Origin of the sequence: Bowmanella pacifica (assembly GCF_014645355.1) — a bacterium.
Classification (GTDB): Bacteria; Pseudomonadota; Gammaproteobacteria; order Enterobacterales; family Alteromonadaceae; genus Bowmanella; species Bowmanella pacifica.
This window is the reverse complement of record NZ_BMLS01000008.1, coordinates 173,015-220,105: the sequence shown is the minus strand read 5'-3', so window position 1 is coordinate 220,105 and position 47,091 is coordinate 173,015. Positions and strand designations below refer to the sequence as shown.

At 50.7% G+C, this 47,091-nt stretch carries 38 protein-coding genes and 1 pseudogene (1 of these 39 running past the window's edge); 19 read left to right on the top strand and 20 right to left on the bottom strand.

Features of this window, described 5'->3' with window-relative positions; genetic code table 11:
• Positions 1-102: 102 nt before the first annotated feature.
• The 5 genes from IEX02_RS19045 to zwf are packed head-to-tail and all read right to left on the bottom strand — an operon-like array spanning position 103 to position 5,731.
• Positions 103-759 (bottom strand): bifunctional 4-hydroxy-2-oxoglutarate aldolase/2-dehydro-3-deoxy-phosphogluconate aldolase, encoded by a 657-nt coding sequence (locus IEX02_RS19045; protein ID WP_188698981.1) that lies wholly within the window; start codon positions 757-759, stop codon positions 103-105.
• A gap of 5 nt (positions 760-764) precedes the next feature.
• On the bottom strand, positions 765-1,718 hold the full coding sequence (locus tag IEX02_RS19040) for a glucokinase (RefSeq protein WP_188698979.1): 954 nt from the start codon (positions 1,716-1,718) through the stop codon (positions 765-767).
• Positions 1,715-3,544 (bottom strand): phosphogluconate dehydratase, encoded by a 1,830-nt coding sequence (gene edd, locus IEX02_RS19035; protein WP_188698977.1) that lies wholly within the window; start codon positions 3,542-3,544, stop codon positions 1,715-1,717. Before edd ends, IEX02_RS19040 begins: the two co-directional genes overlap by 4 nt.
• A 9-nt stretch (positions 3,545-3,553) precedes the next feature.
• A complete protein-coding gene (pgl, locus tag IEX02_RS19030) occupies positions 3,554-4,240 on the bottom strand; it encodes a 6-phosphogluconolactonase (RefSeq protein WP_188698974.1) in 687 nt (228 codons plus the stop codon).
• The gene (gene zwf, locus IEX02_RS19025; RefSeq protein ID WP_188698972.1) at positions 4,241-5,731 is read right to left on the bottom strand and encodes a glucose-6-phosphate dehydrogenase; all 1,491 of its coding nucleotides are present in this window, start codon (positions 5,729-5,731) and stop codon (positions 4,241-4,243) included.
• A gap of 248 nt (positions 5,732-5,979) precedes the next feature.
• On the opposite strand from zwf, the gene IEX02_RS19020 reads away from it, so the two are divergent.
• Together IEX02_RS19020 and pyk are read left to right on the top strand one after the other, a co-directional pair.
• Positions 5,980-6,831 (top strand): MurR/RpiR family transcriptional regulator, encoded by an 852-nt coding sequence (locus IEX02_RS19020; protein WP_188698971.1) that lies wholly within the window; start codon positions 5,980-5,982, stop codon positions 6,829-6,831.
• Positions 6,832-7,049: 218 nt separating this feature from the next.
• Positions 7,050-8,486 (top strand): pyruvate kinase, encoded by a 1,437-nt coding sequence (gene pyk / locus IEX02_RS19015; RefSeq protein WP_188698969.1) that lies wholly within the window; start codon positions 7,050-7,052, stop codon positions 8,484-8,486.
• Between the two features lie 60 nt (positions 8,487-8,546).
• Here pyk and IEX02_RS19010 read toward each other — a convergent pair whose 3' ends face one another.
• The 7 genes from IEX02_RS19010 to IEX02_RS18980 all read right to left on the bottom strand — a co-directional run bounded on the left by IEX02_RS19010 (position 8,547) and on the right by IEX02_RS18980 (position 13,759).
• Positions 8,547-8,840: a DUF6122 family protein gene (locus tag IEX02_RS19010; RefSeq protein WP_188698967.1), complete on the bottom strand. Its 294-nt coding sequence runs from the start codon at positions 8,838-8,840 to the stop codon at positions 8,547-8,549.
• Positions 8,840-9,769, bottom strand: a complete 930-nt coding sequence (locus IEX02_RS19005; protein WP_188698965.1) for a DMT family transporter — start codon at positions 9,767-9,769, stop codon at positions 8,840-8,842. Before IEX02_RS19005 ends, IEX02_RS19010 begins: the two co-directional genes overlap by 1 nt.
• Before the next feature lie 76 nt (positions 9,770-9,845).
• The gene (rluB, locus tag IEX02_RS19000; protein WP_188698963.1) at positions 9,846-10,691 is read right to left on the bottom strand and encodes a 23S rRNA pseudouridine(2605) synthase RluB; all 846 of its coding nucleotides are present in this window, start codon (positions 10,689-10,691) and stop codon (positions 9,846-9,848) included.
• Positions 10,692-10,777: 86 nt separating this feature from the next.
• Entirely contained in the window at positions 10,778-11,368 is a 591-nt protein-coding gene (gene scpB / locus IEX02_RS18995) for an SMC-Scp complex subunit ScpB (protein WP_188698961.1), read from the bottom strand.
• Positions 11,349-12,215, bottom strand: coding sequence for a segregation and condensation protein A (locus tag IEX02_RS18990; protein ID WP_229702294.1), 867 nt, complete (start codon positions 12,213-12,215; stop codon positions 11,349-11,351). Before IEX02_RS18990 ends, scpB begins: the two co-directional genes overlap by 20 nt.
• Complete coding sequence (locus IEX02_RS18985; RefSeq protein WP_188698959.1) at positions 12,208-12,828, bottom strand: L-threonylcarbamoyladenylate synthase; 621 nt, start codon at positions 12,826-12,828, stop codon at positions 12,208-12,210. Before IEX02_RS18985 ends, IEX02_RS18990 begins: the two co-directional genes overlap by 8 nt.
• A gap of 79 nt (positions 12,829-12,907) precedes the next feature.
• Positions 12,908-13,759: a PHP domain-containing protein gene (locus IEX02_RS18980; RefSeq protein WP_188698957.1), complete on the bottom strand. Its 852-nt coding sequence runs from the start codon at positions 13,757-13,759 to the stop codon at positions 12,908-12,910.
• 247 nt (positions 13,760-14,006) lie between these two features.
• Between IEX02_RS18980 and IEX02_RS18975 the strand changes: the two are divergent.
• The 9 genes and pseudogenes from IEX02_RS18975 (at position 14,007) to arfB (ending at position 22,010) form a co-directional block, all read left to right on the top strand.
• Positions 14,007-15,547, top strand: a pseudogene (locus IEX02_RS18975) (anthranilate synthase component 1).
• Entirely contained in the window at positions 15,544-16,140 is a 597-nt protein-coding gene (locus tag IEX02_RS18970; protein ID WP_188698955.1) for an aminodeoxychorismate/anthranilate synthase component II, read from the top strand. The pseudogene IEX02_RS18975 and the gene IEX02_RS18970 overlap by 4 nt, the downstream one beginning before the upstream one ends.
• Before the next feature lie 5 nt (positions 16,141-16,145).
• A complete protein-coding gene (gene trpD / locus IEX02_RS18965; protein WP_188698953.1) occupies positions 16,146-17,153 on the top strand; it encodes an anthranilate phosphoribosyltransferase in 1,008 nt (335 codons plus the stop codon).
• 3 nt (positions 17,154-17,156) lie between these two features.
• Positions 17,157-18,530, top strand: coding sequence for a bifunctional indole-3-glycerol-phosphate synthase TrpC/phosphoribosylanthranilate isomerase TrpF (gene trpCF, locus IEX02_RS18960; protein WP_188698952.1), 1,374 nt, complete (start codon positions 17,157-17,159; stop codon positions 18,528-18,530).
• Positions 18,530-19,723: a tryptophan synthase subunit beta gene (gene trpB, locus IEX02_RS18955; RefSeq protein ID WP_188698950.1), complete on the top strand. Its 1,194-nt coding sequence runs from the start codon at positions 18,530-18,532 to the stop codon at positions 19,721-19,723. The genes trpCF and trpB overlap by 1 nt, the downstream gene beginning before the upstream one ends.
• Positions 19,716-20,522 (top strand): tryptophan synthase subunit alpha, encoded by an 807-nt coding sequence (gene trpA, locus IEX02_RS18950; protein ID WP_188698948.1) that lies wholly within the window; start codon positions 19,716-19,718, stop codon positions 20,520-20,522. The genes trpB and trpA overlap by 8 nt, the downstream gene beginning before the upstream one ends.
• A gap of 131 nt (positions 20,523-20,653) precedes the next feature.
• Positions 20,654-21,220 (top strand): septation protein A, encoded by a 567-nt coding sequence (locus IEX02_RS18945; protein ID WP_188698947.1) that lies wholly within the window; start codon positions 20,654-20,656, stop codon positions 21,218-21,220.
• 4 nt (positions 21,221-21,224) lie between these two features.
• Positions 21,225-21,524 (top strand): YciI family protein, encoded by a 300-nt coding sequence (locus IEX02_RS18940; protein ID WP_188698945.1) that lies wholly within the window; start codon positions 21,225-21,227, stop codon positions 21,522-21,524.
• A gap of 72 nt (positions 21,525-21,596) precedes the next feature.
• Positions 21,597-22,010, top strand: a complete 414-nt coding sequence (arfB, locus tag IEX02_RS18935; protein WP_188698943.1) for an alternative ribosome rescue aminoacyl-tRNA hydrolase ArfB — start codon at positions 21,597-21,599, stop codon at positions 22,008-22,010.
• A gap of 50 nt (positions 22,011-22,060) precedes the next feature.
• On the opposite strand, the gene IEX02_RS18930 is transcribed toward arfB, so the two are convergent.
• Positions 22,061-23,512, bottom strand: a complete 1,452-nt coding sequence (locus IEX02_RS18930) for a transglutaminase-like domain-containing protein (protein ID WP_188698941.1) — start codon at positions 23,510-23,512, stop codon at positions 22,061-22,063.
• 500 nt (positions 23,513-24,012) lie between these two features.
• On the opposite strand from IEX02_RS18930, the gene IEX02_RS18925 reads away from it, so the two are divergent.
• Both IEX02_RS18925 and IEX02_RS18920 read left to right on the top strand, forming a co-directional pair.
• Positions 24,013-26,838 (top strand): TonB-dependent receptor, encoded by a 2,826-nt coding sequence (locus IEX02_RS18925; RefSeq protein ID WP_188698939.1) that lies wholly within the window; start codon positions 24,013-24,015, stop codon positions 26,836-26,838.
• Positions 26,839-26,907: 69 nt separating this feature from the next.
• A complete protein-coding gene (locus IEX02_RS18920) occupies positions 26,908-27,858 on the top strand; it encodes a DUF6528 family protein (RefSeq protein ID WP_188698937.1) in 951 nt (316 codons plus the stop codon).
• Between the two features lie 79 nt (positions 27,859-27,937).
• On the opposite strand, the gene IEX02_RS18915 is transcribed toward IEX02_RS18920, so the two are convergent.
• Both IEX02_RS18915 and IEX02_RS18910 read right to left on the bottom strand, forming a co-directional pair.
• The gene (locus IEX02_RS18915; protein ID WP_188698934.1) at positions 27,938-28,864 is read right to left on the bottom strand and encodes an electron transfer flavoprotein subunit alpha/FixB family protein; all 927 of its coding nucleotides are present in this window, start codon (positions 28,862-28,864) and stop codon (positions 27,938-27,940) included.
• Positions 28,864-29,613 (bottom strand): electron transfer flavoprotein subunit beta/FixA family protein, encoded by a 750-nt coding sequence (locus IEX02_RS18910; protein ID WP_188698932.1) that lies wholly within the window; start codon positions 29,611-29,613, stop codon positions 28,864-28,866. The genes IEX02_RS18915 and IEX02_RS18910 overlap by 1 nt, the downstream gene beginning before the upstream one ends.
• Positions 29,614-29,869: 256 nt before the next feature.
• Between IEX02_RS18910 and IEX02_RS18905 the strand changes: the two genes are divergently transcribed.
• The 3 genes from IEX02_RS18905 (at position 29,870) to IEX02_RS18895 (ending at position 37,352) form a co-directional block, all read left to right on the top strand.
• Complete coding sequence (locus IEX02_RS18905; RefSeq protein WP_229702293.1) at positions 29,870-31,510, top strand: electron transfer flavoprotein-ubiquinone oxidoreductase; 1,641 nt, start codon at positions 29,870-29,872, stop codon at positions 31,508-31,510.
• A gap of 183 nt (positions 31,511-31,693) precedes the next feature.
• Positions 31,694-34,351 (top strand): serine/threonine-protein kinase, encoded by a 2,658-nt coding sequence (locus IEX02_RS18900; RefSeq protein ID WP_188698930.1) that lies wholly within the window; start codon positions 31,694-31,696, stop codon positions 34,349-34,351.
• Positions 34,352-34,517: 166 nt separating this feature from the next.
• Positions 34,518-37,352 (top strand): M16 family metallopeptidase, encoded by a 2,835-nt coding sequence (locus tag IEX02_RS18895; protein WP_188698928.1) that lies wholly within the window; start codon positions 34,518-34,520, stop codon positions 37,350-37,352.
• Positions 37,353-37,393: 41 nt separating this feature from the next.
• On the opposite strand, the gene IEX02_RS18890 is transcribed toward IEX02_RS18895, so the two are convergent.
• Both IEX02_RS18890 and tmpT read right to left on the bottom strand, forming a co-directional pair.
• The gene (locus tag IEX02_RS18890; RefSeq protein ID WP_188698927.1) at positions 37,394-37,939 is read right to left on the bottom strand and encodes a GNAT family N-acetyltransferase; all 546 of its coding nucleotides are present in this window, start codon (positions 37,937-37,939) and stop codon (positions 37,394-37,396) included.
• Between the two features lie 11 nt (positions 37,940-37,950).
• Positions 37,951-38,595 (bottom strand): thiopurine S-methyltransferase, encoded by a 645-nt coding sequence (gene tmpT, locus IEX02_RS18885; RefSeq protein ID WP_188698924.1) that lies wholly within the window; start codon positions 38,593-38,595, stop codon positions 37,951-37,953.
• Positions 38,596-38,718: 123 nt separating this feature from the next.
• On the opposite strand from tmpT, the gene IEX02_RS18880 reads away from it, so the two are divergent.
• Positions 38,719-39,252, top strand: coding sequence for a hypothetical protein (locus tag IEX02_RS18880; RefSeq protein WP_188698922.1), 534 nt, complete (start codon positions 38,719-38,721; stop codon positions 39,250-39,252).
• Positions 39,253-39,309: 57 nt separating this feature from the next.
• On the opposite strand, the gene greA is transcribed toward IEX02_RS18880, so the two are convergent.
• The 3 genes from greA to carA are packed head-to-tail and all read right to left on the bottom strand — an operon-like array spanning position 39,310 to position 44,153.
• The gene (gene greA, locus IEX02_RS18875) at positions 39,310-39,786 is read right to left on the bottom strand and encodes a transcription elongation factor GreA (protein WP_188698920.1); all 477 of its coding nucleotides are present in this window, start codon (positions 39,784-39,786) and stop codon (positions 39,310-39,312) included.
• On the bottom strand, positions 39,786-43,007 hold the full coding sequence (gene carB / locus IEX02_RS18870; protein WP_188698918.1) for a carbamoyl-phosphate synthase large subunit: 3,222 nt from the start codon (positions 43,005-43,007) through the stop codon (positions 39,786-39,788). The genes greA and carB overlap by 1 nt, the downstream gene beginning before the upstream one ends.
• A 12-nt stretch (positions 43,008-43,019) precedes the next feature.
• Positions 43,020-44,153 carry a glutamine-hydrolyzing carbamoyl-phosphate synthase small subunit gene (gene carA / locus IEX02_RS18865; RefSeq protein ID WP_188698916.1) on the bottom strand — a complete coding sequence of 378 codons (1,134 nt, stop codon included), beginning with the start codon at positions 44,151-44,153 and terminating at the stop codon, positions 43,020-43,022.
• 591 nt (positions 44,154-44,744) lie between these two features.
• On the opposite strand from carA, the gene IEX02_RS18860 reads away from it, so the two are divergent.
• On the top strand, positions 44,745-45,425 hold the full coding sequence (locus IEX02_RS18860; protein WP_188698914.1) for a hypothetical protein: 681 nt from the start codon (positions 44,745-44,747) through the stop codon (positions 45,423-45,425).
• Positions 45,422-47,091, top strand: the 5' end (the start) of a protein-coding gene (gene pulA / locus IEX02_RS18855) for a pullulanase-type alpha-1,6-glucosidase (RefSeq protein ID WP_188698912.1). The gene runs 2,371 nt beyond the window's last position; the window shows 1,670 of its 4,041 coding nt (coding positions 1-1,670); its start codon is at positions 45,422-45,424; the stop codon falls past the right edge of the window. The genes IEX02_RS18860 and pulA overlap by 4 nt, the downstream gene beginning before the upstream one ends.

The window sequence follows — 47,091 nt, the reverse complement described above, 5'->3', positions numbered from 1 at the left end:
CTGAACGCCTCGAAGGATCGGTCAACCGATCGCTCGAATATTTCTTAACTGATCGGCATTAGGCGAACAGCCGGCTTTATTCTATGCACTCTGCACTAAGACTCAAGCGTTATCAACGGCTGCAGCGCCCTTCACCGCTTGCGTTGCCAACTCAGTGATCTTGGCCCAGTTACCCTCGGCGACCACATCATCAGGGGCCAGCCAGGAGCCCCCCACACAGCGCACATTAGGCAGTGCCAGGTAGTCCAGATAATTATTCGCACCAATACCGCCAGTAGGACAGAACACCACATCTGGGAAAGGGCCACCGATAGATTTTAGCGCCTTAATCCCGCCCGATGCTTCTGCGGGGAAGAATTTGAAGTGGGTATAGCCCAAGTCACGGCCTTTCATCAGCTCAGAAATCGAAGAAATTCCTGGGATCAATGCAATCTTAGAAGCATTACCCGCCTCCAGCAGCTCAGTCGTCAAGCCAGGGCTGATAGCAAACTTTGCACCAGCATCGGCAACTTGCTTAAGCTGCGTGGCATTAGTTACCGTACCGGCACCAATCAAGGCTTCAGGCACTTTGTCGGCAATTTCGCGAATCACGTCTATGGCGGCCGGGGTACGCAGCGTCACTTCCAACACCCGAATACCACCATCAATTAACGCCTTGGCTAACGGCACTGCGTGTGCCACATCCTTGATCACCAGCACAGGTACCACAGGTCCTTGAGCGAACAGTTGCTCGGAAGAAATCATCCAATCTTTAGTCATCGAGATTAACCTTTAAAATGCTGGGTCAAGTAAGCGGCCGTACCAATCAGGCCGTGATCCGGTTCAGTAATAACAAACGTGGGAATCGCCGCCACATAGTCTTTAAAACGCCCTTTGGCTTCAAAGCGCTGGCGGAACTCACTATCACGTAAAAATTCTACAAAGCGCGGCACTATGCCGCCGGCGATATATACACCGCCAAAGGTGGCCAAATTTAAAGCCAGATTGCCGCCAAAGCTGCCCATAATCCGGCAAAACTGCTGTAGCGTTGCCAGACACAACGGGCACTCGCCACTCAAGGCCTTATGGGTAATATCAGCAGGTTCACTTAAGGTCGCAGCTTGTCCGGCGTGCTCAGCGAGCGCCTGATAAACCTGCACTAGGCCGCGACCGGAAAGAACCTCCTCGGCTGAGGCATGCTGATATTTCTTATTCAGAAAACGCCAAATAACCAGATCCAGCTCGTCGATGGGGGCGAAATCAACGTGTCCACCCTCACCGTCCAAGCACTGCCAGCCGCTTTCAATAGCAGTCAAATGGCCAACGCCCAAGCCGGTTCCAGGACCGAATACGGCGATATTCTGTCCAGCCTGCACCTGACCACCACCGATTTGCACCTTTTGCTCGTCGGTCAACACCGGCAGCGACATAGCAATGGCGGTGTAATCATTAATCACTTCCAGGCAATCCAAGGCCAATTCAGCTTTCAGGGCCGACTTGGAAAACTGCCAGTTATGATTGGTCATTTTGATCAGGTCTTTGTCCACCGGACAGGCGATAGCAATGCAGCCGGCGGTAAACTTAAGCGCTGAAAAACTCTGGGTGTAAGCACGAATGGCATCAGCAATAGTGGCATAGTCATTACACAGGTATTTTTTAACCTGGGTAATTTGACCGTTCACCACTTGCGCCAGGCGGATATTCGTTCCGCCTACGTCTGCCACAAATTGGGCTGTCATAGCGCTTGTACCTGCTTAACGAACAAGGAACAGGCACCCTCTTCGGCACCAGTTAAACTGGCACGCATACCGGCAAACAGCTCGCGTCCCATACCTTGCACATGGTTATCCAGTGAAGCCAACTTAGTCTCGCGGCGAGCCAACTCAGCCTCATCGACCATTAGCGTCAGCTCACCGTTTTCGGCATTCAGCTCGATAATGTCACCGTCTTGCACCTTAGCCAGCAGTCCGCCATCATAGGCTTCAGGGGTGACATGGATAGCCGCTGGTACCTTACCAGAAGCACCAGACATACGGCCGTCGGTCACCAGAGCAACCTGATATCCACGATCCTGCAATACCCCCAAAGGCGGCGTCAGGCGGTGTAATTCGGGCATACCTATGGCTTTGGGTCCCTGGAAACGCACCACCACGATACAGTCTCTGTCCAGCTCACCGGCTTTAAAAGCGCGGTCCAGGTCAAACTGATCTTCAAACACCACAGCCGGTGCTTTGATATGGGTTTTGCCATCACGCAGCGCAGAGGTTTTGATAACGCCGCGCCCCAGGTTACCGTTCAGTACCGCCAGACCACCGTCGGGTTTAAATGGCGCACTCACGGACGAAAATACCGAGGTATCCAGAGACGCTTTCGGGCCGTCTTTCCATACCAGCGAGCCGTTTTCCAGTACCGGTTCTTTGGTGTACTGCTCCAGGCCTTTGCCACAGATGGTATTCACATCGTTATGCAGCAAGCCAGCGTCCAGCAGTTCACGGAACAGCAGCGCCATACCACCTGCGGCCACAAAGTGGTTTATGTCGGCCGAGCCGTTGGGGTAAATACGGGTTAGCAATGGCACTGCATTGGAAATATCCGAGAAATCATCCCAGTTAATCAGGTAACCGGCTGCACGCGCCACTGCGACCAAGTGCATAGTGTGGTTCGTCGAGCCACCGGTTGCCAGCAAGGCCACTAAGCCATTCACAATGCTCTTGGCGTCCACAATATGACCAATAGGCATGTAATTATCACCCAGATCGGTCAGACGGGTTGCTTGCACGGCTGCGGCACGGGTTAAGGCATCACGCAGCGGCGTGCCTGGGTTAACAAAGGAAGAACCCGGCAAATGCAGGCCCATCACTTCGACCACCAACTGGTTACTGTTGGCAGTTCCATAAAAGGTACAAGTGCCGGCACTGTGGTAAGACTTGGATTCGGCTTCCAGCAACTCTTCACGGGTTGCCTTACCTTCGGCATAGGCCTGACGCACCCGGGCTTTTTCCTTATTAGGAATACCAGACGGCATGGGGCCTGCCGGCACAAACACGGTAGGCAGATGGCCAAAAGCCAATGAGCCAATCAGCAATCCGGGCACAATCTTGTCACAGATCCCCAGCATCAACGCCGAATCAAACATATTGTGAGACAGTGCCACAGCCGTCGATTGCGCGATTACGTCGCGGCTCATCAGGCTGAGATCCATACCAGGGTTACCTTGTGTCACGCCGTCGCACATGGCTGGTACGCCACCGGCAAACTGCGCCACACTGCCCACCTCAAGAATCGCTTCCTTGATCATGTGCGGATAGCTTTCATAAGGTTGGTGCGCGGATAACATGTCATTGTAAGACGATACAATGGCCACGTTAGCCTTAGTCATGCTGGTTAAGCTAGCTTTGTCTTCGCTGTTACAGGCAGCAAAACCGTGCGCCAGGTTGCCACAAGACAACACGCCGCGGTGCGGCCCCTGACGGCGGGCTTTTTCAATTTTGGCCAGATACTCAGCGCGCGTCGCTTTGCTTCGCTCAATAATGCGCTCGGTAACTTCCTGGATGGTGGGATGCATAATTCTCTCCTAGGGTGCCCACACCAATTCCACATCGGCACGTTGCAGTACCGCGCGTATGGGCATCTCAAATTCATCTGTGCCGGTCAGTGCTTGGTTAAGCACGGCTTTCTTGCCCTCGCCGGTCAGGTGTAAAAATAACTTACGGCTATCCAACAGCGCCGCCAGAGACAACGACATCCGCCAATGGGGTGCCGTGGTCGGCTGAACGGCCAGGTAAGGTTCTGGGTAGTTAAGGTCCAGTCCCTGCTTTATTTGTGCAGAACAAGGGAACAACGAGGCGGTATGACCATCCTCGCCCATGCCTAAAATCACCACATCAAAAGGCGCTGGAATCTGCTTAAATTCACTGACGCAGCCAGCAACACCCTGCAGGGCATCAGCTGCTGCGTTTTTCAGACCAACAAAGCGCGCCTCAGCGGCTTTATTCTTGAGTAAATGCTCGCGTACCATTTTCTCGTTACTGGCATCATCCGTGGCATCCACCCAACGCTCATCGGCTAGGCTAATCACCACCTTTGACCAATCCAACGTCTGCTCAGACAACTGGGCGAACATACCTTGCGGGGTGCGGCCGCCAGAAACAATCAAGCTAGCTTTGCCGCGTGCGGCAATACCATCACGCAATAAAGCAGCGATTTGCTCAGCAAAACCTTTATTCAGCGCGTCAACAGAAGGAAAGTTAGATTCTTTCATTTACTTCCTACCTACTTTACTTTCGTACCAGGCTCGACCATCGCGGGCCATTAAGGCAATAGAGGCAACAGGTCCCCAAGTACCGGCCTGATAAGGCTCTGCAGGTTCGTTACTGCTTTCCCATGCACCTATGATGCTATCAACCCAAGTCCAAGCCTGTTCGATTTCATCACGACGAACAAACAGCGCCTGATTACCAATCATGACTTCCAACAGTAGCTTTTCGTAAGCATCGGCAATGCGCTCATCTCCGAACGTTTCTGAGAAGCTCAGGTTCAACTTGGATTTTTGCAGATTCATGGAACTGGAGCCGGTCAAGCCAGGCACCTTGTTCATCACGGTGATTTCCACCCCTTCATCCGGCTGCAAACGAATCGTCAGTTTATTGGGTGGCAGTTTGGCAAAACTGTCTTTGAACAGGTTGTGGGGCTGCGGCTTAAAGTAAATCGCAATCTCACTGACTTTGGTCGGCATACGCTTACCGGTACGCAAGTAGAACGGCACACCCGCCCAGCGCCAGTTATCCACTTCCACCTTCAGTGCGACAAAGGTCTCGGTTTCACTCTTCTGGTTAGCATCAGGCTCATCCAGGTAACCCGGTACTTCTTGCCCCTTTACAAATCCACCGGTGTACTGACCACGAACGGTTTTCTCACTGATGTTGCTGCTATTAATGGGGCGCAATGCTTTAAGCACTTTGAGTTTCTCGTCACGAATGCTGTCTGCATCCAGTGTCGTTGGTGGCTCCATGGCAATCAGGGTCAAAATTTGCAACAAATGGTTTTGCACCATGTCACGCATTTGTCCGGCTTCATCAAAGTAGCCCCAACGTCCTTCGATACCGACCGATTCGGCCACACTGATCTGTACATGGTCGATACAGTTATGATCCCAGTTAGTGGCGAAAATACTGTTGGCGAAACGCAGTGCAATCAGGTTAAGTACGGTTTCTTTACCCAGATAATGGTCAATGCGGTAAATCTGATTCTCGTTGAAGTATTCGGCAACCTGGTTATTAATGACTTTGGACGTAGCCAGGTCATGACCTATGGGTTTTTCCAGCACCACACGCATGCTTGGGTCGATAATGCCGGCTTCATTCAGGCCTTTACAGATATCACCATAAATAGAAGGTGGTGTGGCCAGATAGCAAACCATAGTGCGGGCGGCGTTGACATGGCTCTTGAAGGAGTCGTAGCTTTTCGCGTCCTGCATATCCAGGCAAACATAATCCAGTTTGGCGGAAAATCTTGCCCAGGTATCCTCACATAACGCCTCACCGCTGAATTTCTCGATATTCTCACGAACCATGGCAACATACTCGGCGTCGCTGTGTTCGTGACGAGCCACACCAATTATCTTGGTATCGCGGTGAACCAGATTAGCTTTTTCCAACTGGTACAATGATGGTAAGAGTTTGCGACGTGCCAGGTCCCCTTTGGTACCAAAGATGACAAAGTCGCAAGGTTCAACAGTATTTTCCAACACCATGAGATTCAACCCGATTAAAATAAAATCAAAAAAATTACCAAAACGCGGTAAATTTACTAAATAACCATCGGTTGACTTGGTAAACTTCCCGTTAGTAAACATCAAATGTAGTAAAATTACAACTTGACTTGTAAGTTTTTATGCACGCTTGCCAAGCGTTCCCACAAAAATGGGCGAAAAAGCTAGCAAATCTGTCAAAAACTTACAAAAATAGACTCTTACAATTATAAGTAGATTCTGCAGCGCCTATGAACATTCTTGAAAAAATCAGTCAAAGCCAAGCCTTGTTCAGCAAGTCTGAACGTAAAGTCGCGGAAGTGATTCTGGCCAATCCACAGACGGCCATTCATTCCAGCATCGCCACGCTGGCCAAGATGTCCAATGTCAGCGAGCCTACCGTTAACCGGTTTTGTCGTCGTCTGGACACCAAGGGATTCCCTGACTTTAAATTGCACCTGGCACAAAGCCTGGCCAACGGTACACCTTATGTGAACCGTCACGTCGAGGAATCAGACGGGCCTGACGAGTATACCAAGAAGATCTTTGAATCTACTATGGCCGCCCTGGAAGTTGCACGCCAATCTCTGGACGTTAATATCATCAACCGCGTAGTGGACTTGCTTACCCAAGCGCAAAAAATTTCCTTCTTCGGTCTCGGAGCCTCGGCTTCCGTGGCTCACGATGCACTGAACAAGTTTTTCCGCTTTAATGTGCCCGTCGTCTACTTCGACGATATCCTGATGCAGCGCATGAGTTGTATGAACAGCTCAGAAGAAGATGTGGTGGTACTAATTTCCCACACAGGGCGCACCAAAAGTTTGGTGGAGATTGCCCAGATTGCCAGAGGGAATGACGCTACCGTCATAGGCATTACCTCCAAAGATAGTCCGCTGGCTAAAGAATGCAGCCTGGTTATCTCGCTGGATGTGCCGGAAGATACCGATATGTATATGCCCATGGCATCCCGTATTGCCCAGTTAACCTTGATAGATGTTCTGGCCACTGGCTTTACACTGCGCCGGGGAACCAAGTTCCGTGAGAACCTCAAACGGGTTAAAGACACCCTGCGCGAATCCCGATACGACAAAAAACAGCAGTAAATGTCATAGTGTTGGGTCCCAAGGCCCAACACTTAGCCGATTCTGGCGAACTTTTGGCTGTTCCTACCAGTTAATCTGTTAAAAAGTTTCACAGGCAACATATTTTTCGCTAGAATTCTGTAATAAAATTACAGCATTAAATGTTGTAGACTGTCCTTCAGAGATCCAACCGGGTCGGCTTGTTATACCGACCAGCCACAAAGCGAGCGAATCAAATCATGTTAAGAAGAACCAAGATCGTTGCGACATTGGGCCCTGCCACCGACACAGACGAAAGAATTGAAGCCATCATTGCCGCCGGTGCCAATGTAGTACGAATGAACTTTTCTCATGGCACTGCCGAAGACCATATCAACCGCGCTAAGCGTGTGCGTGCGGTGGCAAAGCGTTTAGGCAAGTACATTGCTATTCTGGGTGATCTGCAAGGACCCAAAATTCGTGTCGCAAAGTTTGCCGACGGTCCAGTTGAGCTGGCTATCGGCGACGATTTCATTCTGGATGCTGACTTAGGTCGTGACGAAGGCAATCAGCAACAGGTCGGTATCGATTACAAAGCACTGCCACAGGACGTCAGTCCTGGTGACATTCTGTTGCTGGACGATGGTCGTATCCAATTACAAGTGGAAAACGTGGTCGGCAATCAAGTCCACACTAAGGTCACTGTTGCCGGCAAACTGTCCAACAATAAAGGTATCAACCGTCAGGGTGGCGGTTTATCTGCCGAAGCACTGACGGACAAAGATAAAGAAGATATTAAAACCGCGGCCTTAATGGGCGTGGATTATCTGGCAGTGTCTTTCCCAAGAAATGGCGATGACCTTCGCTATGCACGTCAGTTAGCTGAAGCGGCGGGTTGCCAAGCCAAGATTTGCGCCAAGGTTGAACGCGCCGAAGCGGTTGCCAGCGATGAAGCTATCGACGATATCATTCTGGCCAGCGATGCGGTAATGGTTGCTCGTGGCGACCTAGGTGTGGAAATCGGTGATGCTGAATTGGTAGGCGTGCAGAAAAAACTGATCTCTCGCAGCCGCCAACTGAATAAAGTGGTGATTACTGCTACGCAGATGATGGAGTCGATGATCTCCAGCCCCCTGCCTACCCGTGCCGAGGTTATGGACGTCGCCAACGCCGTATTGGATGGTACCGACGCGGTGATGTTGTCAGCCGAGACAGCAGCAGGTCAGTTCCCGGTAGAAACCGTGCAGGCCATGGCGCGCGTATGCGAAGGCGCAGAGACACACCCCAGCGTGAAAATCTCCAAGCATCGTATCGATGAACACTTCAGTTCCATCAGCGAAACGACTGCGCTGTCAGCGGTATATGCCGCTAACCACTTATCCAGCATCAAGGCCATTGTTGCCCTGACCGAAAGTGGGGGTACCGCCAGACTAATGTCACGTATTACCAGTAGCCTGCCTATTTATGGTTTGTCACGTCATCAACAATCTTTGAATGTGATGGCCTTGTACCGCGGCGTCAAGCCCGTCTACTTTGATTCCACAGGTAGCGTACCTGGTCAGTTGAAGAATGATGTGATTGCCTGTTTACAAGAACTGAATCTGGTTGAGTCTGGCGATCAATTTATCATGACCTATGGTGATGAAATGGAAACCGAAGGCGCGACTAACGGCTGCAAAATTGTGGTCGTCCCCTAAACAGGTCACAAAAGGCGGGTAGTCTGAGCGGCTGCCTGCCTTATCTCCCCTTCCCTCGCCTTAAAAATAACAATCCTGCCAGTCCAACAACATATGAATCACTAAGCCCACGCCAATCCAACGTGTCTTAGGTAAGAATGCCAGCAGTCCATATAAGATAAACCAAGGCCATTGGTGTAAAGGGTGAAAACCAATACTGCAGCGCTGTGGGTCATAAATGGGAGTCGCCAGCAAATGGTCAAGATCCACCAGCATGGTGAGCATCATTATCACAAACGCCTTGCGCCACTGTTTACCGGCAAAACTTAAGGCAATCAGTAACGGGATAAGTGCATGCAGCAGAATATGCAACATCAGGCTTGCTTTGCCTTGGCTTTGCCGGCCGCGGCTAACATAGAACCCAGCATAACCATACCGGCACCAATATAGGCCCATGTATCCAGCTCACTGGCAACAAAATGGTCTGGCCAAACCCATACCGCCATTTCCATACTGGCAAAGGTAAACAGCGGTGCCAAGGCAATTACCGCACTGACTTTGGACGCATGCCAGACATTCAGTGCCTCAGTAAAAGCGCCATAGCCCACTAGCGTATTGGCACAGCAAAACACCAGTGCCCACATTTGCAGGGAGTTAAGTTGTGTTACTGAGGCCAAGTCTGAAAACGGCAGCAACGCCACCCCACCCGCAGAGTATAAAATTAATGTGAGCTGCTTGGCAGTAACTGCTCTTAACAAGACTTTCTGTGACAGTGCATACCAGGCCCAGGTAATAGACGCCACAACGATCAGCAGGACGCCCTGTGTGTATTCTCCCAACGAGCTGAAGAGCACGGGTAAACGGTCATTAAAAAACAACATCAAACCAGAAAGCAGAATCAGGGCGCCTAACTTTTCCAGCCGGTTAAACTGTTCTTTATAGATAAGAATGCCGCCAATCATCAGCAAGAATGGCGCAAGTTGAATAACAACCTGGCCGGTTTCCGGGTTCAGATAGTTTAACCCTTGCAAATACAACACATAGTTAGCAATCAGACCAACAGCGGCGGCGGCAATCAGTAGGTTATTGGTGCGACTGATCGCCCGCATAGGGGGCAGAGCCTTAGTCTTGTAGAGCATAATTCCTACCACCAGTGCGGCGGCGGTAAAGCGATACCAGGTGATACTGATGGCATCCATCACTTCCAGACACAGTTTAAGCGCAACCGGTAACATGCCCCACAACACTGCCGTGAGCAGTGCCAAGCCAAACCCGTACCAATGCCTGACGACAACTGTTTGCATAACCGCTCCAACAAGGGTGTATGTGACGAGCAGGAAAGGCTCGCCACAAAGCGCCGCGCTGGCGGCGAATGGCTAACTACTTTTTGTTTATCTGATGCTTACGTACGGCACGACGCATCCGGGAGATACGCACATGATCCAGGCGCTTTTTATCGTCAGCAGGCAACATGGTGTCTTTTTCTGGTGGCAAATTAGCAAGCTTACGCAGCGCGTTCACATCTTTAAGCTTTAACTCCACCCAGGCACCTTGCGGCAGGCGCTTTTCCAGCTCCATGTCACCGTAGCGAACACGTATAAGGCGACTGACTTTAACGTCTTGTGACTCCCACATACGGCGTACTTCTCGATTACGGCCTTCACTTAGGGTCACATTGAACCATTGGTTCATGCTTTCTTCGTCACCTGGATGGCGGCGAATGGTGGTAAATTTGGCATCTCCATCTTCGAGTTTGACACCATTTTTCAGACGACGAATCATCTCGTCTGTCACTTCACCAAACACCCGTACCGCGTACTCGCGCTCAACCTCGTGGCTGGGATGCATCAAGCGATTAGCCAACTCACCGTCGTTAGTGAACAGCAATAAACCACTGGTGTTGATATCCAGACGACCGACGGCAATCCAGCGGCCTTGCTTGATGCGAGGCAAACGATCAAACACGGTGGAACGGCCTTGCGGATCGCTACGGCTACAGAGCTCCCCTTCCGGTTTGTTGTACATCAACACCCGGCAAATGGGCTTCTCGGTTTGGATATCCAACAGCTTGCCATCGACCCGAATTTTGTCTTCGGCTTCAACCCGTTGTCCCAGTGTGGCAAGTTGTCCATTGACAGACACCCGGCCTCCGGTAATCCACTTTTCCATCTCCCGACGGGAACCGACACCGGCATTGGCCAGTACCTTCTGCAGTTTTTCGCTCACGTGCGCCTCGCGTTCGCCATATTCCCAATGAACATTAGCGTTAAAAAGGCCGCTATTCTACTCGCCAAGCGGGTTATGCACCAGTGTTAGTGTAGCTCTTCGCTATCCGGTTTTATCTGACCATCAGGGACAACGGTGTCAGCCAACGCAGTAAAGTCCAGCTCGGATGGCAATTCATCCAAATGACCAAGAGAGAAGTAGTCCAAAAACGCCTTGGTGGTGGCATAAAGCGCTGGCCGTCCTGGTACCTCTTTATGCCCAACCACTTTTATCCAGCCCCGCTCGCTGAGGGTTTTAATAATATGTGTGCTGACCGATACGCCGCGAACGTCTTCAATCTCGCCCCGGGTGATAGGCTGACGGTAGGCTATCAATGCCAGCGTTTCCAGCAAGGCACGAGAATAACGTGGTGCCTGTTCCTGCCAGAGCTTGGATAACCAAGGGGCGAGACTATCCATAGATTGAAAACGATAGCCGCTGGCCACCTTAATTAACTGAACGCCACGGGGGCGATAGTCCAGCTGTAACTCATCAAGAATAGCTTTCAGACGTTTTTGGCTGACTTTCAGATCCAGCAACACCGTTTCTTGCAGACGCTCGGCACTGATAGGCTCATCGGCCACAAAAATAGCCGCCTCAACCAGCTGTTTTAATTGTTCATTCGAGATCCGTGCCATAGGCATCCTCCAACGGCTGGCAGGCTTTTACGTGAATTTGTGTGTAGGGTGCCGCTTGCACTAACTCTATCAGCGACTCCTTCACCAGTTCCAATACCGCCAGAAAGGTCACCACTACCCCTGCTCGCCCTTCTTCTACCGTAAACAGGGCCTGAAAAGCCACAAATTGTGCTTCACCCTCCAGTCGCTCCAAAATGGCACTCATTCGCTCGCGGGTAGAAAGGGCTTCCCGCTTGATATGGTGGTGCTCAAAGGCGGCTGCACGGGTCAATACATCCTGAAAACTCAACACCAGCTCTTGCAACGTTACCGTCGGCAGAATACGAATAGGCTGACAATTCTCGCTGGTTTGTGCAGCGGCCAGAAAAAAATCACGTTCCTGACGGGGCAAACTATCCAGTTCCTGGGCTGCTTGCTTAATCGCTTCGTATTCGCGCAGTCGACGAATCAGCTCGGCTCTTGGGTCTTCCTCATCCTCAGGCGCATCAGCGCGCTTGGGCAGCAATACCCTGGATTTAATCTCCGCCAAAATGGCCGCCATTAACAAATATTCTCCGGCCAATTCCAATTTAAGGTCTTTCATGACCTCCACATATTCCATGTACTGACGGGTAATTTGTAAAACGGGCAGGCTGGCTATATCGAATTTTTGTTTACGAATCAGATACAGTAATAAATCCAGAGGCCCTTCAAAACTCTCCAGGATCACTTCCAACGCATCAGGAGGAATATACAAGTCTTCTGGTCTTTCAAGAAAGGCTTCACCATGCACAAACGCCAGTGGCAGCGGCTGCTGTACTGGCGCTCTTGTGAGGTTGTCGTTTTGCGTATCCTGAGGCTCAGACAAAGGCGGAAATATCTCCTTCTCCTTCACGGATCACCACGCATTCGCCTTCAGACAGATCCAGCACTGTGGTGGGATGTTCACCAAGATGGCCACCATTTATGATGAGATCTACTTGTTTTTCCAACATATCGCGGATAATTTCCGGATCCGACTCTGCCAGCTGGTTACCCGGCAAAATCAACGAAGTAGACATCAGCGGCTCACCAAGCTCTTCCAAAAGCGCCAGCGCGATGCGGTTATCCGGCACACGAAGACCAATGGTTTTACGCTTAGGATGATGCAAGCGTTTAGGGACTTCCTTGGTGGCTTTGAGAATAAAAGTATAGGCACCGGGGGTGTTATTTTTGATCTGTCTGAACGCCTGATTATCCACTCTGGCGTAAACCGACAATTCCGACATATCACGACACATCAGTGTAAAGTTATGGTCTTTGCCTAACTCGCGAATACGGATAATACGCTCAAGGGCATGCTTGTCGTCTAGCTGACAACCAATGGCATAACCGGAGTCGGTGGGATAAACCACCACGGCACCACTTCTTATCATATCGACTGCTTGCTTCATCAAGCGTTGCTGAGGATTGTCCGGATGGACATAGAAAAACTGACTCATTCACTGGCTCAGTAAACACATATAGTCTAATGGTGGCATAAGTGGTTGGCATGGCAAGCGCTTTTTGCGCTTTACCTGCTTACTCTGTGACGTTTTCCGGTGCCGGCCAGCTTTGCCAAACCGGTATTAGTTCGGGATCCATCTGCAAATTGCGGCCAAGTTCGGTCCAGCGGCCGGGAAAATGAAAGTCAGAGCCCGCAGACGCTTGCAGTCCATACTCCTTGGCATAACAGGCTAACTGGCGTTTTAGATCCGGTGCCAGTTGCGGGTGTGTCACTTCCATACCATGACCGCCAGATTCGGCAAAAAACACCAACAAGCGGCGCAGCCACTTGGCAGACAGATCGTAACGTGCGGGGTGCGCCAGCACGGCCTTCCCGCCGGCGTCATGGATCCACTGAATAGCGTCTGGAATCTCCGGCCACTGGGGTTTAACAAAGGCACGCTTGTCCTTGCCCAGGTATTTTTTGAAGGCATCTTCGTGATCTTTTACCGCCCCACGTTTCACCAGTGCTCTGGCAAAGTGTGAACGGGTGAGTTGCCCCACACCAGCCAGGGTTTTGGCATCTTCATAAATACCATCAATACCGGCCTTGGCGAGCTTGTCGGCCATTTCTCTGGCACGTTTTTCACGGGCCTTACTCTGGCCTGCCAATCGCTCCAGCAGTCCGGGATCCTGATGATTAATATTCAGTCCTAGCACATGAATATCAAAGCCATGCCAACGAGTGGATATCTCCACCCCGGGAATAAGCCACAACGGCCGCTTCTGGGTTTGCTGGTAAGCCTTGGCTTCATCAATGGCTGCCACCGTATCGTGATCCGTAATGGCCAACGCGTCTAGCTGCATATTATGCGCCCTGTCTACCAACTCCCGGGGCGATAGCGCCCCATCGGAGTGATGGGTATGGCTGTGCAAATCTATTTTCATCTTTTCCCACATTGACTATTGACAGGACATCTATTTTGTTTTCTTCTATAAAGCATCGAGATTATAACAATTTGGTACGAAGAACGTACCTCATTCAGGCAAAGAATCCATGAACATCAACGCAATCAACACAATTTGGTGGTGGCACAACCCGAACTAGCGGGCTGTGTGCGTTTGTGCTTGGAAAAGCATTCTGAAGGCCCGCATCTGCGGGCCTTTTTTGTTTTTATACTTTCGGAACAACAACATGAGTTTAGCGCAACTAAGTGAACAACCAGGGAAGGTCGAGACATTGATTGTCTCAAGCCGCTATCAGGCTGACCCTTTAAATCTCTATCAACGGCTCTGTCATAACAAGGCCAACAGCTTATATTGGTGGATGCCGCACTCAAGCTAACCTGTCACGGCCAAACCGTTAGCGTGCAGGCTCTGACAAATAACGGCCAAGCGCTGCTGCCGCTGTTGGTTAAGCAGAGCCAGGCCAGTCAGGTTCAACAAGCCAGTGACGACTCCCTGACCCTGACTTTTGCGCCAAACGACAGCCAGCTTGATGAGGACAGTCGCCTGAAAGCCAAGTCGGTGTTTGACAGTCTGCGCACCCTGGTCAATCAGGTTCAGCCGCTGCGTCAGCATCCCCATGCGGTATTTTTAGGTGGCGTTTTTGCCTATGACTTACTGGGCGGCTTTGAAAACCTGCCTGACGTGCCCAATGGTGCCAATACCTGTCCGGATTTTGTGTTCTATCTGGCCGAAACCCTGATCCTGATAGACCATCAGACTCAGACAACCGATATTATCGGCAGTGTGTTTTCCGGCAACAACGTAGCGCAAAATTACTTTGCGGTCAGTCAGCGCTTAGAGCAGCTTAACCAACAATTGGTGCAAGGCGGCAGCTACCAGCAACAGGCCGTCCCCCGCGTCAGTCGCGAGCAGCTTAGCGTGGACAAGAGCGACGATATCTACCAACAGGATGTGCGCGCGCTGAAAGAGCATATTCTGGCCGGCGACATTTTTCAGGTCGTACCGTCCAGAACCTTCAGCCTGCCCTGTCCCGATCCGCACCTTGCCTACGCGAAACTCAAACAACAAAACCCCAGCCCTTATATGTTCTTCCTGCAAGATGACGCCTTTTGTATTTTCGGCGCTTCACCAGAGTCAGCCCTCAAATACTGCAGCCAGAGCAATCAGGTAGAGGTCTATCCCATTGCCGGTACCCGGCCACGTGGCTTTAACCCTAATGGCAGCATCAATATGGATTTGGACAGCCGCATTGAGCTGAACCTGCGCGAAGATGACAAGGAAAAAGCCGAGCATCTTATGTTGGTGGATTTAGCCCGCAACGACATTGCCAGGGTCTCGGTACCTGGCAGCCGCTATGTCAAAGATTTACTCAAGGTCGACCGTTATTCGCAAGTGATGCATCTGGTCTCCCGTGTGGTGGGTCAGCTTCGCGCGGATTTGGACGCGCTACATGCCTACCAGGCCTGTATGAACATGGGCACCTTGGTTGGCGCGCCGAAAGTGTCCGCCGCCAGGCTGATTCGTGACGTAGAGAAGCAGCGCCGTGGCAGCTACGGCGGTGCAGTAGGCTATCTGAATAGTCAGGGAGACATGGACACCTGTATCGTGATCCGTTCGGCCTTTGTTCAACAGGGGACGGCCTATGTGCAGGCTGGCGCTGGCGTGGTGTATGACTCGGATCCTGTCAGCGAAGCCAATGAAACCCGCAGTAAAGCTCAGGCGGTGTTACGCGCCATTGTTGACGCGCATCAGGAGAAATTGGCATGAACAAGCCCCACGTTTTTTTACTCGATAATTTTGACTCGTTCACCTACAACCTGGTGGATGAAATGCGCTGCCAGGGGTTTGACTTAACCGTCTATCGCAACAATCTGGATGCCGAGTTTATTTTCAGTCAAATGCAAGCCTGCCAAGGTAATGCCTTGTTAATGCTATCCCCCGGCCCCGGCACGCCCAGTGACGCTGGCTGTATGCCTGCGCTCTTAAAGCTAGTGCAAGGGAAATTCCCGATATTGGGCATTTGCCTCGGCCACCAGGCCATTGTCGAACATTACGGTGGTGAAGTGGGCCGCGCTGGCGAGGTGATGCACGGAAAATCTTCGGCCATCAACCATTGCCAGGACAAAATGTTCACCGCACTCCCTCACCCACTGCCGGTGGCCCGCTATCACTCGCTGATGGCCACCAAACTGGCAGAAGGACTGGAGGTACTGGCCAGTTACCAACAGGTGCCCATGGCGGTCTACCAGGCACATGACAATATGTTGGGCTTTCAATTTCACCCCGAGTCCATTCTGACCTCTCAAGGTAGCCAACTGCTCTCCCAGAGTATTGACTATCTGTGTAACCAACAAGGATAAACAAGATGCAAGATCAGTTAGAAAAACTCTACGCCTTGCAGCCTCTCACTCAGGAGGAAAGCTTCGGTCTGTTCAGTCAGGTGATAGAAGGCAATATGGATCCCATTGTGCTTTCCTCGGTGCTAACCGCGCTGAAAGTGCGTGGTGAAACCCCCGCCGAGATTGCCGGTGCGGCCTCAGCGCTGGTCAGCCATGCTGCCCCCTTCCCCCGCCCGGATTATGAATTTGCCGATATTGTCGGCACCGGTGGTGACGGCTTTCATACCCTGAATATCTCATCATCCAGCGCCATTGTCGGTGCAGCATGCGGTATTAAAGTGGCCAAGCATGGCAACCGCAGCGTATCGAGCAAGTCAGGCTCCGCCGATCTGTTTCGTGAGTTTGGCCTGAATCTGACCATGAGTGCAGATACCGCCAGACGCTGCCTGGATGAGTCAGGCCTGTGCTTTTTATTTGCACCTAATTACCATGCCGGTATTCGCCACGCCATGCCGGTCAGAACAGCGCTAAAAACCCGCACCTTATTTAATCTATTGGGGCCATTGGCTAACCCGGCCAAGCCGACGCATATGCTGATCGGCGTTTATTTACCCGAACTGGTCAGGCCCTTTGCCGAAACCCTGAAACTGTTGGGTTATCAAAAGGCCATGGTGGTACATGGTAGCGGTCTGGATGAGTTTGCCCTGCATGGCCCAAGCCAGGTAGCAACCTTAGCAGATGGTGAAATTCGTGAATTTACCCTGACCCCGGCCGATTTTGGTCTACCCGAACAGCCCATCAGTGCCATTACCGGCGCCGAGCCCGAAGAAAATAAACGGCTGATTGAAGCGGTACTCAGCGGTAAGGGACAAGCCGCCCATTGCCAGGCCGTGGCTATTAACACCGGCGCACTGTTAACCCTGATGGGTAAAACCGACAGTTTCGCCCAAGGGGCCGAAATGGCCATGGACATAATGCAGGGCCAAAAAGCATTGGAATTAATTCAACTTAGCGCAGCCATCAGTCAGGAGTAAAATGTGGCCAACGTATTGGAAAAAATTGTCGCAGATAAACGCCAAGAGCTTATCGCTCGCAAACAGGCGCTGCCGCTGGAAAGTTTTATCGACGGCCTGACACCGTCAAACAAAAGCATGTTCGAGGCTTTAAGCCAGCCTCAGGCTGGATTTATTTTTGAATGTAAAAAGGCCTCGCCGTCCAAAGGGCTGATAAGACCCGTATTCGACCTGGATGAAATTTTAGCCGCATATAAACCTTATGCTGCAGCTATTTCGGTACTCACCGATGAAAAGTATTTTCAAGGCAGCTATGACTATCTGCAGTACGTTACCGAACGTGTCAGTCAACCGGTACTGAACAAAGACTTTTTTATCGACCCCTATCAAGTGCATCTGGCCCGCTACTATAACGCTGACGCTATACTGCTGATGTTATCGGTGTTGGACGATGCGCAGTATCTGGAACTGGCCGAGCTGGCCGCCCATTATCAGTTGGATGTACTGACCGAAGTGTCCAATGAAGAAGAAGCGATTCGCGCAGGGCGCCTTGGCGCTAAGATCATCGGTATCAATAACCGTAACCTGCGTGACTTAAGTACGGATCTGGCCACCACGGAAACTCTGACTCCATTGCTTCCCGAAGATGCACTGATCATCTCCGAGTCGGGTATTTATACCCACCAGGATGTATTGCGTTTAGCGCCACTGGCCGACGGTTTTCTGGTTGGCAGTTCAATAATGGCGCAACAAGACTTAACGACGGCCGTACAGCAACTGTTGTTTGGCAAAGTTAAAGTCTGCGGCTTAACCAGCATAGAAGATGCCAGTGCAGTTAAAACCATTGGCGCCAGCTATGGCGGATTGATCTTTGCTGAGCAGTCTAAGCGCCGCATCAGCCAGAGCCAGGCGCAAAACATTGTTGAACAGGTTCCCTTTCAGTACGTGGGTGTATTCGTTAACGCGCCCCTGGATGAAGTTACGCAACTGGCCACCGCGCTGAAACTGGCAGCGGTGCAGTTGCATGGTCAGGAAAGCAGCGACTATATCCGCGCGCTACGCACCCAATTGCCTGCCGACTGCCAAATATGGAAAGCCCTCGGCGTTGCTACCAGCCTGCCGTCGATGGATAACCCGCGGGTTGACTGCTATCTATTGGATTGCCAAATAGGCAGCAACTTCGGTGGCACTGGCCAACAATTCGACTGGACCTTGCTCTGCGACATCAACGATAAGACCAAGTTGGCCCTAGCCGGTGGCCTTAACCCCGACAATATAAAACAGGCGGCAGCCACCGGTGCGGCGCTACTTGATGTAAACTCCGGCATAGAGAATCGTCCTGGCGTGAAAGATCCGCAAAAATTACAGCAACTATTTGCCCAATTAAGAGACTACTGATGAGTAAACAGCTTCCTACCAAATTCGGTGAATACGGCGGCATGTACGTACCCGAATTGTTAATTCCAGCCCTTGACCAGTTAGAGCAAGCCTTTATCGACGCTCAGCAAGACCCCGACTTTCAACAGGAATTTAAAAGCCTGCTGAATGATTATGCCGGACGTCCTACGCCATTAACTAAGACCCGTAACCTGGTCAGTAACCCTAAGGTCACCTTGTACCTTAAGCGTGAAGACTTATTACATGGCGGTGCACATAAAACCAATCAGGTACTGGGACAAGCCCTGCTAACCAAACGCATGGGTAAAACCCAAGTAATTGCCGAAACCGGCGCCGGACAGCACGGCGTGGCTACCGCGCTGGCTTGTGCATTACTTGGACTAAAAGCCCGTATTTATATGGGCGCCAAAGATGTTGAACGTCAGGCACCCAATGTGTTTCGCATGCGTTTGATGGGCGCCGAAGTCATTCCGGTTAACGCCGGCTCAGGCACCCTCAAAGACGCGGTTAATGAAGCCCTGCGTGACTGGTCAGCCAGCTACCAGGATGCCCACTATTTGCTGGGAACGGCTGCCGGCCCCCACCCTTTCCCGACTATAGTGCGGGAATTCCATAAGATGATCAGCGAAGAAATTCGCGCCCAGATTCTGGAAAAAGAAGGTCGTCTGCCCGATGCAGTGGTGGCCTGTGTGGGCGGTGGCTCTAATGCCATTGGTGCCTTCGCCGACTTTATTGATACCCCAGAAGTTAAGCTTATTGGCGTTGAACCAGCCGGTAAAGGTTTGCACACCCATGAGCATGGTGCCGCTATTGCCAAGGGCACTAAGGGTATTTTGCATGGCGCTTATTGCTATATTATGCAAACCCCCCAAGGGCAAATTGAAGAGTCCTATTCGATATCGGCAGGCCTGGATTATCCGGCAGTTGGCCCACAGCACGCCCATTTGCATGATATTGGTCGTGCCACCTATGAATCGGTCACCGATGAAGAAGCCCTGAATGCCTTCCAGTTACTGGCCCGTAAAGAAGGGATTATTCCGGCACTGGAGTCTTCCCATGCGCTGGCCCATGCCCTGAACATGGCCGATGCCGCTGAAGAGGAAACCCTGATTGTGGTTAACCTGTCCGGCCGTGGTGATAAAGACCTGGCCCACGTACAGCAGTTTTTGAAAGGGGATGCCCACAATGGATAGATACACGCAAATGTTCCAGCGCCTGGAAAGCGAAAAACAAGGCGCCTTTGTACCCTTTGTCACCTTAGGTGATCCGGATGTCGAAACCAGCCTCGCGGTGGTAGAGGCCCTGGTGGCCGGCGGTGCCGACGCATTGGAGTTGGGCATTCCTTTTTCCGATCCCATAGCTGATGGCCCGACTATCCAGAAATCCGCTATTCGCGCCCTGGGTAAAGGGGTGACGCCCCGTGACTGTCTGGCCATTATTCATCGCATCCGCGAACGCCATAAAGACATTCCTATTGGCTTGTTGCTCTATAGCAATCTGGTATTAGCCCCAGGTATTGATGAATTTTACCGGCTGGCTGCCGAGGCGGGCGTAGACTCCATTTTGATTGCCGATGTGCCCCTTCGTGAAGCCGAGCCTTTTATGGCTGCCGCCAAAGCGCACGGCATTGAGCAAATCCTGATTGCACCGCCCAATGCCTCCCAAGCCACTTTGCAGCAAATTGGCGAGCTATCCAGCGGCTATACCTATCTGCTGGGCCGAGCTGGGGTCACAGGGACAGAAACCGCCGCCGATATGCCGGCCACGGACCTGATTAACAAACTGCATGAGGTAGGTGCTGCTAAGCCTATCCTGGGTTTTGGCATTTCCAAACCCGAACAGGTCAAGGCTGCCATCCAGGCAGGGGCGGCAGGTGCCATTGCCGGCTCTGCAACGGTCAAAATCATCGAGCAGCACCTGGATAACAAAGACATGATGCTGACCCGTTTAACCGAGTTTGTTGCCGGCATGAAAGCCGCCACCAACAAGTAAAATGCAAGGCAGCGTCATTCGGCGCTGCCTCCCTTTTCTCCTACCGATATATCTATTCACAATCTTGCCCTGTCCTGCAATGACAAAAATCGGTACTATCCTCTCATTGCGATAAAGAGGTATACGCGACTATGCAATTTTTGATGGAATTCCTGCCCCTGCTGGTGTTCTTCCTGGCTTATAAATTTGCCGATATTTTCTGGGCAACCGGTGCACTGATGGCGGCTACCGCGGTACAAATGCTGGTGACCTATCTGCGCACCAAAGAAATCCCAAAAAAACAGTGGGTGTTTTTTGCCATGATTGTGGTATTCGGCACCCTGACTATCGCCTTACATGACGAGCACTTCATTATGTGGAAACCCACCATAGTGTATGTGCTCTTTGCCGCCATTTTGCTGGGCAGTCAGGTAATGAAACGTCCAGCCCTGAAAGAATTATTGGGCAGCGCTATGGAGCTTCCCGAACCTATATGGAAACGTATTAACCTCAGCTGGGCAGCCTTTTTTATTGCCAGTGCCCTGGCCAATATATACGTGGCTTATGGCTTCAGTCAGGATATCTGGGTCAGCTTTAAGGTCTTCGGCATGACCGGCGCTACGTTGGTCTTTACCATACTGACCATTATGTACGCCTACCGCTATATGCCGGAAGAGCAAAAACAAGACGAACAAATCGACGACAATAAACAGGGATAACAGCATGTGGTATGTATTTTTCTCAGAAGACAAGGCCGATAGCCTGGCGCAACGTAAAGCGGCTCGCCCTGACCATCTGGCGCGTCTGCAAGCCCTAAAAGACCAAGGAAAATTGCTGGTTGCCGGCCCCTGCCCTGCCATTGATTGCGACGATCCTGGCGAAGCGGGTTTTACCGGCTCTGTGGTGATCGCTGAATTTGACAGCCTGGAACAAGCACAAAGCTGGGCCGATGCCGATCCCTATATGGCGGCTGGCGTTTACCAGCGCACCATAGTCAAACCTTATAAAAAAGTGCTTCCGTAACAGAAGCCCTGGCAGCGGGCAGTTATCAGCAGATTCTGACAACCGCCTGCTGACAGTTTAATGTTCAGTTAAATGCTACAGATCAGCCGAAACGTCCAGTTAGATCCCGCCGAAGTCGAACTCAGTGCTATTCGAGCACAGGGCAGCGGCGGTCAGAACGTCAATAAAGTCTCCAGCGCTATCCATCTTCGCTTTGATATTCGCGCCTCTTCGCTGCCCGATTTTTACAAAGAGCGCTTATTGGCACTCTCAGACAGTCGTATCAGCAATGACGGTATTCTGGTGCTAAAAGCACAGAACTACCGCACACAGGAACAAAACCGGGAAGACGCCCTGAACCGTTTAGTAGAGATTATCCAAAATGCCGGCAAAACTCAGAAAGCCCGGCGGGCTACCAAACCCACCAGAGCCTCACAAAAGCGAAGAGTAGAAAGCAAAAAAAAGGCCGGAGCGAAAAAAAGCCTGCGCGGTAAGGTCGATTACTAACCGACCTTTTTGTAGACCCTGATGGCTAAAACCGCTTAAAACAAGCAGAGTTACTCCGAATCCACGACCTTCCAGGTCATGGAATAACGCCACTGGTCAAAATACAGATTGCCCCCCTGCCACTCTACTTCGCCGCGCTGTGAATCCAGAGTTTCAGACCTAAAGTGTTGCTTTTGTGGCACGAAGGACTGCGAATAATCGCTATTGAAAATTAAGCGATAGGCGTCAATCCCCCCCAGATAAAACCAAGCCAGTTCAGACTGGTCGCTATTCAACACCCCGTGCGTTACATCCATGGGCAACCAACCATAAGGCGCCAGATAAAACTGCCCCCAGTCATGCATAGTGTCAAAGTCGCTGTCGGAAAATTCCCATCCTGACTCCCAGCGACTGGGAATACCGTTCATACGTAGCAAGGTCATCAGCAACATGGTTTGCTGGCCACAATCAGCGTGACCTGTGGTGGCGGCATACTCTGACAAATTACGAATAGTAGAGTACTCACGGGCGGTGGCCCAGGGAATGGTATCAACCCAGGCAAACAATTTTTGCGCGATACGGTAAGGGTTGGTTTCATCGCCAACGATACGTGCCGATAATTGTCTTAGTTCATCGCTGAACTGAATATGGGGTAAGCGCTCAGCCAGATACTCTTGATAAGGTTCAGGCTGGGTCAGTGGCACCACTTTTTCTGGTTCAATAGGCTGCTGCCAGGCTTTGGCGGTATAACGGTAGCGGATCGAAAACGCGGTTTTCTCGCCTGCTTTGGCAGGCGCTTCAAAATAAGCGGTTCTTTGCGCCGTATCTGCCGGGGCAAGGCTAACCACATCAGGGGTACTGCTCACCAGCTCAATATTATACTGACGTCCTTCGATAGGTTTAGGATAAGGAAGCCAGGCCTTAAGCAGTTCCCCCGCAGGTATCGCATCGGCATTGACGGTTAACTTGTACTCAATTTCAAAGCGCACAGGTTTATCCTTGCCGCTCAGTACATCACTGTGATGGGGATGCACCTGATACAGCGGATAAGGTTTGTCGTAACTGGCTTGTGGATTGACTTCTTTGTGTCTGGCCAGCGCTGCCGGGCTTAAATGCATCAGGTTATAACCGGAACTTTTGAAGTAGCGCATTTCCCCATCAATCAGCATGGACTCGATAACATTCTGGGCTAACCAGGCTTGCACGTCCTGCTCAGTCGCTTGTGGAATATAGCGACGCACATTTTTGAGCAATGCAGCAAAATCGTAAGGGAAGTCGCGCTCAATGCGACCCATACGCTCCAATTCAAAGGCAAAGGCGTTATGCTGCTCAGGGGAAAGCGAGTGTGCTGACGCCAAAAGTTGCTCAATAAGCACTTTGCTTGCTGTGAACTCACCGGCATCAATCTGTTGCTGAATGGTCTCTAGCCTTGGCACTGATTGCTCAGCGCCTACGCCCTGCCAACTCATCGCCGACAAGCCTATCGCCAAACTCAACAACCTGAACGTTTTAACGGTTCCCATGCCCTCTGTCTCCTTATTCTTTGTTGCACGTTGCCTACATCTAGTCGTGTAGCAAAGTGATGATTTCTTATGTTTTTTAGTACAGATGCCGAGCCATTATGTTGTTGACAGAAAAGGAGTTCAAGAAATATTCAAATAATATATTCCAAAGTAAAAACAACAAATACACATTTATTCCTTACAAAGCTCATGCGCACATCCCTCCTTTTGCCAATGCGTTTTCAGATAAACACCAAGCCAGGCTGCGCTTCTCGATGCCGTGCGTAAATAAGCTAGGTTTCACCCAGAAACACTCTTAATAAAAATAAAATAAAACTGAAACACACCTAAAACAAAATAAAACACCACTTTCGTTAACTTACGAAGTGGATATGTCAGCATGGATCGCTTTATTGAGCACACCCTATGCCATAGCAGCCTTGTTGTAGCGAGGACCGGCGATTTAATACGCTTGTCGATTCGTCTGCAGGGAACTGTGCATATTACAAAGAGAATTATCTATGAAGGTCAGACATTTTAAACGTACCCCGCTAGCCATCGCACTTGCCTGTGTAAGCACAGTCAGTTATGTCCACGCTGAAGCATCCGCCGCCGATACAGAAGGTTATATTGAAGAAGTCAGGGTGCTAGGTATTCGCAGCAGCATTAATGAATCACTATCCATAAAGGAGCAAGCAGTAGGCGTCGTTGATGTAATTGTCGCAGACGATATTGGTAAGTTTCCGGACGAAAACCTCGCCGAAGCCTTGCAACGTGTACCGGGCGTAACCATAAGCCGTAATAATGGTGAAGGTCAGAAGATTTCCGTACGAGGCCTGTCAGGTCGCTATAATGTCACAACGTTAAATGGACGTAAGTTGGCTTCCGAAAGCACGGCAAGGGACTTCAATTTCGACACCATCGCATCTGAGCTTGTTGGCGCCTTAAGTGTTCACAAGTCACCTGAAGCCCGTCTAACCGATGGCGGTATAGGCTCAGTGGTCAATATTGAAACCCGCAAGCCACTGAATATGGAAGACACGACCATTGCCGGCTCCGTTAAAGGGATCTATGAATCTCGCAGCGAAGAAACCAATCCCCAGGCCTCACTCATCCTGGGAAGTAAAAATGCAGACGAAAGCCTCGGTGTGCTGTTTTCGGTTACCTACTCCAATAAAACCTTAAGGTCAGATACCTTTGAAGGTAGTCACTTCTACCAGGAAGACCAACCTTTTGGCTTATCCAATAACGATGAACGTTTTCCGAACAAATATGGCCTGGCGGCAGACCTGGATCAAAATGGACTGTATGACGAGAATGAGATTTTTGCCTCAGATATCCCCACATACATGTACCTGGCTAACGCTCAGGATGAAAGGGAACGCTTAGGTGGCACCCTGGCCTTTCAGTGGCGCCCTGTCGACGACCTGGAGCTTAGCGCTGACTTGCTCTATTCCAGATATAACACCGACGGAAAGAAATCTAAAATTGGCTTCAGCAGCTATGGTGCATCCTGGCGACCAGGGCCTCCTGAAATAACTCAGTTCCATCAAAATAGTGATGGCCGGGTAGACCTGATTGAGCAATCTGGGGACAACAGTATTCTGGAATATATTAACCAGACGACGCCAAGGAAAACGGATACCTACCAATTAGGATTGCAAGGGACATGGCATGTGAACGATGCCCTAACTCTTGTTGCTGATGCCGCTTACTCAGAGGCAAAGAACAAGAATAAAGGCGACAATGCCTTCATTGTTACACGTTCCTTTGGTAACACAATACTGTTTGACCATAGACAAGGAAACAAGCTGCCCGATGTTAGTGTGACACCAGGTAACACCACAGGGGACCGTTACGGTGCCCACTACAGCAGACTAAACGGTACAGATGTAACCAGCAAAGTCACAGACATCAAATTAGCCGCGGAATACTCACCTGTCGATGACTGGTTCACCCGTGTTGAAACCGGTATTAACTACGTTAAGCAAGATAAGCAACAAGATGCTTATTCGTCCAGTAACCCCAGTCAGTTCAGCTTCTGGAGCAGCGGCACCGACCAACTTGTGCTGGACAGAGATGGCTTTACCTATGACAAAGACCATGCCTTTTCTATCGGCAACTTGTACCAATTAAGCCTTCCTGCCGACATATTTAACTCAGCAGATTTTGATAACTTCATGGATGGCGAAAATAGCCTCACACCGAACCCGTGGCCAAGTGTAGACGCCGGCAAACTCATCGATTACTACCGCTCGGTTAATGCCGAAGCCGCCAACAATATACTTCCAAGCTTCAGACCTGGCTCCAGCTATGGCATTGAAGAAGAAATTATCAACTTGTATATTCAGGGTGACATAGAGCAAGAAATTGCCGGCCTGCCTTATACCCTAAACCTGGGCTTAAAGGTCAGCCGGACTGAGTTGACCTCAACGGGAAACAGTCAGGATCTGTTGGCAATTAATCTCGATGCCAACGGACAACCATTGAATGACGACTGGAAAGCCGTGACTCAGGTTGAGTTTAGCAACGACTACACTGATGTTCTCCCCAGTGTTAACTTTAAGCTCTACCTACAAGATGACCTCCTCCTGCGCGCATCTGCGGCCAAGGTACTTAGCCGCCCTAATCTTTATGACATGCGGGCCATGGCTTCTGAGCCTACATTTAACAGTCAGGACGTGAAAATCAGTCGCGGGAACCCCAACCTGAAGCCAGAAAAAGCCAATCAGGCCGACTTAGCGCTGGAGTGGTATTTTGGAGACAGCAGTGCCGCTACGGTGGGCGTTTTTGTCAAGGATGTAACTTCTTACATTTATCAGCAAAGCAATGTGCCCGTTACCATCGGCAAGGTTGATTATCTGTCCAACCAGCCACAAAACAATGACGATGGCGTTACGCTCTCTGGCATGGAATTCGGCTGGCAGCAATCCCTGGACGCCTGGTTACCCGAGAACCTCAGCGGATTTGGCTTTCAGCTAAACTACACCTACGTCGACGCTGACTATGACGCTGAAAACGCGCCCCCCCTAGACGGCATGTCGGAAAACTCATACAACGCCGTGTTCTACTATGAACAGCATGGTTTTCAGGCTCGTATCGCCTATAACTGGCGCGATGAATATAAATCGCAGGAAAGTGGCACTGATGGTGCCATTTGGATCAGCGACTACGGGCAACTTGATGCCAGCGCCAGCTATCAAATCAATGATACTGTGACCGCCTTTATCGAAGCCAGCAACTTAACCAATGAGCGTTACTGGGGCTATGCCGAAGTAGAGAATCAAGTTAACTATCTTGAAAGATTTGGTACACAAATCTCCCTCGGGCTCAGGGCCCAATTCTAATCAAAATCAATCGGCCCATTCAAACGAGTGGGCCGCTACTTTTACTAAACAACATATAAGTGTAAGTGCATGTCAATCAATAGAGTAAAACTAAATCTCATGCGGGCTGGTAAGGCTTTGCTATTTTTCATGTTTCCGATGATAGCTCAAGCTAACGCAACCCCTCCCCTACAGCTACTGGCATGTGGCTGGCAAAATCTGTCTATATTTGAATACAACGGCGAGGCATTAAAGGAAACCTGGGCTTTTATTCGGAACGAATACGAAGGCTTCCCCAAGAAACCTGAAATTGCTAAGCAATTCAATACGCTGGATGAGTGCAAGCCATTTGATGGCGGCGACCGAATCCTCGTCACGTCATCAGATGATGGTGTGGGGATCATTGACAGAAAAGACAAGAAATTTACCTACATAGGCAAAGTGCGCAATGCTCACTCGGCCGAACTGCTTCCTGGAAATAAAATCGCGGTCGCAGGCTCTTACGGTAGCGATAAGTTAGTTATTTTCAATGGTAAAACCGGAGACATAATAGACACCTCGCCTCTGCCAGCCGGACATGGCGTGCATTGGGATGCAGAACGTCAGCAGCTTATCGCCCTTGCCTATAAAGACATCCGTATCTTCACATTTACCGATATACAAAGTGATACGCCGGGACTTAGGTTGGTAAAAACCATTGCCTTGGGTGAAGGAGGTGGACATGATCTGGCGTTAATTCCCACAACAGACTCTTTTCATGTATCTACCGACAATACCGCGTGGCAGTACGAGGCTGGGAGTCATAAACTGCAGCCGCATCCGGTGTTAGAAGGACAATCTCATCTTAAAGCGATATCCACCCACAGAGATACACAACAACTCCTGTGGCTAAAAGCAGATAAGGGAGTTTGGTGGTCATACAGCATTCGAGTCTACTCTCCTCAAACAGCAAAGCATCAACAGTTTGAAGTGCTCAGACCATACTACAAGGTACGTTGGATTGATTCAGACGTGCGAAGCTCTACCGGACTATTTGAGTAAATCGTCCGGTTACACGCAAAATGAAAAACCCGGTCCTCTCGCAATGAGAAGAACCGGGTTTTATAGCACCCCGGTTGGGTTACAGACTCGCTTCCAGTTCGGGCAGGATCTGGAACAAATCCCCTACCAGACCGTAGTCGGCAATCTGGAAAATAGGCGCTTCTTCGTCTTTGTTAATAGCCACAATGACTTTAGAGTCCTTCATGCCCGCCAGATGCTGAATGGCACCGGAAATACCCACCGCAATATACAGTTCTGGGGCGACAATCTTGCCGGTTTGTCCCACCTGCATATCATTAGGTACAAAGCCCGCATCTACCGCCGCACGAGACGCGCCAATAGCCGCGCCGAGCTTATCGGCAATGCCTTCCAACAACTTAAAGTTGTCGCCATTTTGCATACCACGACCACCGGAAATCACCACGCGTGCCGCGGTCAGCTCTGGACGCTCAGACTTGGTCAGCTCCGCCCCCACAAAAGCACTTAAGTTATTGGCTTTGTTAAGGCTAATGGCTTCTAGCGCAGCGCTACCGCTTTGTTCAACGGCATCAAACGCACTGGTGCGTACTGTGATAACCTTGATCGCATCTTCACTTTGCACAGTAGCAATTGCGTTACCGGCATAAATGGGGCGCACAAAGGTATCGGCACTTTCTACGTTGATAATGTCGGAGATTTGCGCAACATCCAGTAGCGCTGCCACCCGGGGCATAAAGTTTTTACCCGTGGTAGTGGCCGCGGCCAGGATATGGCTGTAATCACGTCCAAGCTCGGTAACCAGTTCACCGATATTTTCAGCAAGCTGGTGCTGATAAGCCGCATCATCGGCCACCAACACTTTACTCACGCCAGCCAGTGTTGCCGCTTGCTGAGCCACATCCTGACACTGGTAACCGGCCACCAATAAGTGCAGCTCGCTGCCCATTTTTGTGGCCGCATCCACCAACTTAAGGTTTTCTGCCTTCAGGTGCGCATTATCATGTTCTACGTATACCAGAATCGCCATTAGATCACCTTCGCTTCGTTTTTCAGTTTTGCCACCAGCTCGGCCACATCAGCCACCTTCACGCCGCCTTGACGCTGTGCAGGCGCTTCCACTTTGAGCAGCTTAACCTTGGATGTCAGTTCCACGCCAAAATCCGCCGCGGCTTTGACATCCAGCGGCTTACGCTTGGCCTTCATAATATTCGGCAATGAGGCATAACGGGGCTCGTTTAAACGTAAATCTGTGGTCACTACGGCCGGCAAAGCCAACGCTACAGTTTGCAAGCCACCATCCACTTCGCGAGTAACATTGACCTTGTCACCGTTAATTTCCACTTTAGAGGCAAAGGTACCTTGCGGCAGACCACATAAGGCAGCCAACATCTGGCCGGTTTGGTTATTGTCTGAATCTATGCTCTGTTTACCCAGAATCACCAATTGCGGCTGCTCGGCTTCCACCACTTTTTGCAGCAGCTTGGCCACTTGCAGTGATTCCAAGGATTGCTCGGTTTCAATATGCAGACCACGGTCGGCGCCTAACGCCAACGCGGTACGAATTTGTTCCTGGCAGGCTTTATCACCGATAGACACCGCCACTATCTCAGTGGCAACACCCTGTTCTTTCAAGCGCACCGCTTCTTCTACGGCAATTTCACAGAATGGGTTAATGGCCATTTTAGTATTGGCAAGGTCCACACCGGATTGATCCGACTTCACCCGCACCTTGACGTTATAGTCAATGGCGCGTTTAACTGGCACTAATATCTTCATCTTGACACCTTCATTTGAGGATACAGGGCAATTCCTGTGTTGCCCCTCGGGGTGGGAGCATTCCGTTTATGGCAAAAATGTACTTCCTGTTGACGTAAACGTCAACCAACACTACCCTTTGCCGCGGGCAGATAAATTTACAACAAATTAATCCTGGGCTGATACTTTATTAACCTAGAACAGCTATAGCCAACGCCTTTAGCTATTGCTTCAGAGCAAGCATAGACCAGTAACAAGTAACTTTGAGGAGTCTGTAGTGGAAAGAGAATCGATGGAATTTGACGTCGTTATTGTCGGAGCCGGACCTGCGGGTCTTTCCACCGCCTGTCGTCTTGCTCAGCTTAGCCGTGAACATAATCAGGAACTGATGATCTGCGTAGTGGAAAAAGGCTCAGAGGTCGGTGCCCATATACTCTCAGGTGCCGTGTTCGAGCCGCGCGCCCTCAACGAGCTTTTTCCTGACTGGCAGGAGAAAGGGGCGCCGCTGACCACCCAAGTTAAAGAAGATCATATCTATTTACTTAAAAACGAAGCAGGTGGCAGCAAACTTCCCGGCTTTATGACCCCCAAGACCATGCACAATGAGGGCAACTATATTGTCAGCATGGGCAATGTCTGTCGCTGGTTGGCTCAGCAGGCAGAGGAACTGGGTGTAGAGATTTTCCCCGGTTTTGCCGCCGCCAGTTTGATTATCGAAGACGATGTAGTCAAAGGAGTGATAACCGGCGATATGGGTCTGGATGCCAAAGGTGAAGCGAAGGACGGCTTTATGCCGGGTATGGAATTACGCGCTAAGTACACTGTGTTTGCTGAGGGCTGCCGCGGCCATTTGGGCAAAGAACTGATTGCCAAATTCGCATTAGACAAAGACAAATCCCCACAACATTATGCCATTGGCTTTAAAGAAATCTGGGATGTGCCTGCTGATAATCATCAGGAAGGTCTGGTAGTGCACAGTGGCGGCTGGCCATTAAATGAAGCTAGTGGTGGAGGTTATTTGTACCATGCCGAGAACGGTCAGGTTCTGGTGGGCTTGATTGTGGATTTAAACTACAGCAACCCTCATCTCAGCCCCTTTGATGAATTCCAGCGCCTTAAACACCACCCGGTATATAAACAATATCTGCAAGGTGGCAAACGTGTGGCCTATGGCGCACGCGCCATTACCAAGGGCGGTTTAAACTCACTGCCCAAAATGACCTTCCCTGGCGGGTTGCTGGTAGGCTGCGAAGCTGGCACCCTGAACTTTGCTAAGATCAAGGGCAACCATACGGCCATGAAGTCCGGTATGCTCGCTGCCGAAACCTTATTTGACGCGATAAAATCAGGTAGTGAAGGCCAAGATCTACAGGCCTATGCAGAGAAACTCAGTACCTCCTGGCTATATGATGAACTCTACCGTTCGCGTAATTTCGGCCCAGCTATGCACAAGTTCGGCACATTCTGGGGCGGCGCTTTTAACACCCTGGAGCAAAATTGGTTTGGCGGAAAGCTGCCTGTTACTCTACGTGACAACACATTGGATCACGAACAGTTGAAAGACAAGGGTCAGTGTCAGAAGCTGACCTACCCTAAACCTGATGGTGTATTGAGTTTTGATAAGCTGTCTTCGGTGTTTTTGTCCAACACTAACCATGAAGAAGACCAGCCTTGTCATTTGCAGCTAAAAGACAACACAATCCCCATTAGCGTTAATCTGGCCCGCTTCGATGAGCCCGCTCAACGTTACTGCCCTGCCGGGGTTTATGAAATAGTCGAAGAAGCTGAAGGGCCCAAGCTGCAGATAAATGCGCAAAACTGCGTGCATTGTAAAACCTGTGATATCAAGGATCCCACCCAGAATATCCGCTGGGTGGTGCCGGAAGGCACGGGCGGCCCCAATTACCCTAATATGTAAGCTCAAAGGCCCCCTACGGGGCCTTTTTTATGCTGTGACCTTTCTATTCCCATACAACTCTCTGTAAGTACGAACCACTCATCACCATAAAATAATCACTGATATACCAAGTAGATAGGCTACTATTACCCCCTTACTGTACATTTTTAAACCACATCTAGAAGAACAACATCAGGGTGGCAAATGAAGGACAACGACTGGCAACGCATAGAAACGCTATTTCATCTGGCACAAGAACTCCCAGAACATCAGCGATTGACTTTTTTGCAGCAGCAGTGCGGCGATGATCAGGCATTAATTGACGCCGTCTGCTCTCTTCTAGTCCATGATGGCCATGCTGACACCCTGATAACGCCGGTGCTGCAAGCTGCGCAGGCATTCCTAAACCCCGAACAAGATCTCAGTGGCCAGATGCTTGGTCCGTACTTGTTGGTAAAGCCACTGGCCGAAGGCGGTATGGGCGCTGTTTATCTGGCCGAGCGCGCCGATCAGCAATACCAGCAGCAAGTGGCCATTAAGCTGATTCGCACCGGACAACAAGCCAGCCAGGCTATGCAACAACGGTTCAAAACCGAACGCCAGATCCTGGCCCAATTGCAACATCCCAATATCGCCAGGTTGCTGGATGGGGGCACCACAGAACACGGACTTCCCTATCTGGTGATGGAGTATGTTCAAGGCTTGGATATCAAGCAGCATTGTCAACAACGCGCCACAAGCTTGTCTGACAAGCTGAAACTCTTTATTAAAGTGTGTCAGGCCGTGCAATACGCCCACCAAAAGCTCATTGTGCATCGCGACTTTAAGCCATCCAATATCCTGGTTCAGGCCGATGGCGAGCCTAAATTACTGGACTTCGGCATAGCCAAACTGCTGGACAACACATTGAATGCTCAGTGGGGCATAGATACCCGCACCCAGGAACGCGCCATGACGCCACTGTACGCCAGCCCAGAGCAGATTCAAGGGCATACCGTTACCGTGGCAACCGATGTGTACGCCCTGGGCGCGTTGTTTTATGAACTCCTGACCGACAGGCCTTTATTTGAAGCCCAAAGCACCCCTTATGCCTTAGAAAAGTCTATCCTCGAAACCACTCCTCTCCCGCCGAGTCAGGCAGTATTGGAGGTATCGGAAAATAATACAGAGCCTGATAAATTGCTTAGCCGTCAACTGGCAGGTGACCTGGATAACATCCTGCTAAAGGCCTTGAACAAAGAACCGGAACTGCGCTACGCCTCGGTCTGGGAGCTGGGTAAAGATCTCGACAATGTGCTGAATCACAAACCAGTCAAAGCCCGCGCCAGTTCGCTACTGTATCGAACAGGTAAATTCCTGCGCCGTAATATGCTGGCCAGTGCACTGAGCATGACTTTGCTGGTCATGGTTAGCGTTGCTTCAGCGGCAATCTGGTTACAGTCAGTACAAGTTAAAGCTGAGCGCGACATCGCTCAGCAACAACGCGATAAGGCCGAAACGGAGCGAGGCAAGTCAGAAGCCGTCAGCCGTTTTCTAACCTCCATGTTCAGTAAGCTGCGTCCCACCGAGGCGCAAGGTCGGGAAATCAGTCTGCGCGAAGTACTGGATAGTGCCAGTGCCAAATTGGATGATGAAAGCAGCGCACTGGCCAAGCAACCTTTGATCGAAGCGGCGGTCAGGCGTGAAGTTGGCGATATTTATTATCGGATTGGCGTGCTACTCCCCGCGATAGCTCACTTGGAAAAGGCCCTGGCTATTCACAGGGCTCACAATAACAGCGACCACACAGGCTTGCTGTACGTTCTGTTGTCACTGAGCAATAGCTACAGCCGTGCTGACCGACATACAGAACGTTTACCTTTGCTGGAGGAAGCGGTAGAACTGAGCAAAATTGTACGCGGGCCCGACAGTGAATTCACCTTGGGGCAAATGACCAATCTGGGCGGATTCTACAATGACACCGGACGCTCACAAGATGCCGTAGAAATTCACCTTCAGGTGTTACAAACGGCCCGTCGTGCACTGGGCGAAGATAATATTGTGACTTTACTGGCGATTACCAGTTTAGGCGCCGACCACTTGACGCTGTGGAACTACGCACAGGCCGCCGACTATTTCCAACAGGGTCTGGCACGATGCCGGGAGGTACTAGGTGAACAGCACAGTCTAACCGTCTATAACCTTGGCCGACTTGGCCACCTGCAGGAAATGCAGGGCAACTACGATAAGGCAATCGACTACGCCAATCAGTATCTGCAAAGCACCCTGAATATATACGGAGAAGCCCACCAGGACAGCTATGAAGCTAAATATCGTCTGGCCAGAGTACAACTCCAAAAGGGCGAATTCATAGCCGCGGAAGCGCTGTTACAAGAGGTAATAACGGGTTTGCCACCTTTGGTCAGTGAGGTAAACGGCGTGCTTTATCAGGCTCAGGGCTCACTGGCTGACTTGTACCTTCAGACCAATAGAATTGAGCAAGCCAAGCAGCTAGCAACCAGTGTGCTAGCAGCAGAGACAGAAATGTGGGGGTACGCGCATGCCAAAACCCTGGAGACCGCGTTGCTGGTGGCTAATATCCAACAAAAATTGGGAGAAACACAAGACGCCATGGCCGGTTTACAAAAAACGCTCGCAGCCTGGCGTTCAATTCGTGAAGACCATCCCGCTCAATATGAACCGCTGGTAGCGCTGGCTAAACTCAGTTTACAAGCCGAACTTAACGCCCAATCCCAACATTATCTGCAACAAGCGGCCCATATAGCCGAGCAAACGCTAGAGATAAACCGCCCTAGCCTAACTTGGGTGCACGAGCAACTGGATAAACTGCAGGCACAAGCCACAATGCAATCTGCCATATAAACAGGCTCTACGGGCTTTTTGATTAATTTACAAACAGTTGTAACGCTTTCTAACAAGTTTGTCATTGCAAATGGAACAGAGTATTTTCATAGTTTGGGGCTTGCACTAAAAGCGCCCTACGCAGAAATGCGCCATGGACGATAAAAACAATCGGGAAAAATAAAAAGTGAAACTCAATAAACTTGTCATCGCGCTGACCATCGCCGGTCTAAGCGCTTGCAGCAGCACCCAACCGGTGCAAACTCCTAGCACAACCTTGCTCGAAACAGTGAGCGCGCAAGGCGACCAGTTGGTAATTCCCTACAAAAAATACCAGCTAGCCAACGGCTTGACCCTTGTTGTGCATGAAGATCATTCCGACCCGCTGGTGCATGTAGATGTCACCTATCACGTTGGGTCCGCGCGTGAAGAACTGGGTAAATCGGGCTTCGCCCATTTCTTTGAACATATGATGTTCCAGGGCTCTGAAAACGTCGCCGATGATGAGCATTTTAAGATTGTTACCGAGGCTGGTGGCACCATGAACGGTACCACCAACTCGGATCGCACTAATTACTTTGAAACCGTACCGGTTAACCAATTGGAAACCATGCTGTGGCTGGAAGCGGATCGCATGGGTTTCTTACTGGATGCCGTAACCCAAGAAAAATTTGAAATTCAGCGTGAAACCGTTAAAAACGAACGGGGCCAACGCATCGACAATCAACCCTACGGGCGTTTAGGCGAGCGTGTAGCTCAGGCGCTTTATCCCGAGGGGCACCCCTACTCCTGGCCAGTGATTGGCTGGATGGATGATTTAAACCGGGTTAACGTCAACGACCTGAAAGCCTTCTTCCTGCGCTGGTACGGGCCGAATAATGCCACCTTGACCGTAGGCGGTGACGTTAAGGCCGAAGAGGTCTTGGCACTGGTGGAGAAGTACTTTGGCTCTATCCCGGCCGGCCCTGAGGTTGAGCCCATGGCCAAGCCTAAAGTGAGCCTGGACAACACCCGCTATATTTCCATGGAAGACAATGTACATTTGCCCTTAGTGTATATCGCCTACCCCACAGTACATTTGTTCCATGAGGATGAAGCGCCACTGGATGTGCTGATGCAAATTATTGGTTCCGGCAACAACTCGTTGCTTTATCAGAACCTGGTAAAAAGCCAATTAGCCGTGCAGGCTGCGGCCAGCCATGGCTGTTCTGAACTGGCTTGTCAGTTTACCCTCTATGCTCTGCCCCATCCTGCGGCGGGAAAAAACCTGGCAGATATGGAAGCGGTCATCCGTAACAGCCTGGCCGAATTTGAGCAGCGCGGTGTTACCGACGATGACCTGGCAAAAATCAAAGCAGAAATGCTGTCTGATGCGATCTTCGGCCTGCAATCTGTACACGGCAAAGTAGCACAATTGGCCAATTACGAGACCTTGCTTGGCAATCCCAATTATATTAACGAGCAGGTGGAGCGTTATAAACGCGTCAGCAAAGAAGACGTAATGCGGGTGTATAACAGCTACATTAAAGGTAAACCTTCTGTGGTCATGAGTGTGGTGCCCAAAGGCCAGACACAACTGGTAGCGGCACCGGACAATTTCACCCTGCCGAAGCCGTTAGAAATGGGGCCTTCGACTACCACTGCCGATGACTTGCATGTCAGGGTAGCCAAGGACGATTTTGACCGTTCGATTCGTCCTACTCCAGGTGCAAATCCAGCAGTAGCAGTACCCGAATACTGGCAAGAAAACTGGGCTAACGGTATCGAAGTCCTTGGTACGCACAATGACGAAACGCCCACCACATCTCTGCTGCTGAAGATTCGTGGCGGTAATTACCAACAAAGTCTGGATAAAGCCGGTGTGGCAGGCATTTTGGCCGCCATGCTGACCGAATCTACCCAATCACGCAGTAGTGAGCAGATGACCCGTGAGTTGGAAAAACTGGGTAGCAGTATTCGTGTATCAGCCAAAGACGAAGCGCTGTATGTGTTCGTTAACAGCCTGAGTGAAAACCTGCCGGCCACCCTTGCGCTGGCGGAAGAATACCTGTTTGAACCCGCTTTCAAGCAGGATGACTTTGCCCGTATTCAGAAGCAACGCATCGAAGGGGTGAAAAACGCCCAAAAAGATGCCGGCTATCTGGCCAGCAAGGCCACCAGACAACTGATGTATGGCAACAGCATTGCCGGACTGCCTGATGGAGGCACAGAGCAAACATTAGCCAGCATCAGCCTGGATGACGTAAAAGCCTTCTACAACACTTGGTTTAAACCCGCCGGCGGCGAGATGATATTGGTGTCCAGCCTGGACAAGGCTGAGGTATTCTCGGCCATGCCTAAGCTGAAAGCCTGGCAAGGACAAGCACCACAGAGCGCTCCCAGTATTGGTCAGGCCCAGTTCGAACCGGGTGTTATTTACCTGGTGAATAAAGACGAAGCGGCACAATCCGCTATCCGGGTCACTAAGCCTGCGCTCCCTATAGATATCACCGGCGAGTTCTATCGCACCGGTTTGATGAACTTCCCACTGGGCGGGGCGTTTAACAGCCGTATCAATATGAACCTTCGGGAAGACAAAGGCTATACCTATGGGGCCTGGACAGGTTTCTGGGGAGACCAATACACGGGTACTTTCTCGGCCTCTGCCGATGTGCGAGCCGATGCCACGCAAGCGGCTCTGGCAGAGTTCTACAAAGAGATAAGCCAGTATGCCGAGAAGGGAATCAGTGACGAGGAGCTAAGTTTTATGCGTCTGGCCATCAACCAAAAAGATGCCCTGAAGTATGAAACGCCGCGGGCCAAACTGGGTTTCCTGGCCCAGATCCTGGAATTTGATCTTAAACCCAGTTTTGTCAAAGAGCGCTCGGCCATCGTTGATGGCATCAGCCAAGCCGAAATCAATGCCCTGGCAGCCAAGCACCTTAAGCTCGACGAGATGCTGACAGTGGTGGTGGGTGACGCCAAAGCACTTAAACCTGAGCTGGAAAAACTCGGCCGTAAAGTGGTTGAGTTCAAGCTTTAACCCCTATGCATGAACAGAAAACGGCCCAATTGGGCCGTTTTTTATTGCTGATAAGGGCTTAATTTGGCCATCAGAACATGGTCCCGCCAGTGACCATTAATCTTTAAATAGCGTTTAGCCAGGCCTTCCTGGGCAAAACCCAAACGCGCCAACAAACGGGCACTGCGTTGATTGTCCGGCAAATAATTAGCCATAATTCTATTTAGCGTTAACTCCCCGAAAATATACTCAATACAAGGTGAGAGCATTTCATACATTAGCCCCTGCCCTTGATAACGATGATCTATCGAGTAGCCCAAATAGCAGGCTTGGAAAGGCCCTCGCACAATCTGGCTAAAGCAAGCCTGCGCGACTAATTGCCCGCTCTGATGCTCAAATGCTACCAGCGGCAGCTGGCAACCAGCCTGATAATCAGCAAAACGCTGGGCAATCCGCGCTTGGCATTGTGCGGGAGTAAAGTAGTCTGGCGCACGTAATGGCTCCCAAGGCGCGAGGTGATCTTTGTTCTGCACCTCGTATTCGTGCTGCTGCTCCCATTCATGGGGATGCAATACTCTGATAGTCAACCTGTTGGTTGCAAGCACCATATCCCCCGCTTTCATTGTGATTTAGCCGATAACAGCCAGGCTTGCTCATCCGCCGGGCATTTGCCCTTCAGGCCACCTTTAATGGCCTTTGACTCCAAGAGTTCAAGGCTAAACATATCCTGATAATGGCCTCTCACTTCCTCTGGTGGTACAGAAAATGGGGGGCCACTGAGCTGGCTCTGGTCATACTCAAAGCTAATGAGCAGCTGCGGGGCACATCCGCTGATGGTAGCCAGATGACGGCTATACAAAGCTCGTTTATCTGTAGGCAATGCCACCAAAGCGGCCCTATCGTAGACCGCATCCACTGCCCCCAACGTTTCTGCATCCAAAGTAAAAATATCGCCGACAAAAATATCCAGCTGCTGGGCACTATAGCGACGAAGTTCTCCCTGTCGACTGATAACAGGTTCCACATCAAGCTCAGTAAACAGTTGCTCTACCGCCTGCTGCACCCACTCAGCCCCAACCACCCTGAAGCCTTGTTGAAGCAACCAGGCAATATCCAAACTCTTGCCACACAGTGGCAGGAATACCCTGTCTCCGGGCTTTAGCCCTAAACGTTTAATATGTCTGACCAACTTAGGATGGGGCTCGGGTAAATGAAACCCCAATTCGTTGTTTTGCCATTTTTGCTGCCAGAAGCTTGCTTGCACGGTTTATCTCCCCAATTGTCAGGCTGCCATAATACTGACTTTATGGGAGCGCGTCTTGCCAGCAAACTTTGAACTATACTGAAGATCCTCAGTTTCCCTGATGACAGTTCATGAGGAATCCCCATGAATATCCGCCCCTTAACGCTCGCCACGCTAATGATAATGGTGAGCACAGCAAGTCCGGCATCAGATAACCAACAAGCCATGCTGGAAGATGCGCTGAATGCAGCCCCACCCACACTGAGGGATAAGGTGACGGTAATGGACTGGGACAAAAATGTCTTGCAGCAAGGCAACAGTGGCTATATCTGCTTTCCCACCCCGCCTCAACTACAAGGCACCGCGCCAATGTGCATGGATGATAACTGGATGGCCTGGGCCCATGCCTGGATGAATAAGCAGCCCTTTGAAGCGAAAGGAATAGGTATTTCCTATATGTTGGCAGGAGACGGTGGCGCCAGTAATACCGACCCTTTTGCTGAAGGTGAAACCATGGACAACCAATGGATAGTGGAAGGCCCGCACCTGATGATCATCACGCCAGACAAAGCCTTACTGGACGCATTACCTACCGATCCCTATTACGGCGGCCCGTATGTAATGTGGAAAGGTACCCCCTATGCGCACATTATGGTGCCAGTAGGTAAACGGCCCTGACAAGCAGGCAATAAAAAAGGGCCGACCGGCCCTTTTTTCTTTCTGCTTTTCCCTGCGTTACAGGTACTCAACCTCAATGATTTCATATTCCACAACACCGGCAGGCGTCTGAATTTGCACAATGTCATCCAGGCTCTTACCAATCAGACCGCGGGCAATAGGAGAATTCACGGAGATCAGATTGTTTTTGATATCCGCTTCATCATCGCCCACGATGCGATAAGTAATTTCGCTATCCGTATCCAGATTCAGCAAAGTCACGGTGGCACCGAAAATCACCTTGCCGTTGTTAGCCATCTTAGTGACATCAATAATCTGTGCCACAGACAATTTGGCTTCAATATCCTGAATACGCCCTTCGCAGAACCCTTGTTGCTCACGAGCAGCATGGTACTCAGCGTTCTCTTTAAGATCGCCGTGTTCACGGGCTTCGGCTATGGCCTGGATAATCTGAGGACGTTTTACCGACTTCAGATGGTTCAGCTCTTCGCGCAGCATCTGTGCGCCCTTGGCTGTCATGGGTATCTGTTGCATTAACGACTTACTCTCTCGTGTAATTCCTGTACGGAGCTTACCCGGGCCCGATCATCGGCTTCCTGGGCATGCATGGTAGCAAACGCTGCATTCATAGTGGTGGTATACGCCACTTTATTCAAGAGTGCTTCGCGACGAATGTACACAGAATCGTTAATCGCCTGACGTCCTTCGGTGGTATTGATGATGTAAACGTACTCACCATTTTTAATGGCGTCGACAATATTCGGACGCCCTTCAGACAGCTTGTTCACCACAGCACACTCAAGACCAGCCTCGGTAATCACCTGAGCCGTTCCCTTGGTGGCTTCCAGCTTAAAGCCTTTAGCCAGCATGGCCTGAGCCAATTCCACCAGACGACGCTTGTCGTTTTCACGCACCGACAACAAGGCCTTACCGCGCTTAGGCAAGGGAGCACTGGCGCCCAGATTCGCCTTGGCATACGCCTCTTCAAAGCTGTCACCTACTCCCATTACCTCACCGGTAGAGCGCATTTCGGGGCCGAGTAGCGGATCTACACCGTGGAACTTAGCAAAAGGAATCACCACTTCTTTTACCGAGTAGTAAGGCGGAATGATTTCCTTGGTAACACCTTGTTGCACTAAGGTTTGTCCTACCATGGCGCGTGCCGCGACCTTAGCCAGGGCGACACCGGTGGCTTTGGATACAAAAGGCACGGTGCGGGCTGCACGAGGGTTAACCTCAATCAGGTACACCTCATTATCTTTTACCGCAAACTGAGTATTCATCAGGCCCACAACACCCAATTCAAGCGCCATGGCCTTGACCTGCGCGCGCATCTTGTCCTGAATGGCTTCATCCAGGCTGTAAGATGGTAGCGAACAGGCAGAGTCACCCGAGTGAACACCGGCTTGCTCGATGTGTTCCATGATGCCGCCGATAACCACATTCTCACCGTCGCAAATAGCGTCGATATCCACTTCGATGGCGTCATCCAGGAAGCGATCCAGCAGCACCGGGGAGTCGTTAGACACTTTCACGGCTTCATTCAGATAGCGTTTCAGATCTTTAATGTCGTAAACGATTTCCATGGCACGACCACCCAACACATAGGAAGGACGAACCACTAATGGGAAGCCGATACGCTCTGCCTGCTCCAGCGCCTGTTCAACATTGCTTACTGTGGCATTGGCTGGCTGTTTCAGATTCAGCTTATGCACCATTTGCAGGAAACGCTCTCGGTCTTCTGCACGGTCAATGGCATCCGGGCTGGTACCGATAATAGGCACACCGTTGGCTTCCAGGGCACGGGCCAGTTTCAGCGGGGTTTGGCCACCGTACTGCACGATCACGCCTTTGGGCTGTTCTACCCTGACGATTTCCAGTACATCTTCCAGTGTGACCGGTTCGAAGTACAGACGATCTGAGGTGTCGTAGTCGGTAGAAACGGTTTCCGGGTTACAGTTCACCATAATGGTTTCGTAACCGTCTTCACGCATGGCCAGTGCCGCATGCACGCAGCAGTAGTCGAACTCGATACCCTGACCGATACGGTTTGGGCCACCGCCCAATACCATGATCTTGTCACGGTTAGATGGGTTAGCTTCACATTCTTCATCGTAGCTGGAGTACATGTAAGCGGTGCTGGTAGCAAATTCTGCCGCACAGGTATCAACCCGCTTATACACAGGCACAATACCCATATTACGACGGTTACCACGCACGTCTTCTTCGGCTACATTAGTCAGGGTTGCCAAACGCGCATCAGAGAAGCCCTTGCGCTTAAGCTTACGCATCAGCTCTTCGTCTATGCCCGACAGGCCGCGTTCGGTCACTTCAATTTCAAGCTGCACCAGCTCTTCAATTTGTACCAGGAACCAAGGGTCTATATTGGTCAGACCGAAGATCTCATCCACCGTCATACCAATGCGCATAGCATCGGCAATGTAGAACAGACGCTCAGCGCCGGCTTCACGCAGCTCACGGATAATTTTGGTTTTGGCTTCCGGGTCATTGATATCAACCACAGAGTCAAAACCGTGGGAGCCGATTTCCAGACCGCGAATGGCTTTTTGCAAAGACTCCTGCTGGTTACGGCCAATGGCCATCACCTCACCTACCGACTTCATCTGTGTGGTCAGACGGTCGTTGGCGCCAGGGAATTTTTCAAAGTTAAAGCGTGGGATTTTAGTAACCACATAGTCAATAGCCGGTTCAAACGAGGCCGGGGTCAGACCGCCGGTAATATCGTTAGCCAGCTCATCCAGCGTATAGCCCACTGCCAGCTTAGCGGCCACTTTGGCGATGGGGAAACCCGTCGCTTTAGACGCCAGAGCAGATGAACGAGATACCCTGGGGTTCATCTCGATAATCACCATACGACCGGTTTTGGGGTCAACACCAAACTGCACGTTGGAGCCGCCGGTTTCTACGCCGATTTCACGCAGTACCGCCATGGCCGCATTGCGCATAATCTGGAATTCTTTGTCGGTCAGCGTCTGCGCTGGTGCCACCGTGATGGAATCACCGGTGTGAATGCCCATAGGATCAAAGTTTTCAATGGTACAAACGATAATGCAGTTGTCTTTTTTGTCCCGCACCACTTCCATTTCGTACTCTTTCCAACCAATCAGAGATTCGTCGATAAGCAGTTCGTTAGTTGGGGAGAGATCCAGACCACGACGACAAATTTCTTCAAATTCGTCGATGTTGTAAGCAATACCACCACCGGTACCGCCCATAGTGAAAGACGGACGAATAATACAAGGGAAGCCAATGCGCGACAGCACATCGTGAGCTTGTTCCATGGTGTGGGCGATTTCGGCGCGTGGGCATTCCAGACCAATACTCTTCATGGCCTGGTCGAAACGCTCACGGTCTTCCGCCTTGTCGATGGCATCGGCCGTGGCGCCGATCATTTCCACCCCAAACTCGGCCAGTACGCCGTGCTTATCCAGCTCCAGCGCACAGTTCAGTGCGGTCTGGCCACCCATGGTAGGCAGAATCGCGTCCGGACGCTCTTTTTCAATAATCTTTTTAACCACTTCCCAGTGAATCGGCTCGATATAAGTGGCATCAGCCATTTCCGGGTCGGTCATGATAGTCGCCGGGTTGGAGTTCACCAGAATTACCCGGTAGCCTTCCTCGCGCAGGGCTTTACAAGCCTGGGCACCGGAATAGTCAAACTCACAGGCCTGACCGATAACAATAGGGCCAGCGCCGAGAATCAGAATACTTTGTAGATCATTACGTTTTGGCATGCTTCCCCCTAATTACTTCTTGCTGGCTGCGATCAATTCGATGAAATGGTCAAACAGCGGTGCGGCATCGTGTGGCCCCGGACTGGCTTCAGGGTGCCCCTGGAAGCTGAATGCCGGCTTATCGGTGCGATGAATACCCTGAATGGTCTTATCGAACAGAGAGATATGCGTCACTTCCAGGTTGTCGGTCAGGCTGTCTTCGTCTACTGCAAAACCGTGGTTCTGGCTGGTGATCATCACGCGGCTATTGGGAATATCCTTCACCGGATGGTTAGCACCGTGGTGACCATGTTTCATTTTGGTGGTTTTAGCGCCACTGGCCAGTGCCAACAATTGGTGACCCAAACAGATACCAAATACCGGAATGTTGTTATCCAAAATAGCTTTGATGGCCTCAATGGCATAAGTACAAGGTTCTGGATCGCCAGGGCCGTTGGACAAGAAGACGCCATCAGGACTCATGGCCAACACCTCTTCTGCACTGGTTTGTGCAGGCACCACAGTCAGCTTACAGCCGCGGTCAACCAACATACGAAGAATGTTAAGCTTGGCACCAAAATCGTAGGCCACCACATGGAAAGGCAGGTCCTCTCGGTTTTCATCATGGCCCATGCCCAAGCGCCAAGAACCGTGATTCCAGACAAAGCTTTCCTTGGTTGATACCACTTTGGCCAAATCCATGCCTTTAAGTCCCGGGAAGCCCTTGGCGGCTGCCAATGCCTTGGCTTCATCCAGATTATCACCGGCAACAATACAACCATTTTGCGCACCAGTAGTACGTAGAATACGGGTCAGGCGACGAGTATCGATATCGGCGATACCGAGGATATTGTGCTGTTTAAGATAATCGGAAAGGCTTAGTTGGTTACGGAAGTTACTGGCAATAAGGGGAAGATCTCGGATTATCAGACCTTTGGCCCAGATATTTGTGGATTCCTGATCTTCGTCGTTTGTCCCGGTGTTGCCGATATGGGGATAGGTCAGTGTTACTATCTGCTCCGCATAGGACGGGTCGGTAAGGATCTCCTGATATCCTGTCATGGCGGTATTAAACACCACCTCTCCAACAGCAATACCTTCGGCTCCGATGGCGGTCCCTTTGAAAACTGTACCGTCTTCAAGGACCAAAAGGGCGGATTTAGTCAAGTCAACCTCCTATTCGCTATCCATACCCTGTTTACTAAGCGATATGGATCTTTTGGCAACCTAAAAAAAACGGGTGTAAATTGACAATTTACATCCCGTTTACTTGTTTTGCTGGCTCTGCAAGCCGGATTCTCCCGGTAAAAAGCAAAATTTTGGCAAATTCTTAGTAGTCTACATTAGTTTGCTTAATTCGTCTATTATGAATTAGAAATATTATACAAATGCGGCTTTAAGCAGTAAATCAGGTCTAAACACATAAAAACATAAGTATCCTGGCGCGGCGGCTGCCTTTACCCACCGGCCAGGCATTGTTTCGATACGCTATTCCCTTTTCAAACTCTTTTGTCTACACCTAGTTTTGCAAGTTAAGTCGATGACTCACAGGCTCGTCCCACCTAACAGTTATACCCCTTGTCTATAACCTCAACCCTCCTTTGTATTGTTTGAAATCCAGGATTTTTCCTGCTGTTCACATGCATACGTATTCATCGGTCAATTACCCAAGTTCGGCTTGTGCGACAAGTTTAGGTTCAACTAATGTCATCGGTTTGTAGCATTTTTGTTAAATCACCAAACAAATGGAGAACCCGAGTGAAACGAACTTCAATATGGTTGCTGCCGCTGTGCTTGTGTATCGCACCACCAAGCCAGGCTAACCTGATAGCAAACGGAGACTTTCAAAGTTGTGATTTTAGCAGTTGGCAGCAAGACTCTGATGGTCTGGGCTCCCCTGGCACAACGGGGGATTTCAGCATTGAAAATACCGCGGGTAATTGCCGTGCCCTGCTGACAGTTGACGACGGTCAGTCGGCACAAGCCTTCTTCGCCAACACCCTTTACCAGCAACTGACGCTCACCGCGTTAACTGGCGAGCATCTTTGGCTACACTTTGATTGGGCGTTCTTTGGCACCGATGGTGCTCCGCTCACCGGCGATTACTTTCACATTGCCCTGAATGATGGTCTGGGTAACCTCTATGGTGCAGATGGCCAATTGGGCACATTGCTTCAATCACCCACCAATGGCCAGAGTAGCTATGGCAGCGGGATGTTTTCCGTATTGCTGGATAGCAGTTTATATAACCAAAGCGGCTGGTATCTGGACTTTACCTTAGGCGAAGGAACGGCAATAGGTGACGGCCTGTTTTCCACCCTGGCCATTGATAATGTGCGCTTAGAGAGCGTCAGTGCCGCCATCAGTGAGCCTGCACTCCCGGCCCTATTCTTCCTGGGGTTGATGACTATGGGGCTGCTAAGGAGGGAGGAAGGATGAAAGCTTATATTACAGGTCTGCTGCTTTGTTGGCTGGCCCTCCCTACTTTGGCCGAGTGGCAAACACAATCCAAGGTTAACTTTGATTACTCTGCCAGACCCACCTTTGATAGGGTTAACCGCCAGTATGTCAGCCAGATAACGCTGACCAATCAAAGTGAACAGTCTCTAAGTGGCCCCATGCGGGTACTAGTGCAAAACAGCAGCCATAGCATTCTAAACGGCGATGGTGAATGGCAGGGAATGCCCTATATCACCTTAGCTGCGCAAGAGCTGGCGGCATCACAGAGCATGCAATTTACCCTGCGTCTCAGCCTGGATCGCGCGCCCTTGTCCTTATCGATGCAACTGCAAGTAGAGCCTGCGTCATCAGGGCTTAACCTTGCAGACAATCAAATTGCGTTGTTCTATCAACGGGCCGATGATGACTATCAAGGTTGGGGGCTGCATCTTTGGAATGGCGAAGGCTGCGGGAACTACGCTGCACCGACCACAGAAGTGGCCCAATTTGGCGATTGGGCCAACCCCTATCCCGCCGATGGTATCCATCCTGACTACGGGGCTTACTATGTACTCAGTATTGAGCCCGGTGCGGATTGCTACAACTTCATTATTCACAAAGGTAATGACAAGGCACTGGGTCAGAACAACAGCCGCTTTGAACCCGCTCGGGGCAAGCAAGGATTCAGCTTTCACGGCTATCCGGAGATCTGGTATCAGCCCCTGACCGAGCGTCCTTTATCTTTGGACGGTGCGCGCGCACACTGGCTGGCCACAGACACCTTGGTTTGGCAAACCGCCCAAGCCGCTGAGTACCGCTTGTACTACAGTGCTGCCGCTGATCTGTCACCGCTTGATCCCAGTAAGTTACAAACTGCGAACTTTTACCCCCTGACGCCAGCCCAAATAGACCCGCAATACTATCAAAGGGATCCGCATTTAAGTGGATTCACGGGTTTTCACCTGTCACTCACCGATGCAGAGAGTAAAAACCTGGCCAAAACTCAGCTAATTGCCGTCGCGCTGGATGCAACGGGCGCGATAGTGGATGCCACCAGAGTGCAGTTTGGCCGGTTGCTGGATCATCTTTATACCCGTCAGGCAGATGATGCCGATGAGGCAAACCTGGGCCTGAATTATCAACAACAGCAACTGCAAGTATCCGTCTGGGCTCCAACGGCTCGCAGTCTGAGTTTACGGGTCTTTGACCAGCAAAAGAACTTGCTCGCCAGTCATCCAATGCAATGGGATGAGCACAGCGGTATATGGTCCTATCATGGTGATAGAAATACCCTGGACAGACATTTTTATCAATTTGGTGTTGAGGTGTTCCACCCATTAACTGAGCAAGTGGAAACCTTAATCAGTACAGACCCATACAGTGTGAGTTTGTCTACCAATGGTCGTTACAGTCAATTTGTTAACCTGAATGACAGCGATCTGAAACCCAGCGGTTGGGACAGTCATCCGGTACCTATCGTCACTGCGCCCGAAGACAGCATTATCTATGAAACCCATATTCGTGACTTCAGTATCTGGGATGACAGCGTCAGTGTGCAGAATCGTGGAAAATATCTGGCGTTTACCGAAACAAACAGTCAATCAGTACAACATTTACAGCGTTTGCAACAAGCAGGATTGACCCACATCCATCTACTGCCGGCCAA

What these genes read in the sequence shown, in the direction of transcription:
- arfB (WP_188698943.1), top strand. Translation starts at nt 21,597, where the DNA reads ATGCTACAGATCAGCCGAAACGTCCAGTTAGATCCCGCCGAAGTCGAA.
- IEX02_RS19040 (WP_188698979.1), bottom strand. Translation starts at nt 1,718, where the DNA reads ATGACAGCCCAATTTGTGGCAGACGTAGGCGGAACGAATATCCGCCTG.
- IEX02_RS19045 (WP_188698981.1), bottom strand. Translation starts at nt 759, where the DNA reads ATGACTAAAGATTGGATGATTTCTTCCGAGCAACTGTTCGCTCAAGGA.
- IEX02_RS18920 (WP_188698937.1), top strand. Translation starts at nt 26,908, where the DNA reads ATGTCAATCAATAGAGTAAAACTAAATCTCATGCGGGCTGGTAAGGCT.
- IEX02_RS18945 (WP_188698947.1), top strand. Translation starts at nt 20,654, where the DNA reads ATGCAATTTTTGATGGAATTCCTGCCCCTGCTGGTGTTCTTCCTGGCT.
- IEX02_RS18910 (WP_188698932.1), bottom strand. Translation starts at nt 29,613, where the DNA reads ATGAAGATATTAGTGCCAGTTAAACGCGCCATTGACTATAACGTCAAG.
- IEX02_RS18900 (WP_188698930.1), top strand. Translation starts at nt 31,694, where the DNA reads ATGAAGGACAACGACTGGCAACGCATAGAAACGCTATTTCATCTGGCA.
- IEX02_RS18925 (WP_188698939.1), top strand. Translation starts at nt 24,013, where the DNA reads ATGAAGGTCAGACATTTTAAACGTACCCCGCTAGCCATCGCACTTGCC.
- IEX02_RS18930 (WP_188698941.1), bottom strand. Translation starts at nt 23,512, where the DNA reads ATGGGAACCGTTAAAACGTTCAGGTTGTTGAGTTTGGCGATAGGCTTG.
- IEX02_RS18880 (WP_188698922.1), top strand. Translation starts at nt 38,719, where the DNA reads ATGAATATCCGCCCCTTAACGCTCGCCACGCTAATGATAATGGTGAGC.
- IEX02_RS18980 (WP_188698957.1), bottom strand. Translation starts at nt 13,759, where the DNA reads ATGAAAATAGATTTGCACAGCCATACCCATCACTCCGATGGGGCGCTA.
- IEX02_RS19020 (WP_188698971.1), top strand. Translation starts at nt 5,980, where the DNA reads ATGAACATTCTTGAAAAAATCAGTCAAAGCCAAGCCTTGTTCAGCAAG.
- trpB (WP_188698950.1), top strand. Translation starts at nt 18,530, where the DNA reads ATGAGTAAACAGCTTCCTACCAAATTCGGTGAATACGGCGGCATGTAC.
- IEX02_RS18915 (WP_188698934.1), bottom strand. Translation starts at nt 28,864, where the DNA reads ATGGCGATTCTGGTATACGTAGAACATGATAATGCGCACCTGAAGGCA.
- pyk (WP_188698969.1), top strand. Translation starts at nt 7,050, where the DNA reads ATGTTAAGAAGAACCAAGATCGTTGCGACATTGGGCCCTGCCACCGAC.
- IEX02_RS18985 (WP_188698959.1), bottom strand. Translation starts at nt 12,828, where the DNA reads ATGAGTCAGTTTTTCTATGTCCATCCGGACAATCCTCAGCAACGCTTG.
- IEX02_RS18940 (WP_188698945.1), top strand. Translation starts at nt 21,225, where the DNA reads ATGTGGTATGTATTTTTCTCAGAAGACAAGGCCGATAGCCTGGCGCAA.
- trpD (WP_188698953.1), top strand. Translation starts at nt 16,146, where the DNA reads ATGCAAGATCAGTTAGAAAAACTCTACGCCTTGCAGCCTCTCACTCAG.
- zwf (WP_188698972.1), bottom strand. Translation starts at nt 5,731, where the DNA reads ATGGTGTTGGAAAATACTGTTGAACCTTGCGACTTTGTCATCTTTGGT.
- IEX02_RS18970 (WP_188698955.1), top strand. Translation starts at nt 15,544, where the DNA reads ATGAACAAGCCCCACGTTTTTTTACTCGATAATTTTGACTCGTTCACC.
- greA (WP_188698920.1), bottom strand. Translation starts at nt 39,786, where the DNA reads ATGCAACAGATACCCATGACAGCCAAGGGCGCACAGATGCTGCGCGAA.
- trpA (WP_188698948.1), top strand. Translation starts at nt 19,716, where the DNA reads ATGGATAGATACACGCAAATGTTCCAGCGCCTGGAAAGCGAAAAACAA.
- IEX02_RS19010 (WP_188698967.1), bottom strand. Translation starts at nt 8,840, where the DNA reads ATGTTGCATATTCTGCTGCATGCACTTATCCCGTTACTGATTGCCTTA.
- IEX02_RS18890 (WP_188698927.1), bottom strand. Translation starts at nt 37,939, where the DNA reads ATGGTGCTTGCAACCAACAGGTTGACTATCAGAGTATTGCATCCCCAT.
- edd (WP_188698977.1), bottom strand. Translation starts at nt 3,544, where the DNA reads ATGCATCCCACCATCCAGGAAGTTACCGAGCGCATTATTGAGCGAAGC.
- carB (WP_188698918.1), bottom strand. Translation starts at nt 43,007, where the DNA reads ATGCCAAAACGTAATGATCTACAAAGTATTCTGATTCTCGGCGCTGGC.
- IEX02_RS19005 (WP_188698965.1), bottom strand. Translation starts at nt 9,769, where the DNA reads ATGCAAACAGTTGTCGTCAGGCATTGGTACGGGTTTGGCTTGGCACTG.
- scpB (WP_188698961.1), bottom strand. Translation starts at nt 11,368, where the DNA reads ATGGCACGGATCTCGAATGAACAATTAAAACAGCTGGTTGAGGCGGCT.
- pgl (WP_188698974.1), bottom strand. Translation starts at nt 4,240, where the DNA reads ATGAAAGAATCTAACTTTCCTTCTGTTGACGCGCTGAATAAAGGTTTT.